Genomic DNA, 44,377 nt, shown 5'->3' on the forward strand with positions numbered 1-44,377 from the left:
CTATCAGCTATCAGCTATCAGCTATCAGCTATCAGCTATCAGCTATCAGCTATCAGCTATCAGCTATCAGCTATCAGATCGACTCTTTTATACTAACCTGCTAATATTCCTTATTATTCTTCATTATTCAGCTTCATATATCTGTATGAATTACCAAGAATCTAACCTCACTTTTAAAAAGGAAGCATTAAGATGAGCACATTAGGTCAACAATTAAAGCAGCTACGACATGATAAAAAACTGAGCCAACCAGAGTTCGCTCAGCAAGTGGGGATAGAGCAGAGTTATTTATCAAAACTTGAAAACGATAAATCAACTCCCTCAAATGAAATATTTAGAGCCTTATTAATAGCATTAAATCTTTCAATTGATGAGTTTATGAAGCCGCTTGTATCAAGTCATGATAAAACCAGACTTATGCAAATACCCGATGTAGAGCTGTGGTATAAAAGTAAAGAAGTAAAGAGCTCAGCCACGCAGCGTAAGGTTATTTATCTCGCAATGTTTTTAATATCTATTGGTTGTGCGTTGTTTTATGCAGGACATGAAAACTATGTGTTCAATGAGCGCTTTTACGAATATAAATCACAAGGTGTGATCAAAACAGATGAACCTCTGAATGTTTTTACTCATTGGAATATTTATATTATTGAGTCGAATCGAGAAAAAAGAGATGAGAAAAATCGGGAAATGCAGGCCAGAAGGGTACCAAGTTTTAAGTTAATGGATGAGTATGTTGGTGAGTCATTTGTCGAAGACGTTGAGGGAGGTAAACGTGTGTATAATGCAAATGAACTCCCAAGGACCTTGTCACATGCGGGCAATAGTTGGTTTGAATTTATCGGCATATTTACTGCTGTGTTTGGTTTGGTTCTTGCTGTACTTGAGCCAAAATTAACACGCCACCCACACTAAGTATTTTAATTAAAAATACGCAGTTTAACTTTCAGTTTAGCCCCAGCTTCGTGTGGCTTAGGTAATTTTATAAGCAATTATACAATCAGCTCGATAAGTCGCTAATACTTAAAATATTTAAGGATAATATTTAAATTACTTTAAAGAGTGTATGTGCCTTGTAACTAAGTCAAAGCACCTTATCTGTTTAAACAATCTTAATTTTGAAAAAGCACAAGGGTAGTCGCCGTTAACGGTATCGGTGGTCTCAGGGCTTCTGATGTCGTTAGTGTTATCTGTAGCTGTTGTGATGGGCTTTGTTTCTCATTAAAACTTTATACTATAACGCTAATTTATAAGGATATTTTATGATTGAAGTCATTGGTTTAAATAAGCAATTTTCCAACAATGTAGTTTTTAAAAATTATAACCAGGTTTTTTCAGATCAAAAACTCTGCATAGAAGCACCTAATGGCCACGGTAAAACCACCTTACTTATGATGCTAGCGGGGCTTGATAAACCGCAAAGTGGCTCACTTCTGTTTGCGGGGAGGGAGTTGAATGAGCCCACAAAAACAGTGGCCATAGCCAGTGACCGTATTACGTTACCTGATTTTTTAACAGCCCATCAAATTATTGATTTGTCTGTTCGTACAGTCGACTGCCCGTGGCCACATGAGCTGGTTAAAGGGTTTAGCTTTACAGCATTTTTAAATACGCGTTTTGATGCTTTGTCCTCGGGTAACCAAAAAAAGTGTCAGCTAATATTAGCGCTAATGCGAAAGTCACCGTATTTACTACTTGATGAGCCAAGTGCTGCGCTTGATCAAACAAGCATTGAGCACCTTTTACAATTACTCGATGTGTATTTAAATGATAAGCCTAATGGGCAAATTATTATTACTTGCCATGAGCCGGCTGTATTTATTGAGCATGGCTTTAAGTGTGTTTCGCTATGAGTTTCGCGAGCGTGAAAGGTAAGCTTGAGCAGTATCGTGCATTTATGAGTTATCGGTACCTAGCATACACGTTTGAGCTTAAGCAGCTGCTACTGCAGTTAAAAAGCTTTGGTTTGATATTTTTAGTGGTGTTGGGTTCATCTATTTTAGGCTTGGTGTTGTTGCTCTTTTTGGGCCTAGGGAAAATTATAGATAGTACAAATGCACCTGCATATGGTGCCCAAATAGCCTTGTTTTATTTGTTATTGCAAAGTGTGATGTTAAGCGCGATTAAGTCGGCAATTAAAAATAGCAAGCAACGGCTATTTCAACACACAATAGCTTGTCCTAGCTGGCTGAACATAGCAGATATTAAATTATTACTTATTAGTAATGGCTGGCTTATAGCGAGTCTGTTGATAGCGCTTGATTTAACCTGGGCTCAGTGGATAAAAGTACCGCATTTTTTTGTTTTTATGTTTATACAGTTAGGTTTAGGCATTGTTTGTTTATACAAACCTAGCGCGCTCGTTTATGGATTTACTTTAAGTACTTTATTTTTGTTTACTCCTTTTGAGTTATCGCCGCTAATTTATCATTTGGGTTTTGCAATTATCTTTCTTTTAAGCGTATTCATTCCTGTCATTAATATAAATGGAATGACGAGTGTTCGGTCTTTATTTAGCTTTTGGTTTTGTTACTTCATAAACCATAGTTGGACATTAGTATGGCGTATATCGTTGCTTTTGTGTGTATTTATGGCATCGGCTGAGTTATTAGCAAAGCGGCCAGATCTTGTGAATATAATAGGCGGTGTGGCGGTTGCTTTTATTGTACTTTTTAGCAGCTCATTACAATTTGATTGTACTAAAGTTCATGGACAATATCGGTTGTTTTTTAAAATGAATCAAAAGGCACAAGCGTTTTATGTTAGCCAGTTTATACCCAGTATGCTTTTGTTTTTAGCAGCCTTTATAGCCTATAGCATTACGTTTGAGAGATTAAACAGCACTTTGCTAAGCCTGGGGTTTGTGTGGTGTTTATTGCAGGTTTATTTTGCACAAAAAAAACCAGCGCATTATGCGCTGGTTTGGATTATTTCTAACGTTGGGTTGCTTGCTTTACTAAACTAGTTAAGCGGCATCCACTTTTGTAATAACGCTATCACGTGCTGCTTTACCTGCAAGCAAATCAGCAGGGTCAAAATCGTCTACGTTGATTACGTCTAAACGAGCTTGCTCTACAGCAGCTAGCTTATCGGCCTCGGCTTGGCTTAAAATACCTGCTTCAAGCCCCATTTGCGCCACTTTATCAAGTTGGAAAAACGGTAGTTTCACACCTTTCTCTTTACATACTCTTTCAAATAACGGCTCTACCTCTAGTACGTCTTTAAGCGTTTGCTCCTGACGACCTACAAGATTAAGAGGCTCATTTGTTAAGTATACATAACTTGCTAAACGGTTACGTGTTTCGCTAGGTACTTGTAAGATTTGAGCTAGTTTATGCTCTAACTTATCAGTCGGTTTGCGCACCGGGCGACCAAACGGGAACAATAACACTTTTAATACGCCACGAAGTGGTGCAGAAGGCATATTGTTAATTAAATCAGCAAGCGCACGTTGACAGTGGTAAAGGTGATCCTGACAGCTCCATTGAACAAGCGCAAAATCTTCTTTTTTACGGCCTTCGTCGTTGTAACGCTTAAGCGTTGCAGATACTAAGTAAAGGTAGCTAAGTAAGTCACCTAAACGTGCAGAAATACGCTCTTTACGTTTAAGAGAGCCGCCAAATACAGCCATGCTAATATCTGACATAAGTGCTAAAGAAGCACTAAAGCGCGACGCTATACGGTAAAACTCAGCTGTTTCGTCATGGTAAGGCACACTTGTAAAGCGAGCACCTGTAAGGGCTAGCCATTTAGTACGCACTAGGTTTGACATAGTAAAGCCTATATGACCCATTAGCGCTTTATCAAATACGTTAAGCGCTTCTTCGCGGTCTTCAATTTCGCACGCACCTAGCTCGGTTAGTACAAACGGATGACAGCGAATCGCACCCTGGCCGTATATGATCATATTACGGGTCAGGATGTTTGCACCTTCAACGGTTATGGCAATAGGTGCACCTTGGTAGCCACGACCTAGATAGTTATTTGGACCAAGCATGATCCCTTTACCGCCAAGAACGTCCATTGCATGGATTGTTGCATCGCGCATTTGTTCGGTTAAGTGATATTTAATAATCGCTGATACAACAGATGGTTTTTCACCTAAATCAACCGCACCAGTCGACATACTTACTGCAGCATCTGAGCTGTATGCGTAACCGGCAAGTTTAGCCATTGATTCTTCAACACCTTCCATTTTACCAATAGGTAAACGGAATTGACGACGAATACGGCTGTATGCACCCGTAGCGGTTGCAATCATTTTAATGCCGCCGGCAGAGTTAGACGGTAATGTAATTGCACGGCCTACCGATAAACACTCAACTAGCATGCGCCAGCCTTGGCCAGCCATATCTGGCCCACCAATAATGTAATCAAGAGGTACAAAAATGTCTTTACCGCGAGTAGGACCATTTTGGAATGGTACGTTAAGCGGGAAGTGACGACGACCAATTTCTACTCCAGGAGTATCTGTTGGGATCAATGCACAGGTAATACCTGGCTCTTTTACATCACTTAATAAGCCATCTGGATCTTGTAATTTAAATGCAAGACCAAGCACCGTTGCCACAGGCGCAAGCGTGATATAGCGCTTGTTCCACGTTAGGCTTATACCTACAACTTCTTCACCGTTCCATTGTCCTTTACACACAACACCGTAATCAGGGATTGAACTTGCGTCAGAGCCTGCTTCTGGTGATGTTAATGCAAAACATGGAATTTCTTGGCCGCTAGCTAAGCGCGGTAAGTAATGGTCTTTTTGCTCTTTTGTACCATAGTGTTGTAATAATTCACCTGGACCTAACGAGTTTGGAACACCAACAATTGACGAAAGTAATGTTGATTTACTCGTTAGTTTTTGAAGTACACAAGACTGAGCAAACGCAGAAAACTCTAAACCGCCGTATTCTTTTTTAATGATCATGGCAAAGAATTTATTGTCTTTGAGGTATTGCCATACATCTTGCGGTAAATCAGTTAGCTCGTGAGTTGCTTCCCAATCATCTAGCATGCTACATACTACTTCAACAGGGCCATCTATAAAGGCTTGCTCTTCAATAGTAAGTTTAGGCACAGGGTATTGGTGTAGCTTTTTCCAATCAGGGTTACCGCAAAATAAATCAGCTTCCCACCAAGTTGTACCCGCATCGATAGCTGACTTTTCAGTGTCAGACATGCTCGGTGTTACTTTTTTGAATACCGTAAAGATAGGTTTGATGATGTATTGCTGGCGAATACCAGTAACTGAAAGAGGCACTGCGATGATCAAAAAGATCAACCAGCTAATTAAACCAAAAGCACCTGCGAAGGTACCGATTAATAATGTTGCAGCAGAAACACCAAGTGCTGTGTTCCAACTCGCTCTGTGGTAAATCGCAGTGCACAGCAGCACGATTAAACCGAGTGTAAATATGAGTGTCATTTTAATTCCTTAATAGAGGTCAGACCACCTCATTTAGAGTAGCGCTAGTCAGCTTAAGTTTCAAGTAAATTAGCGTGTAAAATTATAGTAAAAAGTCAGAAGTTTTGCTTTACAAAATACCTTTTAAGGGGACGGATAGTGCTTTTTGCCATACACATTATGTTTTTTATTAATTCAGAGCGTTAAAAATTTATAATTCAGGTAGCCATAATGATTTTTTTAAGTAAATATGCAACTAATTTAGAAAATTTTTTTTGTAAAATTTACTGCTATTTATCCGTACTTTTTGAGGGCTTTTTTATAAATGTGTGAATTACTTGGTATGTCTGCCAATGTGCCTACTGATATATGTTTCAGTTTTGCAGGGCTATTAGAGCGTGGTGGTAATACGGGGCCACACAAAGATGGATGGGGCATTACGTTTTATGAGGGAAAAGGGTGTCGAACTTTTAAAGACCCAGAACCAAGCTACCAATCAGAAATTGCTAAGCTTGTTAAAGCCTATCCTATAAAAAGTGTGTCGGTTATTAGTCATATACGTCAAGGTAATCGCGGGCGAGTATGCCTTGAAAATACCCACCCGTTTACGCGTGAGCTGTGGGGGCGAGAAATAACCTATGCACACAATGGGCAGCTTTCAAACTATCACGATTTAAAACCTGAATATTATCGTCCAGTGGGTAATACTGACAGTGAACTCGCTTTTTGTTGGTTGCTTGATAAAATTCGTGAAAAATACCCTAAACGACCTTCTAATATGGCGTCTGTTTTTAGATACGCTGCCAAGCTTTCTCACACGCTGCGTGAAAAGGGCGTATTTAATATGTTGTTGACCGATGGCGTATTTGTTTTAGCGTACTGCACAAATAACTTACATTACATAACGCGCCGTGCGCCTTTTGGTAAAGCTACATTAATTGATGCCGATATGGTTGTTGATTTTCAAAAAGAGACAACCCCAAACGATGTGGTAACTGTCATTGCAACAAGGCCGCTTACTAACGATGAGCGTTGGCAAAAAATGGAGCCAGGCGAGTTTTCGTTATTTAAAATGGGTGAGCTTATATAGTTCACCCATTTTGCAAATAAATCGTTAGCTAGTTCGCTTGAAGGTTTTTAGTGTGCTCAGCTGTTGCGGTTGGGGCGGTCACAGTAAAAGAGTTCATTTGAACTTCAAACTGCTCAGTCCCTTTTTCACCTTTCCACATGCGCACAAGCATGTAATCCATCTCAGGTGCAAACCAAGCGAGGGCTTGTCGTTTGTCGGTATCGTATAAACGTTTTACTTTAATTGCCTCTATGTTACCTATAGGCAAAGAAATCATCTCTGTGCCTACCACTTCAAAGTTATAATCTCGGCGGTTACCTTTTTTATCAACAAGCGGAAACGAGAAGTTGGTTTCGCCTTTCTTTAACCCTTCACGAACCTGAACTTGATACGAAATGGCATCTTGAAAATCATCAGTCCACTCGCATTTTAGCGGGTACTCACTGTTACTGCTGGTAACAATTTCATTCTCTTTGTCAAAATCAATTTTATAGTTTTTATCAGGACCTGTTCCTTTACGTACCATTGAATAATGATCAGGAGAGACCTTACCGTCTTTAAACGTAAATTTAGAGGTTTCTTTACGCGAGTCAGAAAAAATCATCCACTCAATGTCACTGTGGTAGGTTAATTCATAATTTTCATCATCAAGCTTTTTAAGAGAACGAACTGCCGTGCCGTGATTGCTGCCTTTACGCAAAATATCATACTTGGCTTCGTATTGAGTCAATTCGCCTGCAATAAGGCTTGTTGGAAGTAAAGCGCCCGCACATAGCATTAGGGCGCTTATTTTTTTATTGTGGGTAGTGCGCGCCGTGTGCAGGAAGTTGTTTTTTGTCAAGAACCGCATAATCTGCTTCCATAGTAAGTCTTTGTTCACTGAACCATTTGACCACCAAAGGATAAATTATATGCTCTTGTTCGTGCACGCGCTTTGCTAATGTGTCTGCTGTATCATCCTTGAGTACAGGTATTTGCGCTTGAAGAATGACCGGACCACCGTCTAATTCTTCAGTTACAAAGTGAACACTTACGCCATGAACATCGTCTTTTGCATCAATTGCTCTTTGGTGGGTATTCAGCCCCTGGTACTTAGGCAACAAAGATGGATGAATGTTCAACATTTTTCCAATATATTTTTGCACTAAGCTAGGTGTAAGAATACGCATAAACCCAGCTAATACAACTAGATTTGGTTCAAAAGAGTCAATAACGTTCATTAACTGCGCGTCGTAGGCCTCGCGCGAGTCAAAATCTTTATGACTAAGTACTTGCGTTGCAATGCCTGCATTTTTAGCACGTTCTAGGCCATATGCGTCTGCTTTATTGCTAATAACAGCCGCAATATGTCCGTTTATCTCGCCACGTTCACAGGCATCAATGATGGCTTGTAAATTAGAGCCACTGCCTGAAATTAAAACTACTAGACGAGTAGGTGCCATTACTTAGCACCACCTACGATGTCTACTTGCTCTTCACCTGGTGCCGCATCTTGGATTTCGCCAAGGTGCCAAGCGTTTTCACCTAAATCTTTAAGCATAGTTAAGCTTTGCTCAAGTTTATCGGCAGGAACAACCAAAACCATGCCTACACCACAGTTAAATGTACGGTACATTTCATGTGTAGTAATATTACCGTTTTCTTGTAACCAGTTAAAAACACTTGGCCACTGCCAGCTATCGCCTTTAACCACAGCTTTAGCTGATGCAGGTAATACGCGTGGAATATTTTCCCAAAAGCCACCGCCAGTAATGTGCGAAAGGGCATGCACGTCAACGTGCTTAAATAACTCAAGTAAAGGTTTAACGTAAATACGTGTAGGCTCTAATAAATGCTCGCCTAATGTTTTACCATCAATTATTTGATTGGTGTCGGCGTTAGATACCTCAAGTACTTTACGAATTAAAGAAAAACCATTTGAGTGTGGGCCACTAGAGGCAAGGGCAATAAGCTGATCGCCTGCAGCTACTTTAGTGCCATCAATGATTTTTGATTTTTCAACCACACCGGTACAAAAGCCTGCCATGTCGTAGTCTTCACCATCATACATACCTGGCATTTCTGCTGTTTCGCCACCAATTAGGGCACAACCTGAAATTTCACATCCTTTACCAATACCTGTTACTACGTCGGCTGCTGTGCCTATGTCTAGTTTACCCGTTGCATAGTAATCTAGAAAAAACAGGGGTTCAGCACCTTGAACAATTAAATCGTTTACACACATAGCTACTAGGTCAATACCTACGGTATCGTGCTTTTTAAGGTCAATTGCCATACGCAATTTAGTACCCACGCCATCAGTACCCGCTACTAATACAGGTTGTTTATAACCTTCAGGAATTTCGCAAAGTGCGCCAAAACCACCAATTCCGCCCATCACTTCAGGACGACGGGTTTTTTTAACTACGCCTTTAATACGCTCAACAAGTGCATTACCAGCGTCGATATCTACGCCCGCGTCTTTATAGCTAAGAGACTGTTTTTGTTCGCTCACAGGTTTTCCTCAAAATAGTTGTTTTGGGTTGCTTAGAAACGCGCGTATTTTACAACAATTGCACCTGCGCGGCTAGCGTAAATATAGGTTTGAAATAATTAACAAGGACACTTGTCCGCTGTTTGTTGTTTAAATAAACAAAAAAAACGCCCGTTGGCGTTTTTTTAGTATTAAAAGCGTTAAATTAACCGCTATGCTTTGGCGGTTAGTATCGCTCTAAGTGGAGCAGGGTAGCCTTCAATGGTTTTACTGGTGTCGGTTGGGTCTAAAAAATCAACTAACGATTCGTTTTCCATCCAATCGGTTTTTCGTTGTTCATCAAGCGTGGTCATTGCGCAATCTTTTATTTGCACATCTTTAAAGCCAACGCGCTCCATCCACAGTTTTAATGCAGCAGTACTTGGAATAAACCACACATTGCGCATTTTTGCGTAGCGGTCGGTAGGCACGAGTACTGTGTTTTCATCGCCTTCAATAACTAAGGTTTCAAGCACTAACTCGCCGCCCGGGCGAAGCTGAGCTTTTAACTGCGCTAAAAAATCAATTGGTGAACGACGATGATAAAGCACCCCCATTGAAAATACCGTATCAAAGGCTTTAAGCTCTGGCAGGGCTTCTACACCTAATGGTAATAAATGCACGTTTTCGTCGGGGTTGAAGTGTTTAATTGCCTGAAACTGGCACAAAAATAAGTCAGAAGGATCAATACCCACTACAAATTCGGCGCCTTCTCCGCGCATGCGCCATAAATGATAGCCAGAGCCACAACCAATATCTAACACTGTACGGCCTTTTAATGGTTCAATATGTGGAAGGAGGCGATCCCATTTCCAATCACTGCGCCATTCGGTGTTTATTTCAATACCGTGCACACTGAATGGGCCTTTTCGCCAAGGCATCATGCGCTTTAATAAGTGTGTAGTTTGCTTTTGTTGGCCTTCACTCATTTCCCCTGGTGCGCCAATTTCTACTTTAGTGGCTATATCAACGTGAGTTGTGTTTATTTCAGGCAAATTTTTAAGCACTTTTTGCCATTGTGGTAAATCACCATGGCTTGCCTCTAACTGCCAATGTTTTAATTGGGCGGGTAGCGTTTCTAGCCAGTGGCTAAGTGGGCTTTGTGCAATTGCAGCGTAAAATTGGTTAAACCATTGAGACATAAATTACTCTTTTTATTTAATTGCTACCATTGAGCAAAAATTAAAACATTGATACCACACTTGTGTTTGGCTAAAGCCAATATCACTTAACCTATTAATATGTGTGCTGAGTGTATCGGGGCGCATAACGTTTTCTATTGCTGTGCGCTTTTGGCTTATTTCAAGCTCAGAGTAGCCATTATGACGCTTAAAATCGTGATGCAAATCGATTAATAAGTTATCGCATTGCTCGTTTTCGGCTTTAATTTTTTCACTAAGTAGTAATACACCACCGGGCTTTAAGTTAGCGTAAATTTTTTCAAGCACAGCTTGGCGCTGTGCATGGGGTATAAACTGCAGTGTAAAGTTCATTGCTACAACCGATGCGTTTTGAATTTCAAGCTCGTTAATATCGCCAAGGGTAACAGTAACCGGCACGTCCGATTTAAACCCTTGTAAATGCATTTTACAACGCTCAACCATGGCTTGTGAGTTATCTACTGCAATAATGTTGCAATTATCGGTGCGAATATTACGGCGCATGCTCAGCGTAACCGCGCCCAATGAGCAGCCTAGGTCATACAAGTTAGAATTACTTTGAGCGTATTGGCCCGCTAATTTACCCATAGTGCTTACAATGGTGGCATAACCAGGCACTGATCGCTGAATCATATCAGGGAATACTTCAACCACATTTTGGTCAAAGCTGAAATCTTTTACTTGTTGCTCAGAGGCGTAAATACTGTCTTTTATGGTCACGAAGGCAGTCTCTTTAAAAATAATAAGGTTATTTTAACATTTTATGCTGGATAGTCAGTGATAAATTCAGTAGGTTGGCTAGAATTATGAATAATAAGTACAAAAGAGAACGTTAAATGAGCAAAAGTAAAGTTATTAGCACCGACGATATACTAGCAACGCTTTGTCACTCTGTGACAGGGGTACTTTCATCAGCAAGCGGTAACGAAATAAGTTACTCGGCCATGGTTCAAAAAATAACACGCACCTGCATGCGACCAGACATTGGTTGCTTTGTATTGTTTGATGGCGGCTTTACAGGGCTTGTTGTAACCAACTTTACATCGCAGGCTGCAATGGAAATCTACGGCGACTACATGCGCAACATGGGTATGCCAGAAGAAGAAATTGCACACAGTCACTTGTCAGACGATGTTTCAAACGTAATGGGCGAGTTAATGAACCAAATAGTAGGTGACTTTACTTCTAAGGTTCGCGAGCAATTACATACCTCTATTACGCAAAATCAGCCAAAAATGATGGCGATTAATAAACAAGTGCAAATTTCGGTAGATACCACAATGGATCGCCCACAAGCACGACGTGTTACTTTTACTACACGTAATCAAAATATTTTTTACCTAGAACTGGCAATGGATAAAACAGAGTTTATTAAACTGCACGATTTTGACATTATTGAGGCCATTGACCCTGATGACATTATTGAAAACGAAGCAAAGCAAAAAGCTGAAAAAGCGCAGGCTAAAAAAGAGCCCGTGCAAGATGATGCCGATGACGACTTTATGGCTGAGTTAGGGCTTTAATGTTATGTAGGTTGGGTAAAGCAAAGCGAAACCCAATACGCTTTTGAGCTGTCAGTTTTAAGCTATCAGATTGAAGCTGTCAGTAGTCAGTAAGAAAAGTAACTCAAACAAAAAAGCGCGATTTGAAATCGCGCTTTTTCAAGTTGATGTGTCAGATCTTGTCTGAACTAATACAAATTATAAATACAATGCTAATAGTTACATTTGCTCTTATTCTTTATATTTCACTAAGGCTTCTTTAAATAAATTTTCACTCTCGTCTTTGAAGCGAGATTTTTGTTCGTTCAGTTCTGTAAATTTAGCTTGAAGATTTTTATAAATTATCTCATGCGCTTTATTTTTAACTTCGTTGTCGATAGGGCTATCTAGTTCAAAGCCATGTTGTAAACCACTTGTTATTATTTTTAGTATATCTTCTTTGGTTATTTGATCAAGTAGTATCCACTTATTCCCGTCCACCGAAAAGTAGCCCTTACCACTTTCAATCTGCAAGCATTTCATATTCATCTCTCCTTGTTAAATAAGGTGTTTTACCCGCCTCTAAGCAATCAAGTAATACCTTATGGTTGTGAGTTTTATCACCATCCAGGTTAACAAGGTATTTGTCGTTAGGATAGCCAGTGTAAATTTCATATTGAACACTGGAGGGTCCATTTTTTTTACTTGTGTAAATCAAATAATCAGGCTTAATTGACGCCCCTACAGTACTATTGTGAGTAACAATTATTACGGGCATGAACTTTGACATTTCTTTGATTAACTTATTTACTTTGTTGTATAAAAAAACATTGTCAAATGATGATTCTGGTTCATCTATCAGTAATAAGTCATATTGGCTAGCATCGCTAATTTCTTGAAGTAGCCTATATTCTGAACGTTCGCCGCCAGAAACTGTATAACCTGATGAATTTAAAATATCGTAACTAATTTTAGCGAAATGTTTGTAGTAATCAGTTTCAGATAATCCCGATATTTTTTTTAATTCGGATAAATATTCATATCCGTTAATGTCGTAACTTTTAAATGCATTAGCAAAAGATATTTGTTTATTGAGAACAGCTCCAAGCTCTCTGGCGAAGTTAAATGTCCCCCTTTTAGCAACTTTTAAAAAGCCTTGAATGTCTTGTCTTATAAATTCTTTACTGATTTTTAAGTTCTCAACAACATCATTAAATTTATTTACTTTTTCAATATCCAAGACATGTTCATACAAATTTATTTCGGTAACAGGTGAGGCCGCAGTTCGCATTTGAAGTTCGCTTTTTATATTATCTACGATATCGTTAACATATGCTTTTTGAAGCTCAGACTCTTTGGTTTTATTGTATTTTTCAATTAAATCAACAGTTAAGTAATTTAAGCTGTCGCTAGAGATGTGCTTATTGATTATGTGTTGATATTCAGAATTGTCGGCTAAAGTAATACTTGCTTTGATAAGCTCTTGTAAGGATAACAAATTATTCGTTTGGAATTTGGACTCAGTAAATAACTTTACTTTTGCGAAAGAGTCTAGCTTATCCGCCTCTGAGGCATGTTTTAGTAATGAGTTAACAAAATTATCCAAAGTTCGGCTTGAGTTATCCAAATCAATATCTTTAATCTTATCAACGACCTCTTGGAACTCTTTTAAATAGTTTTGAGTTATTTGCGAGTGGCTAGTAGTCAGGCGATTTGAAAAGTCTTTCTCATCATCTAAATCTTTTTGTAATAAAGAAAATTGCCTTACATATTTTACACGAATATCGTCAGTGGTATTTTCTTCTTCTATTGAATTCAGTGTATGTGACTTTCCACTTGATCTTTCTCCTAATATCACATTTAATCCAGTGGACAGCTTAAGCCCATTATTGAGAGCATTGAAAAACTTGTGCCCCTCTTCTTTTGATAAATGCACCTTTTGTTTGTCTTTTAAAGCTCGTTTAACTGACTTAAGACTAATTTCGCCAACGTTTATATAAGTTTGTCTTGCAGGTATTTTATGAAGTCTCTCTTCTATTCTTAAATCACTAAAACATACAGGGACTAAAGCATCAGGATCTTTAATACAATAGATAAATTTTCTAGCACTGGATACTTCTCCCGCACTAATTAAATGCTGTAGTTTACTTAGGGTATCTGTATGTATTTCGGGAGACTTTTTATAATGTGGGATTAATAAGTAATCAGAAATTCGCGGAAAAATTTCTTTTAATTTTTCAACATTTATAGAGGTGTTTCTGTCGGGTATTTGTTCCTTAACTAGTTGACATTTTTCTGAGAAATCTAATAGCTGATCATCTTCTGCAATCAATAAAATATGAGTTCCTTCAACATCTATTTCTATACCTGGGAAAACTTTAATACTGAGTTTTTCTTGGATTTCATAGAATTGATTGAGGTCAAACATATTGTGGTTTGTGATTGCAATAGCGTCTAAATTACCTTCTTCGACGTACCATTTTAAACGCTCAATAGAAAAAGAGAAATTACGATCGCTTGGTGTTGAAACTGTATGTAAATGAAGGTCTATTTTTTTCATATGCTATCCATTGCTAATCACTTTAATTCAAAACATTACCATGGTACTGCTAAGTTTTTCTACAAGTATATTTAATAGCCATAAGGATTTTCTCCCATCGCAACCACCACACAAAAAATCCGTAAGTCTAACTCTAGCTGGTGGTATTGTGGCTCCATGTGGCAACACAGCTTATAAAAGCTTTTGTTGTGGTCTTTTTCTTTAAAATGGGCTAGTTCGTGCACAACCAGCGCTTTTAATAATGGCTCGGGGGCACGCAGTAAGTCGCTGTTGATGGCTAAATCGTGTTTACGGGTTTTACCTTGCATGCGGTAGGTGTGGGTACCGAGTGCATTGGTGACCATATCACCTTGTTTTTTAAACGCTGCGCGGCCAAAAGGTGGGGCGTTTTTTAAATACTGCTTTTTAAGTTCTGTTGCGTAGCTGTAAAGCAGTTTGTCGCTGGTAATAGTATGTGCATCTGGGTATTTTTTAAGTAAGTAGTCACATACCTTATTGTTACTAATAAGACTTAATACTTGCTCAACAATATTTGTAGGGTAGCCTGTAAAGTAACGGGCGTATTCACTCATTTTTATATCTCTATATTTTTGTTTTGATTTTTAAAACAGGGCGTGCTGCTGCGCTTCTTTTTCGCCGCTGAACGGGTTGAGTACTGGGTGATTATACCCAAGATCTTTACAAAATTGACGTGCAAGTAGTGGCGACTCACGATTATCGGCTGTATGAAAAAACACATAAGGGGATTTACCCTCATCAAGCCATTGTTTTACTTTACTCAGCCACGGTTTATAAAAGGCTTGATAGTCGTTTTGTAAATCAGCAATCACAAACCGCGCCATAGGCTGCGAGCCAGTAGCTATTGCATGTACTGGTAAGTGAGGTTTTTTTTGTTGGGCGTCTATTAGCGCTTCGGTGGTTGGCTTTACTGCAAAAAGCGCCCGTGTATCCATTGAAATGCGATTTATGTTATTAGCCATTAATAGTTGGTTGAGTGCTACTTCGGCTTCACCCTTTTTAAAAAAATCAGCATGGCGGACTTCTACACCATAGGTAATCTCTTTAGGCAGTAAGCTAATAAAGTGTGCCAACTTGGGTAAATCGTTCGGGCCAAATGCTTTGGGTAGTTGCAGCATTATTTGCCCTGTTTTTTCAAGCAAAGGGGCAAATAATGTAAGCCAGTCGGTAAGCTCTGTTTGTACGTTGCTAAGCGCTAGCTCGTGGCTAAAACGACGATGAAATTTAAAGGTAAATCTAAAATCGTCAGGTACGCTTTGTGCCCAGCGCAAAACAGTACTAGGTGATGGGTCGGCGTAAAAACTGGTGTTACCTTCTACCGAATTAAAATGCTGTGCGTATTGGCTTAGCATGTCGGCGTTTTTACATTGGCTTGAAAATAAATTGCCTTTCCATGCACTGCTAGACCACTGAGGGCATCCAATATATAACATAAGAAATAGCTGATAAATTACATCGTGGCGCCAGTGTAGCAAATACCAACAGCGCCTGCTTTAAATTAACACCAACACACCAAACACGCCTAGCATCTTCAACCTACTTGGGTATAATGCAGGGCTTAATTTGAATATTCTTAGATTGCTTACGGCTTTATTTGAAGTGTGGTAGCTCTTTTTTAAATTATGCGCCTATAAAAACAAATAATTTTTACCGTTGAAGCCTTTTATCTGACAGGAAAACTATGCGCTCTATATACTGCGGACAGCTAAATAAAACTCACGTAGATCAAGAAGTTGAACTATGTGGCTGGATCAACAAACGACGTGACCTTGGTGGACTTATCTTTGTCGATTTACGCGATAGAGAAGGTTTAGTACAAGTTGTATTTGATCCAGAAGTTGAAGGACTTATGGATACAGCGAACAAGCTTCGCCAAGAATTTTGTGTTCAGTTAAAAGGGGTTGTACGTGCTCGCCCAGAAAGCCAAGTAAATAAAGATATGGCAACAGGCGAAGTGGAAATTTTAGGCACCGAGCTTACAATTATCAACCGCTCAGAGCCATTGCCGCTTGATTTTAACCAAACAAACTCTGAAGAGCGCCGCTTAAAGTACCGCTACTTAGACCTTCGTCGCTTAGAAATGAGCGACCGCATTAAATTACGCGCTAAAGCAAGCAGCTTTGTTCGTCGCTTTTTAGATGAAAACGGCTTTTTAGACATCGAAACACCGGTACTTACAAAAGCAACGCCAGAAGGTGCTCGCGATTACTTAGTACCAAGCCGTGTGCATAAAGGCAGCTTTTACGCATTACCGCAATCGCCACAATTATTTAAACAATTGTTGATGATGTCAGGTTTTGATCGTTACTACCAAATTGTTAAATGTTTCCGTGATGAAGATTTACGTGCCGATCGCCAACCTGAATTTACTCAAATAGATTTAGAAACCTCGTTCATGAGCTCGGATCAAGTACGTGGTATGACTGAAAAAATGATCCGTGAAATGTGGCAATCGTTACTCAACGTTGACTTAGGCGACTTCCCAATTATGCCTTACTCTGAGGCAATGAGCTTATACGGTTCTGATAAGCCAGACTTACGTAACCCAATGAAATTAGTAGACGTTGCTGATTTAGTGAAAGATGTTGAGTTTAAAGTATTCTCAGGTCCTGCAAACGACGAAAAAGGCCGTGTTGCTGTATTAACAGTACCGGGTGGCGCTAAGCTTTCACGTAAGCAACTTGATGATTACACTAAGTTTATTGGTATTTACGGTGCTAAAGGCTTAGCATGGATGAAAGTAAACGACCGTGATGCAGGCGCTGAAGGCGTGCAATCGCCAATCGCTAAATTCTTAAACGAAGATGTGATCACACAGTTACTTGAGCGTACTAATGCACAAACTGGCGATATCATTTTATTTGGTGCAGATAAGCGCAACACCGTAAATGAAGCCATGGGTGCACTACGCCTTAAAATTGGTGTAGATCTAGAAATCACTAATCTTAACAGTTGGGCACCACTTTGGGTTGTAGACTTCCCGATGTTTGAAGAAGATGACGAAGGCACATTACACGCTGTGCACCATCCGTTCACTGCACCAAAAGATATTAGCGCGAGTGAGCTTGAAGCAAACCCTGCAGCGGCTATCTCAGATGCATACGATATGGTATTAAACGGCTACGAAGTGGGCGGTGGCTCGGTACGTATACATAATGCAGATATGCAAGAAGCAGCATTTAGAATTTTAGGAATTGATGCACAAGAGCAACAAGACAAATTTGGCTTTTTACTTGATGCCCTTAAATACGGTACACCGCCACATGCAGGTTTAGCATTTGGTCTAGACCGTTTAGTTATGCTTTTATGCGGAACAGATAACATTCGTGACGTTATTGCTTTCCCTAAAACTACACAAGCGTCTTGCTTATTAACCGACGCACCAAGCAAAGCGAATAATGATTCGTTAACTGAGCTTGCAATAAGTGTGGTAGAAAAATCAGCCGCAAGCGAAGAGTAATTTGAGCTGAGTTTACAGCATTGTATTTAAAACCCTTAAGTTGTTTGCTTAAGGGTTTTTTTGTGGTTAAATTTAGCGCAGACTATAATTTAACCACTATGAAAAGGAATTCCCATGTCAATTAATCTCACTTTATTTGGCGAGTTTTTAACATTTTTCATCTTATTTTGTATTCCTATTTTTGCGCTTATTAGCTACAAAATTGGCAAGCGAAAAAGCACCAGCCCAGGCGTATTAGCTTTTGTAGGCGGGTGCTTAGCATTATTTCCATTATTTGGGCTTATTTATATTGCAGTGCTTGCGCTAAGAAAAGATTTACCAGAGAGAGGCGACTACAGCCATTGATAATTGTGAAGAGGAAAGCGTTAAGTAAAAAGTGTAACTAAAACATTAGAAGCAAAGACGATGCCTAAGCTTCTAAACGTTACATGCGTTGTTTAATTATCGGCTAGGGCCATTTTTATTGCGTGCACTGGCTAGTTGCCTAGCAATTGCTAGTAACGCTGGCGAAATATCGTCAGCGCCATTTTTAATTAAAGCAGTAACATCACCAGATGAAAACAGCCCATCACGCGGTGATTTAATTCCTAATTCACGAACAAAGTCCTTTGTTTTACCTGTACTGCCGGTTTCAATAAACTTAAATATAATGCGTTCATTGTTGTTTTTAGCGGGTGTTTTTAATGTGCTAATTTCATCATTAATTAAGGCTAACTTTTCTTCTAGAATTTCAATGCGCTGTTCAATGGTGCTGTATGATTTCATGTATCGGATCTTTTACTGAGTATATTGGAACAATTGCCTCTATTATCGCACAATTTTGTGTTTGCGGCTGTTAGTCTTTTTCAACATTTTTTAATCTACAATTTAAATGTAAATAAATTTGGTATAACCACACAGACCACTATTACTTTTAAGGCTGTTATTAAGATTATAAAACGCCTAAACTAACCCACATTAATTATAATAAACAATACGTTAAGTAATATGCATAAAACACTTTTTTACCTCACACTTCTTTTCACAAGTGTAAGTTCCTATGCCAGCGAGGCATATATTACAGACATTAGCCGTGATCGTGAGATCCCAATTAGCATTTCGTTGCCAACAAATAACGTTAAATGCAGCAAACAAAATAAATGCCCAGTTGCCTTTATTAATGCAGGGTATGGTATGGGTCACAATAGCTATACTTTTGCCAGTAATGAATTTAACAAACAAGGCTATTTAGCCATTGCAGTGGGCCATGAATTAAAAACAGATCCTATGTTAAATGTGCGTCCACCTTATATGGCAACTCGCATGGAGAACTGGCACCGCGGTGTGGTCACCCTCAAGTTTTTAGTTAATGAATTAGCAGCCAAATACACAGAGTATGATTTTTCAAAGCTCACTTTATTTGGTCATTCTAATGGTGGAGATATTTCAGCCTTGTATGCTGCAATGTATCCTGATGAAGTCAGTGATTTAATTACGCTTGATCATCGCCGCATGTTGCTGCCTCGTAATAAAGATATTCGTGTACTTACCCTTAGAGGTAGTGATTACCCGGCAGATGCCGGTGTGCTCTTAAGCGAAAAAGAGCTGAGTGAGTTTCCGGTTACTCAATTACGTATAGAAAAATCGCGCCATAACGATATGTATGATGGTGGTCCTGACTGGTTGGTTGATAGAATAAGTAAAGAAGTTGCTAACTTTATGAATTAGCTGTTTAACGCGCCGCTTTAGCAGCGCGTAATGGTGAGTTTTCCTTATGCGTAATTTACGTAGCGGTTTGCCCAATGTGCAATAATTGTTGCCGCGTAGTCGGCATCGTTTTTATTAGTCAGTAAATGATCGGCATTATCTAGACTAATAAAGCTTTTTGGATGCTTAGCGGATGCGTAAATTTTTTCAGCTTCAGTAATATTTACGGTTGTATCAATCGGTGAGTGCATGACTAATAAAGCGCGTTTAAGTTTACTTATGTGGCTTTTATCGTATTTAGCTATATCGTCGATAAATTGCTTTTTAATGGTTAATTCACGCCCAGCTAAACTCACTTTTGCTTCGCCAGCTGCGTTTATTTCATCTAAATGGGCTTCAAAATTATGTGCTACATGTTGTGCATCTGACGGTGCGCCAATGGTTGTAATAGCTGTCACCTCAGGAATATATTGTGCAGCAGCAAGCACTGCGGCACCCCCTAAACTGTGACCAATGAGTAATTGCGGTGCTTTAAAGTGCGCTCGTAAATGATCAACAGCAGATACTAAGTCTTGAATATTTGATGAAAAGTTACTGTTTGCAAAGTCGCCATCGCTGTTGCCTAGGCCGGTAAAATCGAAACGAAGTACAGCGATTCCTTGCTTTGTTAAAGCACGACTAATACGTGTTGCTGCTGCAATGTCTTTACCGCAGGTAAAACAATGGGCAAAGAGGGCATAAAATTTTACTTCATCATCGGGGAGTTCAAGTTGTCCGGCAAGTTCTAAATTACCACTTTTAAAAGATACTTTTTGTCGCATGGGTCGCCTTTTTGAACAAATAAAATACGTTGTAATACTAGACCATACATATGCATCAATGTGTGCAAATTCAATCGCTTTTATTTATTGATCTTGATCAACGCACCCTTTGATGGGGGCGCTTTGCGGACATATGTCCTTATGTTTTTGGGGCTGTTTGTCTATCCTCGCATGGCGCTATAATGAAGTCCTTGCTACTTTATATACATAAAAGTACTTGAAGTATCTAACTTCAAACAACCTATTCACTGGAACGTACAATGCAATTACCTACTGTTGATTATAAAGCTCCCGATGCGGCTGCACAATTTGTTGAATCGTTAAGAAATACTGGATTTGGTGTTTTAAAAAACCACCCAATTCCACAGTCTTTAGTTGAGTCTATTTACAAAAACTGGCAAGACTTTTTTAACTCAGAGCAAAAGCACGACTTTTTATACTCTAAAGAAACACAAGACGGTTACTTTCCGCCTTCAGTGTCTGAAGTAGCTAAAGGCTTTACCGTTAAAGACATAAAAGAGTACTTTCATGTTTATCCAAAAGGGCGTGTACCTGCCGAACTTGAAGCTGACGTACGTGAGTACTACCGTTTAGCAAACGAGTTTGCTGCAACACTTTTAAGCTGGGTTCAAGCTGAGGCGCCTGCCGATGTGCGTGCTAAGTTTTCGATTGATCTAAAAGACATGATTGCAGACTCTGATCAAACATTGCTTCGTATTCTACATTACCCACCAATGACGGGTGATGAAGAGCCAGGCGCAATTCGCGCAGCTGCACATGGCGACATAAACTTACTAACTGTATTACCAGCGTCAAACGAGCCGGGCTTACAAGTTCAAAAAACAGACGGCGGTTGGTTAGATGTACCATGTGATTTTGGTAGCTTAATTATTAACATTGGCGATATGCTGCAAGAAGCATCTGGCGGTTATTTCCCGTCTACTATTCACCGAGTTATTAATCCAACAGGCAAAGCGTCTACTAAGTCGCGTATTTCATTACCGCTGTTTTTACACCCGCGCCCAGATGTTGTACTTTCAGAGCGTTACACCGCAGATAGCTACTTGCAAGAACGTTTACGCGAGCTAGGTGTTAAGTAATGCCTAAGCTTAATTAAGCCTTACTTTTAGGTTTTTAAGCATTAACAAAAAACGGCTTTTAGCCGTTTTTTGTGTTTTAGGCTTAGCAATATATGGCTTCAATTGAGTGCAAAGTAAATAATGGCATGCATTCTAGCCCACTACAGGTATAATGCGCGCAACTGGCCGTTTTGGCCTTATTTAAAAGAGAGTTTATATGAGTTTTGAAGGTCTAGGTTTATCACAGTCTTTAGTTAATGCGGTTTTAGAAAAGGGCTATGAAACGCCAACGCCAATTCAGGCTCAAGCAATTCCTGCAATTATAGAGCGTCGCGATGTAATGGCGGCAGCACAAACTGGCACAGGTAAAACAGCGGGTTTTACGCTTCCACTTATCGAACGTTTATCTACGGGCCCAAAAGCAAAAAGTAACCATGTACGTGCGCTTATTTTAGCGCCTACACGTGAACTTGCACTTCAGGTAAGCGAAAACGTTGAAGAGTACGCTAAGCATTCAAACGTGAGTTCGTTTGTTGTGTATGGTGGGGTTAAAATTAATCCGCAAATGCAGCGCTTGCGTAAAGGTGTCGATATTTTAGTGGCAACGCCTGGGCGTTTAATTGATTTACATAATCAAAATGCCGTTAAGTTTGATAGCGTAGAAGTGCTCGTTTTAGATGAAGCCGACCGCATGCTCGACATGGGGTTTATTCACGACATTAAACGCCTTATTGCTAAAATGCCTGCTAAGCGCCAAAACCTCATGTTTTCGGCTACGTTTTCAGATGATATTCGAGCGTTAGCTAAAGGATTAATAAACGATCCGGTTGAAATTTCAGTCGCTGCAAAAAACACCACAGCTAAAAGTGTAACGCAAAGCGTTTACGCGGTAGATAAAGGCCGTAAAACAGCTTTACTAAGTCATTTAATTCTTAGTAACGATTGGCAGCAAGTTTTAGTATTTAGCCGCACTAAACACGGTGCAAACCGATTGGTTAAACAACTTGAGCGCGACGATATCGTAGGCGCAGCTATTCATGGTAATAAATCACAAGGCGCACGTGTAAAAGCGTTAGATGGTTTTAAAAGTGGCGAAGTACGTGTACTTGTTGCCACTGATATTGTGGCACGTGGCCTTGATATTGTTGAGCTTCCGCATGTTGTTAACTACGACTTACCAAATGTGTATGAAGATTATGTTCACCGTATTGGCCGAACAGGACGTGCGGGTGCATCGGGCCATGCAATTTCGTTTGTTACAGTTGATGATGCAGTCGATTTATACGGTATTGAACGCTTTATTGGTGAGCTTATTCCTCGTGCTGAAGAAGAGGGCTTTGAACCAGTAAACCCAGTAGCAGAACGCGCATTAGACGCACGCCCATTACCTGCTAAAAAGCCAAAGAAAAAGCAACCTTTTAACAAGCCTAAATCTGATAGCAGTAAGCCAAATAGTAAAAAGCCAAATAATGGCGGCAACGGTACTGGCCCTCGTCGCGGTGGCTCTAAAAAGCCTGCTGCTAAAAAAGATGATAACGCACAAAATCCCTGGGCAAAGCGTCAGTCGGTAGGCGGAAACGGTCAGCGCCGTCGCCGTCCAAATAATAATGACTAATTAAGTTTAGTTAGTTTTAATAAAAACGCGCTTACTTTAAACGGTAGCGCGTTTTTTATTGTATTAAATACCTTACTATTAAACCTACAAACAAAGTTACACTTACGCTAAGTAGTGTGCCTAACATTACGTATTCGGTGAGCTTTTTATCTTTACTGGCGCTTAAATCGCCAAACCTAAAGACCGACTTAGCCGCTAATAAAAATCCAACACCCGCAAATTGATCGAGTAAAATAAAGCTCAGCATTAACACGCGCTCCAACATGCCAATACTTTGCCCTGCAAATACTAAGCTGCCTTTACTGCTAAAGTTACCCGTTAAACGCTCTAGCATCATTCTAATAAATACTGCACTTGGGCTTAAAATAATTAAATAACCGCACACAACCCACAGCACATTTGGGTTAGTGACAAGTGAATATAGGGTGTCTAAAAAGTGTGTATTATCGCTCAGCCATACGCTTGAGTAGATTATTACGGCTATGTGGGCAAGTTGATCCAATAAAAAGGGCACGACACCTTTGCTTGAGTAAGATTTGGCTATATCAATTGCGTAATGACTAAGCATAATAACGGCGGTTGCTATTACAACACTGCTAATTTGTTGCCAGCCATAAGTGTATTCCCACGCGCTAATAATTATTGCGCTAGTGACCCCATGAACCAATACATGAAAATACAGTTTAGTTGCCTTGAAGTGGCGGGAGTTTCTGTCGTTAACCCAGCTCATAGGTTGCCAGTAAAAATCAGCCAATAAATGGCCAATAATTAGGGCTACGAGTAAAAGCGAAAAAGCCATTAGCATCTCCTTTGACTTATATTTTTTATAATGTTGCTCGCATGCTCTAAAAACCGTTCGATAAGTTGGTAATGGGCTAAATTAAGTAGCTTTGTTACGTTTTCTCTGCTGGTTTTAAGATCTTTTGCTAAAGCTGCATGGCTATTATCGGTACTGGTTAAATAGGCGTACAAAGCATTGGCTTGTTTTTGGGTTATTTTAGTTAGTAGCACATCAGCAAAGGCTAAATTAAGGTTTAAACTTTCATGAATGTTTTGAGGAGGCGTATTAAATAAAAACCGTTGATTGGCTATTTTATCAAGGCCATGACCCGAAAGAGTAAATGCTGAACCTGTAGCTGTTTTTATATCATTGCGCGGGTTATCTATTTCCCCAATAGCCATACTTTGTCTGACTTCGTACCCTGATGCCTTCAAGTATAAATAAATTAAAACCGCATGCTTAAACAAATACTCAGGGTTATTTATTTGTAATTGAAAAGAGTCGCCTCGATAAATATTCCAAAGTGTACTCTCGCCCGATACACAACGTAAACTTTGCTCTAGCTCATAAAGCATGGCATCGTATTGCTGTTTAGGAATAGTTTGCGATTTAATAATATCGCCGCTGATCACACCAATCATAACAATCCAAATTAGTTACTTTTTAAAATGTAACCAAAAATGGTTACATAGCGTTATGTAACTAATTTAGGTTACTTAAAAGCAAATAGCAAGGTACACTGAGTTTAAATTATTTGGCTATGGCTATTATTCTGACTAGGGCATTACATGACTTCATTTAACTCGCAGCAAAACATCAAACCGCGTGTAGGTATATTTGTTGACGTACAAAATATTTATTACACGTGTAGAGAAAGCTATAGCAAAAACTTTGATTACAATGCTTTTTGGCGAGTTATCCAAGAGCAATATGAAATAGATTGTGCGTTTGCTTACGCTATTTATCGTGGAGATGAAAAGCAAAATCAGTTTCAGAATATTTTGAGAGCGATTGGGTTTGAGGTAAAACTAAAGCCGTTTATTCAGCGCCGAGATGGCAGTGCAAAAGGCGACTGGGATGTAGGCATAACGATAGATATGTTAGAGCATGGAAAAAATCTCGATAAAGTAATTTTGCTCTCGGGCGATGGCGATTTTGCACTGTTACTTGCTCATTTAAAAAATCAATATAATGTGCCGTGTGATGTATACGGGGCAGATAAGTTAACCGCCGAAGTACTTAAGCAAAGTGCAGAACAGTTTCATTTGATTGATGATAGTTTATTACTTTAAAGCTTAAAAAACAGAGGCTAAGTGCCTGCAACATGAGAGTTTTTAATACAGAGCCTATATAGTTCATTTAAACCTAATATAGGCTTTTTTTATTGTTGTAATCAATTGGGTTTACTAGGTGGTTATGTTAATTTTAAGCGATAACGAGTAATTAAGGATTTACATGCTCAACTACAGTGATATGCCGCTTGATAGATGCTCCAATGTGCGTAAAGACCCAATATGGCTCAAAGGTCAATTGTCGTCGCAAAGCTTGTGGCTTTTGGTAAAAAACAACGAGACATTATTTATTAAAAATACGCCTCAAATAAAGTTTTTACCGTACGAGAAAATTGCACAGCTAAACTTAACCAATGCGCTATTTTTAGGCTTAAACACCACACAGCAGGGGGTGTTTGCCCTCGATGTATCTACTATTGACGACACAATTCTTGCACCGATATTAAGTGGCGCAGAGTTTATGGATATTCGTAAGCAGGGGCCGCTTATTGATATAAAAGAGGGCTCGATTGCTGCACTTGCCCGCGGGCTTTGTTATTGGCATGCAACTCATCGTTTTTGTGGGCGCTGTGGCAGTAAAAACCACTTAGTTGAAGCGGGACATTCTCGTTTATGTGAAAACGAGCGCTGTAAACACCCTACTTTTCCTCGTACTGACCCTGCGGTAATTATGGTTGTAACTAAAACGTTTGCCGATGGCATTGAGCGATGTCTGCTTGGCCGCCAAGCAGTGTGGCCCACAGGAATGTATTCGTCATTAGCCGGCTTTGTAGACCCAGGTGAAACTTTAGAGCAAGCTGTTGCCCGTGAGGTAAAAGAAGAGGCAGGGATTGACGTTGAAGACGTAACCTATGTGGCGTCTCAGCCATGGCCATTTCCTTCATCTATCATGCTTGGCTTTTTTGCTAAAGCAACGTCTGAGCAAATTAACGTAGATAAAGACGAACTTGACGATGCTAAGTGGTTTAGCCGTGAAGATTTGGCAAACTTTGGTAATTGGCATGATGAAGGAGATCATTTAAAACTTCCTCGTACTGATTCTATTTCTCGCTATTTAATTGAACATTGGCGTACTAATCCATAAGGAATAACCATGTCGAGTAACAGTAATAAAAATACTCAGCTTGTGTCGTCTGGGCGCAAAAAAGCGTACACCCATGGTGTAGTAAACCCCGTTGTGCAGCGCGCATCAACGGTGGTATTTGACTCGGTTGCAGAACTTAAAGAAGCGGCGAAGAAGCGTGGCGATAAAACCCTTTTTTATGGGCGTCGTGGCACAACCACACATTTTGCATTGCAAGAGGCCATTACCGAGTTAGAAGGCGGTGAAGGGTGCGCACTTTATCCGTGTGGGGCTGCTGCAATTAGCCAAGCGCTATTGTCGTTTTTAAAAAGTGGTGACCATATTTTAATGGTTGATAACGCGTATGAGCCTACTCGCGATTTTTGCGATAAAATTTTAGCAGGGCTAGGAATTACCACTACTTATTACCCGCCAACAGTTGGTGCAGGCATAAAAGATTATATTAAGCCAAACACCAAGGTGTTATTTTTAGAATCTCCTGGTTCCATAACGATGGAAATTCAAGACGTCCCTGCCATGGTAAACGTAGCCAAAGAACATAATGTAATGACCATGCTGGATAATACCTATGGAAACGGTCTTCATTACCGTCCGCTAGAACATGGCGTAGATATTAGTATTCAAGCGGCAACAAAGTACATTGTTGGCCATTCGGATGTAATGATGGGAGTTGCAGTGGCAAATAAAAAATATTGGCCAACGCTTCGCGAACATTCTTACTTACTAGGGCAGTGTACAAGTGCTGATGATGCATATTTGGCACTGCGCGGTTTACGCACGATGAGCGTGCGTTTAAATCAGCATGAAAAGGCGGCGATAGAGGTGGCAAAATGGCTTGAACAGCATGAGTTAGTTGATCATATTCGCCATCCTGCATTTGAAAGCTGCCCTGGGCATGCATTTTTTAAGCGCGATTTTGATGGTAGTAATGGGTTGTTTTCAATTGTTATGAAAACAGGGAATCAAAAAGCCATAGATGCATTTTTAGATAGCCTTCAGCATTTTAAAATGGGTTTTTCGTGGGGTGGCTTTGAAAGTTTAGTTACCGCTAACTTAACAATGAAAGGACTGCGTTCAACCACTGGCTGGGATCTAGGACCGGTTATTAGATTGCATATTGGCCTTGAAGATATCGATGACTTAATAGCTGATTTAACCCAAGCGCTTGAGGTATACAAGCTGTATTTATAACTATGCGCTAGTTACATTTAAATGGTTTGTTACAAAGCTCAGTCTTCGTGGGCTTTTTTTTGCTGGTAATTCAAGGTGTTTACACTTAGGGTAGTTATATTAGGCTTTGAACTAAAGCATGAGCAACGTCATTAAGGATAGTCAATGACAACACCATTACCAATAAACGTAGGGCGATTAACGCAAATTGCGGGATTTGAGCTTGTACGTATGTTTTTAACTAAACGTGGGCTTATAGCTCTTGCGGCATTTGCACTCGTTTGGTTAATTATTTTGCGCTACCCGATAGGGCAAGCGGTGAGCATTATTAGCTCCCCAAACTTTGAGCAAATAGCCCGCGATATTTCAGGCTCAATTGGCTTGAGTAAACTTCTTGATTGGCCTGAAGCCGAGTTTGCTATGTATTGGTTAATTGCTTTGTATAGTTTTCCTGTGTTTAGTTTATTTATTTGTAGTGACCAAACAGTGGGTGACAGAGAGCGCGGTACACTGAGGTTTTTATCATTGCGTTCAACCCGATTTGAAATTTTGTTTGGCCGGTTTATTGGGCAATTAGCGGTATTAACGTGTTTGGTCGCAATTACTCTTGTGGCCACATTAGCGGTATTAGGGTATCGCGATCCGAGTTTGTTGGTAGGGGGCGTTGGCCGCGCTGTGTCGATATTTTCAATTCTTATAGTTACATTTGCACCGTTTGTGGCGTTAATGACTTTAATTAATACTTTTGCACGTTCATCGCGGTTATCAATTGTACTCGCTATTTTATATTTTACAGCGGGTGGAATCGTAGTGGGTTTACTACAGTGGCAAATACCTGCATTAAGCGCGCTAGATTATTTATTCCCGGGTGTACAAATAGAGCAACTCGCCGGTCAAAACCTGCCACTATTGAGTGCCGTGGGAATACCACTTGTACAAACTGCTGTGTTACTGGCAGTGGCTCAACGTATTTTTGCAAGGAGCTCACTATGAATCCATTAATTACAGGGCGTAATTTAAGTAAGTCGTATGGGTCTAAACTTGCGCTTAATAATGTGAACTTTGAAATTGAGCAAGGTGCTCCTGTTGCTCTTGTTGGCCCAAATGGTGCGGGTAAAACGACATTATTTAGTTTGTTATGCGGCTATATAGCGCCCAGCAATGGTGAGCTTGAAATACTTGGCCATAAACCCGGCAGTGCCGCCTTATTTAATAAGGTCAGTGCTTTACCACAAGATGCGCAGCTCGATCCGCGTTTTAATATAGATAAACAACTTGCTTTTTACGCCAAATTACAAGGTATGAGTACCAAGCAAAGCCAAACAGAAGCATTGCGCGTGCTTGATTTAGTTGGGCTGCGTGAAATTGCTAAAAACCGTGCAGGTGATTTATCTCATGGTATGCGCAAACGTGTAACCATAGCGCAGGCTCTTATTGGTTCGCCGCAAATTGTTATGCTAGATGAGGCAACCGCAGGACTTGATCCTATTCATGCCAGAGAAGTACGTGAGTTGGTGTCAACGTTAAGCTCTGAAGCAACCTTTATTTTAAGCTCGCACGATTTAACTGAGCTTGAACGGTTATGTTCCCAAGTGCTGCATTTAGATAAAGGCGTATTGAGTGAGCACCAAACAAAAGTAAATCAAACCGACAAACACTTTTACACATTAATGCTAAACGAGATGTATGAAAACGTTGAGCAACAGTTACAGTTACTCAATGGTGTAAGCTCTGTTTATATGAGCCAACACAAAGAGTATGTTATTGAATACACACAATCTGAGCAGGCACTTGATATTGCACTATTACAGTTTTGCCACCAACATAATTGGCAATACAGGCAATTGGTTAATGGCCATACATTGGAAAATCAAATTTTTAAACAGGAGAAAGCATAATGGGTTTATTAAGCGGATTAATGGGTAACGCAAGCGAAGTTGATGATTCTGATTTAGAAAAAGTACTCGCTAATACATTAATTGAGGGTGAGCACGTCGAAAAAGCCTATAAAGTTATTCGCGATATGTTCATTTTTACTAATAAGCGCTTAATTTTAATTGATAAGCAAGGTGTAACTGGTTCTAAAATGGAAATGGTGAGTATTGCTTACTCTAAAATTACCAAGTTTAGCAAAGAGAGTGCAGGGCACTTTGATTTGGATGCTGAACTTAAAATTTGGATTGGCTCTGACCCAACGCCACTTACAAAAGAGTTTAAAGCAGGCGATAACATTAATGAAGTTTATAGAGTAATTAGCCAACACGCCCTATAATTGTACAACTACTTTAAGTAGTTGTTGACTAAATGTTGCAACTACTTTAATTTTACAGTTTCTTACACCTACTTACAATTAACTCAACAAATACAATGGTTTAATTAAGTTTTCATTCAGTTTCCCGGCGTTAGCATGTGCCCACTTTAGTAATTTAGCTAAAGCATAAAACGCAATGTACATAGGGAAGTCTTACAATGAAAAAATTAGCAGTTATTATTTCAAGCATTTTATTATCTAGCACTGCGGCTGCTGCAGACAGCTATAACTCAATCAGTAACTTAAGTTACAAAGACAGCGACAATAACGATACCGTTGCTGTAGATTCTATTTATTACCTATCACCTAAAAAAACATTAGGCCCGTACGACCAATTTGAATACATTAATAAACAAAGCAACATTTACGGCGCATACGCTGATGACGACTTTAGCGATACAACGTTAGTTGGTGGTGAGTACTTTATTAATGAATTTGTTATTGGTGCATCATACACAAACCTTGATGTTGGCAATCATAACGAAGCATATACAATTTCAGGCGGTTACTTTTTTAACCCAGATTTGCTTGCAAAAGTGACGCTAGTTGAAAATAAAGATGGCGAAGACTTCGCTTTATTCGATTTAGCGTATAACCATATGCTTAACAGTACCGATTACATTGGTGTAACTGTTACTGCGGATGATGATTTTGATTACCGCGCCGTTGCTGCTAAATACTTTATTGATTTACAGCAAGGTAACTACTTAACATTTGAAGGTAAATACGAAAGCATTGATGATGCTGAAAACCAATGGGTGGCAGAAACGAATTACTATTTCTCAAAAGCGACCTCTGTATTTGCAAGCTACGATAAACAAGATACCTACAGCTTTGGTGCTCAGCACTTCATTAACAAAAATATTGGCCTTAAAGTAGGTTACGAGAACAATGCCGATGACTCTGATAATGATGCTTACTTTGCAAACATGCGTTTTCAGTTTTAATGAATAACGCAATTTAAGTTTTCAGCTTAATTAAAATATAAGCCCGCTCATGCAGCGGGCTTTTGTATTGATAAGGTTTATACTTTTTATTTTTTAGTTGCTTTACCCATATCAAAATTAATAATTACAGGCTAGTTTATCCTTTATTCCCTAATTTACAGGCTTAGTAGGCAGCGTATTTGCAATGATTGTATTTAAACTAAGATGGGTCATACTTAGGTTATTAATTTCTAATGTTAAAGGAATGTAGGCATGTCGGTATTTATCATTTTACTGGTTGTTATAGTGGTTATTTTTGCCGTTAAAGATATTCGCTTAAACCTGATCAGTAGACCCACGTTTAAAATGTTTAAAAAAGTACTTCCACCGCTTTCGCAAACAGAGCGAGAGGCTATGGAAGCAGGCGATGTTTGGTGGGATGGAGAGCTATTTAGTGGTAACCCTGATTGGAAAAAATTACACAATTTTCCAAAGCCAGAATTGAGCGAAAAAGAAAACGCATTTATGGCTAATCAGGTTGAGACCCTAATGGCGATGCTAGATGATTACCAAATAGTGCAAAAAGACAAAGACTTGCCAAAAGAAGTATGGGATTACTTAAAAAAAGAAGGTTTTTTTGCATTAATCATTCCTGAAAAGTTTGGTGGGCGAGAGTTTTCGGCTATTGCTAATTCAACCATTGTTTCAAAAATTTCGACTAAGAGTTTAACTGCGGCGGTTACCGTAATGGTGCCAAATAGTTTAGGGCCGGGTGAGCTATTGCTGCATTACGGTACTAAAGAGCAACAAGACCGCTGGTTACCAACGCTTGCTAATGGTGAAGATGTTCCATGTTTTGCACTTACAGGCCCAGAAGCAGGCTCTGATGCCGGTAGCATTCCAGACTCTGGCGTTGTATGTAAAGGAGAGCACAATGGTGAAGAAGTAATTGGCCTACGTTTAAACTGGTCAAAACGTTACATTACCCTTGCACCCGTTGCCACAGTATTAGGCCTTGCTTTTAAAATGTATGACCCCGATGGTTTATTAGGAGACGAAAAAGAGCTTGGTATTACGTGCGCACTTATTCCAACCGATCACCCAGGAGTTAAAACAGGTGAGCGCCATTACCCACTTAATATGGCATTTATGAACGGTACAACTTATGGTAAAGACGTGTTTATTCCGCTTGACTGGATTATTGGTGGGCAAGAGTGTGCGGGGCGTGGCTGGCGCATGCTGGTGGAGTGTTTAAGTGCAGGGCGTGGTATTTCGCTGCCGGCTTTAAGTGCTGCAACCGGTCACTTAGCGGCTAAAATGACTTCAGCATATGCCGTAGTTCGCCAGCAATTTGGTGTATCTATTGGGCAATTTGAAGGTGTGCAAGAAGCGCTTGCTCGCATTGGTGGCTTAACTTACACGCTAGAGTCATGTCGTTTAATGACGGCTGGCGCAATCGATTTAAAACTTAGCCCTTCGGTTGTCACCGCTATTGCCAAATACCATATGACGGAAATGGGTCGTACAGTCATGAATGATGCGATGGATATTCATTCAGGCAAAGGCATTCAGGTGGGGCCAAACAACTATTTGGCACATGGTTATATGGGAATACCGGTGTCTATTACGGTAGAAGGCGCAAATATTTTAACTCGAAATTTAATGATATTTGGCCAAGGAGCGACCCGTTGTCATCCCTTTGTTCTAAAAGAAATGGAGGCCGCTGCACTTGAAGATGACGATGCTGCTCTGAATCAATTTGATGGTTTATTAATGAATCATATATTATTTGCGGTAAGTAATGCCAGCATGGCATTTATACATGGTTTAACACGTAGTTACTTTGCAAAAGCGCCTGTTGGCGGCGAAACCGCAGTTTACTACAAGCACCTAAGCAGAATGAGCAGAGGCTTGGCTATTTGTACCGACGTAGCCATGTTAATGTTAGGCGGTGAGCTAAAACGCAAAGAGATGATATCTGCCCGATTAGGTGATGTATTGAGCCACTTGTATTTAGCTTCTACGGTTCTAAAGCGCTATGAAGACGAAGGTCGTCAACAAGCCGACTTACCTTTTGTGAAATATTCGATAGAGACATCGTTATTTGAAATTGGCCAAGCGTTTGATGGTTTTTTCAAAAATTTCTCAAACCCGATTATTAATTTTGTGCTTAAGCGTATTGTATTTCCAATTGGTAATCATTACGAAAAACCAAGCGATGAAATTGCACAACGTATTTGCGAGCATATGACACAACCAGGTGTGTTTAGAAATCGCTTAACTCATTTGTGTTATGTAGATGAAAACGCAGGTACAGGGGTAATGGAAAATGCATTTTTAGCTATGCACGATATGCAGGCTCAATTCAAAGATTTAAAACAATGGCAGCGCAAGGGCAATATTCCTGCAACGCTCGATATTGAAGGTGCGATTAACTTTGCATTAGACAATGATTTAGTAACGCAAACCGATGCCGATGCTATGCACCATGCCAATAAGCTACGTAAACAAGCAATAGCGGTTGATAACTTTCAGCAAGGCGAGTTGTAGCTAATTATTTGAACCGTAAATAAAAAAGGCCTTACATGTGTAAGGCCTTTTTTTAATATAATGATTAACGTGCGTATGGGTCTGCAACTATTTTGTCGATATACCATTTACCTTTTTTACGTAGCATTTTTACGCTACGCATGTCATCTATTTTGTTACCATTTAAATAACCGGTGAAAATAAGATTTATTTTAGCATTGTCACCATACTGTTCGCGTACACTCATATTGGTCATATCAACTTCAATAATAACCTCATCGTACTGCATGTTAACTAAGTTACGAGTAAATTGTTTAGCTGTACCGTACGACTTCATGATTCGCGTAAGGTTGGGTGTTGCCATGGTTGTTGCTTTTTGAAGGTCTTGCTGATTGTACAAGGCATCAAAGTAGGCTGTTGCAGTGTCACCGGGTGAATCGCCAAGTTTTTTTACATCATCGCCACAGGCAACTAAAAACAAACACAGAATAAGGCTGACTAAATAGGTTATTTTTTTCATGTTAATTTTTGTTGGTTAGTTTTATTTAAGTGTGTGGTGAATTAGCTAATATGTAAAGACATGGAAGGTAAATAAAAAGATATTGCAGAGTAAATAATAAAAAAGGATGCCTAGGCATCCTTTCAAAAAATGATTAGCTATGATTATTGAACAAGCTCTTGGTCACTAAATTCCTCATCAAATAGCGGGCTTGATAAGTAACGTTCAGTGGCACTTGGTAAAATAACAACAATATTTTTGTCGGCATTTTCTGGTTTTTCAGCAATACGTTTTGCTGCCACTACAGCAGCGCCCGATGAAATACCCACTAATATACCTTCTTTTTTCATTAGCTCATGTGCCATAGCAATTGCATCTTCGTTAGATACTTGCTCTGCAGCATCTATTAGGCTCATGTCGAGGTTTCCAGGGATAAATCCTGCGCCAATACCTTGGATTTTATGTGGCCCTGGCTTAACTTCTTCACCGGCAAGTGTTTGGCTGATTACTGGCGAATTAGTTGGCTCAACTGCAATAGACTTAACATTTAGTCCTTTTTCTGTTTTAAGGTAGCGACTAACACCTGTTATAGTCCCGCCAGTACCTACGCCTGCTACAAAGTAATCCACTTTTCCGTCAAGAGCATCAAAAATTTCTGGACCTGTAGTCTCAAAGTGTATTTTTGGGTTTGCTGGATTCTCAAACTGCTGTAGCAAGATATACTTTTCAGGATCGGTGGCTTGAATCTCTTTTGCTTTTTGGATTGCACCATTCATACCTTTAGCACCGTCTGTAAGCACAAGGTTAGCACCCAACGCTTTTAGAAGTTTACGACGCTCTAAGCTCATAGTGTTAGGCATAGTAAGCGTTAGTTTATAACCACGTGCTGCGGCAACGAAGGCCAATGCAATACCTGTATTACCAGATGTAGGCTCGATAAGTTCTTTACCCTCAGTTAGCTGACCTGCTTTTTCAGCCTCCCAAATCATCGATGCACCAATGCGGCATTTTATACTAAAGCTTGGGTTACGCGCTTCCACTTTAGCGAATACATTCCCACCTGTAACACGTTTAAGTTTTACCAGTGGTGTATTACCGATACTAAGTGAGTTATCTTCAAAAATAGTAGACATAATGTTCCTTTGGGTACAATCTGATCAACGTGCTAATAGCCTTTGCTACTAACTATATGTTGACACTTTACTGAGAGTTTAAAAAAATAAAAGTAAAGTTTGGCTATAAGATATATCTATTGAGCTTATAACTAAGTGAAATAAAAATCTATATTAGCTGTGTCTTTTGTTATTAGGTGCGCACATTTAATTTAATGATAAGACGCTTTTGTTTGTTATGTCGGCTTTTTACCTATAAATAAAATAAAGAGACGCTTAAATATTTAAATAGGCGCAGACACTCATGCGGCCTAACGGCTAATAAATTGACTGATTTTTAAATATAATACTTTACCGAGGTCAAATGCACTTTTTATTGATGATTATTTATGCAAACAAACTTTAGTTCAGCGGTTTTATGACACAAGCTAACCAAAACATGATAAAAACGTTTATCTAACAATAATTGAGTAATAAAAATGAAGTTAATTTTAAAGTTAATTGCCGGCATTGTGGCTGGTATATTGGTAGGCTTTTATGTGCCTTTGACAGGTGTTGAACTCTTATTTACGGTTAAAGAGTTAATTGGTCAAATTATTTCCTTCACTATTCCTCTTATTATTCTGTTTTTTATTGCTTCTGGTATTGCAGGGCTTCCTAAAGCTTCTGGCCACTTACTTGGTAAAACGGTTGGATTTGCATATAGCTCTACCGTCATTGCCGGCACGCTTGCTTTTTTATTAGTCAGTGCTGTTATCCCATTTTTAAGTGGGGGTATTACATTCGAAGCTGAAGTGGCCACGGAAATAGGCAGTTTTATTGATATAGAAATCCCACCATTAATGGGGGTGATGACTGCGCTTGCTACGGCTTTCATATTTGGTATTGGTATGAGCCAGCTTGAATTAGACACATTAAAAAAAGTATCGGATCAGGGTCGTGATGTAATAGATGCGTTATTGTCAAAAGTGATTATTCCGGCATTACCGTTTTATATTGCCGGTGTATTTGCTGAAATGACTGTAGCAGGCACAGTGGTTGATACGCTGCAAACATTTGGCGTGGTGCTCATTGCAGCCCTTGTAATGCATTGGCTATGGTTAAGTGTTCTATATATTGCAACAGGCATTTTATTGAAGCGTAATCCACTTGAATTAGTTAAAAATATGCTACCGGCTTATTTTACTGCATTAGGTACTATGTCGAGTGCAGCAACTATTCCTGTGTCGTTGCAATCAAGTAAAGCAAATAATGTTAAAGAAGACGTAGCAAACTTTACTGTACCTTTATGTGCCACCATTCATTTGTCGGGTTCAACAATTACGATTGTTACGTGTGCCATGGCTGTTATGTTTTTATCGCCAGGTATGGAAGTGCCATCGTTAATGGGCATGTTGCCATTTATATTTATGCTCGGTGTTGTGATGATTGCAGCGCCAGGCGCACCGGGTGGTGCGGTAATGTCGGCGCTTGGGCTTTTAACAAGCATGCTTGGCTTTAATGAAGGGGCTGTGGCATTAATGATTGCACTGTACTTAGCACAAGACAGCTTTGGTACGGCATGTAATGTTACCGGTGATGGTATTATTGCATTATGGGTTGACCGTTTTAGTGAAAAGTCAGCCTCTTAAATCGCTGGGCACATTGATTTCAGTACTTTTAACTTTAGTTAACGTGCCTGAGTGAGAGCGATAATATTAGTTATTGTTTCGCTTTAACTGTGTTAATGTGACAAATTAAATTATTTAGACGTGTGTAGTTGAGTTAATGAGGGTATTGCATTGATTAATGTACTTTTAGTTGATGATCATGAACTAGTACGAACTGGGATCAGACGCATATTAGATGATGTGCGTGGGTTTAAAGTTGTAGGTGAAGCAAAAGACGGTGAAGCCGCTGTTCAGTTTTGTCGACAGCACACACCTAATATTGTACTTATGGATATGAATATGCCTGGCATGGGTGGATTAGAGGCAACTAAAAAGATTTGTCGCTATTGCCCAGATGTAAAAATTATCGTTCTTACTGTTAATTGCGAAGACCCATTTCCGTCTAAAGTAATGCAAATTGGTGCACACGGCTTTCTTACTAAAGGAGCTGGCTCTGATGAAATGGTTCGTGCCATTCGTTCAGTCCATGCAGGTCAACGCTACATTGCGCCTGAAATTGCACAACAAATAGCACTGGCACAGGTTACTGGTCGTACAGACGAAAATCCGTTTCAGAGTTTATCAGAACGCGAACTTCAAATAATGCTTATGATCACCAAAGGTGAAAAAGCACAAGATATTGCAGAGCGCTTAAACCTCAGTTCTAAAACAGTTAATAGCTATCGTTACCGCATGTTTGAAAAATTAAATGTAGGTGGCGATGTTGAACTTACACATTTAGCTATTCGTCATAAGATGATTGACATAGACGTGTCGTACTAACCCTTTTATATGTCTGAATTTGATCACGTACATTTTTTAAAAACGCTATCAAGCGAGCCCGGTGTTTACCGCATGCTTGATAGTGACAACCAAGTTATTTATGTTGGTAAAGCTAAACAATTAAAAAAACGCGTAAGCAGTTACTTTAGATCCAACATTACCGACAGCAAAACCCGTGTTTTAGTCAGTAACATTAATGATATTGAAGTCACACTTACCAATACCGAAACCGAAGCGCTACTGCTCGAAAATAACCTCATAAAAAAATATCAGCCTCGTTATAATATTCTACTGCGAGATGATAAGTCTTACCCCTATATTTTATTAACGAACCATAAGCATCCGCGGTTAGCGTTCCATAGAGGTAGCCGCAAAATAAAAGGCGAGTATTTTGGTCCATTTCCGAGTGCAGGCGCGGTCTCGGAAAGTTTGCGTTTAATGCAAAAAATATTTCCCGTTCGTCAATGCGAAGATGCTTATTATCGTGCCCGAAGTCGCCCTTGTTTGCAGTATCAGCTCAAGCGTTGCTCTGCGCCATGCGTTAACAAAGTTACCGAGCAAGACTACAGTGAACAAGTTGACTATGTTCGCAAATTTTTGACGGGTAAATCGGATGAAGTCATTGCCGAACTAATAAAAAAAATGGAAGCGGCCAGTGCGGAGCTCAACTTTGAGCTTGCCGCAAAAGTACGTGATCAAATAATGCTACTGCGTAAAATGCAGGAGCAACAATCTATTTCGGGTAACTTTGCAGAAATGGATGTGGTGGGCTTTGCGCATTTAAATGGATTAAACGGCATACATTTATTAATGATTCGCGATCATAAAGTACTAGGCAGTAAAACGTACTTTCCAAAAGTACCAAAAGATTCAAGCGAGCAAGAAATTTTAACTTCATTCTTAGGTCAATATTATTTAGCACCAGGTGCAACAGGACGCATTGCTAAAGAAATTATACTCCCGTTTGAAATAGAAGAGAGCAGTGCGTTAAGCGAAGCACTGACGCAAATAAGCGATCGTAAAGTGGCGCTTAAAGTGGTTACACGTGGAGAGCGTGCGCAATACCTTCAACTAGCAAATAAAAATGCGTTAAACAGTATTGCTGTCAAACAAAGTACACAAGACTCTATTAATAAACGCTATGCCCAATTAAAAGCAACATTACGCCTAGATGATATAGCGCGAATGGAATGTTTTGATATAAGCCATACTATGGGAGAAAACACGGTAGCAAGTTGCGTTGTTTTCGATTCGCAAGGCCCAAATACAAAAGAATACAGGCGCTATAATGTAACCGGTATAACCGGTGGTGATGATTATGCAGCCATGGAGTTTGCTTTAAATAAGCGTTACAACAAATTAGTGGATGAAGACAAAATCCCCGATGTAATATTTATAGATGGCGGTAAAGGCCAGTTAGGGCGTGCAGAGCAATATTTTTCTAATTGGTCTCATTCTAAAATGCCTCTGCTAGTCGGGGTTGCAAAAGGAACGAGCCGTAAACCTGGCCTAGAAACATTACTCATAGATGGGGGGCGTAAAACAATTCCGATGGATTCTGATGCGCCTGCACTTCACCTAATACAACATATACGAGATGAATCTCACCGTTTTGCAATAGCTGGGCATCGTAATAAGCGTCAAAAACAGCGAACACAATCATTGTTGGAAGAAATTAACGGAGTAGGTTCTAAACGTCGCCAAACATTATTAAAATATTTAGGGGGCATGCAGGGGGTAAAAGCTGCTAATATAGAACAATTAAAGAAAGTTCCCGGGATCAGCCCTGATATGGCTGAGAAGATATTTAACCATTTACATGACAAGGGCTAGCCCTTCATGCGAATATAAAAGAAAAGACATATCCAAGTAGTTATGTGGAATATTCCAAACACACTCACAACATTTAGACTTTTTCTTATCCCCATTTTTTTGGTGATATTTTATTTGCCTTATAGCTGGGCTTTTTTTGCTGCCGCTTTTATTTTTTGGCTTGCATCAATTACCGATATACTTGATGGCTACCTTGCAAGAAAATTAGAACAATCAACGCCATTTGGAGCCTTTTTAGATCCTGTTGCAGACAAGGTAATGGTGTGTGCTGCACTCGTTGCTCTCTCTGACCAATATCAGTCAATGTATATGACTATTCCTGCGCTTATTATTATTAGTCGAGAAATAGTTATATCAGCATTAAGGGAATGGATGGCTGAGCAGGGCAAGCGTGGCAATGTGGCTGTATCTAATATGGGGAAAATTAAAACTGCCGCACAAATGTTAGCCATCATTGGTTTGATTTGGCAATATGACACCTGGATGAATTATTTAAGTTTTGGGCTACTCTATATAGCAACCTTTTTGACCCTGAGTTCTATGCTGCAATATTTGAACGCTGCATGGAGTGAATTGACCAAAAATTAACTGTAAATGTATAATAACGCACCGTTTTAGATAAAAAACAAGCAAACAGTTCAAAACTAGCATTTTTTGTATTGACGCGTTTAATAATCTCTGTAGAATGCGTCCGTGTTGAGAGGGCATAGCCCCCAAGATAACGAAATGCGGCACTAGCTCAGTTGGTAGAGCGCGACCTTGCCAAGGTCGAGGTCACGAGTTCGAGCCTCGTGTGCCGCTCCAAGTTATCTAAGGTTATAACCCCAGTACTGGGGCGGAATGGCAGAGTGGCCATGCACCGGATTGCAAATCCGTTTACCCCGGTTCGACTCCGGGTTCCGCCTCCAATCAACACTCCACACGCTTTAAATAGCAAACTCGATGCCCGAGTGGTGGAATTGGTAGACACAAGGGATTTAAAATCCCTCGCTCTTAGAGTGTGCCGGTTCAAGTCCGGCCTCGGGCACCACTTTGTGGTTTAGTTATATGCACCAACATATAACTTTTAAAATGTAATAGTAGAATTAATATGATGCGGCACTAGCTCAGTTGGTAGAGCGCGACCTTGCCAAGGTCGAGGTCACGAGTTCGAGCCTCGTGTGCCGCTCCATATTAGTTTTATCCACTTGCTTTAAATAGCAAACTCGATGCCCGAGTGGTGGAATTGGTAGACACAAGGGATTTAAAATCCCTCGACTAACAAGTCGTGCCGGTTCAAGTCCGGCCTCGGGCACCACTTTAAATTATCATACCAAGATAATTTAAAATTGATAAATTAGTATTTTTGGCGTTAGTTCGGTTGCCAGAACGTTTTACCGCGACATAGTCGCGCACTAACGGACAAATTACTGATAATGTTTTATGCGGCACTAGCTCAGTTGGTAGAGCGCGACCTTGCCAAGGTCGAGGTCACGAGTTCGAGCCTCGTGTGCCGCTCCAAATTATATGGAAGCGTTAAGGCGGAATGGCAGAGTGGCCATGCACCGGATTGCAAATCCGTTTACCCCGGTTCGACTCCGGGTTCCGCCTCCACATAATTTACTCCACACGCTTTAATTAGCAAACTCGATGCCCGAGTGGTGGAATTGGTAGACACAAGGGATTTAAAATCCCTCGACTAACAAGTCGTGCCGGTTCAAGTCCGGCCTCGGGCACCACCTCTATATAAATCCCAAATCCGAAATCACAAAAACTCACACCACAAATTTTTTAATATATATTCAAATCTCATTTATCTAATCTATTTTTAATATCTCCTTAACTTTACTATTTAAAGATTTTGTTACTTAGCCTTTGCAAGGCCCAATTTTTATCGTCATTACTCTATTTCACTCAGCTCAGTTAATACCAATCCGAAATAGTACTTAATTATGTGAATCTGTATGAGTAACGCACTTGTTCATAACAAAATAAACAAATCAGAACATTAGTAATTTAATTACTCCTTTATCTATCTTTTAGTCAATCAGATATTTTCAACACGATGAGAGTAAGGTTTGCTCTTTTAAAATAAAAAAGTAGTAACTAGAGCTAGATTGTGGAAAATGTGACGTGGCTATAATAAGTTTTAAATGAGTTGTATAAGCAACTCTTAAGAGCCACTTATACCGGATGAATTGTTAGTGCAGTTTGCTTTGAACCTTATAAGTAGGGTATTCGCTTAGCAAGCCTTGTATAAGCGCAACACACATTAAAATAAGTATGATTGAAAATGGGAGTGCAGTAGTTACTACACCCGATTGAAGTGCTTGTAAGGCTTGCGAGCCGCCAACCCAAAGTAACACTGCTGCTATCATACCTTCGACAGTAGCCCAAAATATACGCTGTGGCACTGGTGCATCAATTTTACCGCCAGCAGTTATGCCGTCTATCACCAGTGATCCTGAATCAGATGAAGTGATAAAAAAGACTAAAACTAAAGCAATAGAAATAATAGAAATAAAGCTAGAAAACGGTAGCTGTTCATATACCTGAAATAAAGTAACTGAAATATCAGTCAAACCATTTTGTCCAAGTGGCCCGACTTTATCTATAACTTGTGTTATTGCCATATTGCCAAATACACCCATCCACACAAGGCTAAGCAGAGTTGGTAGGCCTATAACAACAAGTAAGAACTCTCGTACAGTGCGCCCTTTTGAAACACGCGCTATAAACATACCAACAAACGGTGACCAAGATATCCACCACGCCCAATAAAATACAGTCCAAGAATGCATCCAATCTTCATCGGGCCTATTAAAAGGATTACTCAATGGTACAAAATGTTCTACGTATGCTCCCAGGGTAAACCAAACAGCAGGGATTGAATCAGAGAATGTAAGTACGATAACAACTAACAGTAAAAAAAACGCACAAATTAAATTAACGTTGCTTAGTACTTTTACACCGTCCTCAATACCTCTAATAACAGAGAAAATAGCAATACACGTTACTAAGCCAATAACAGATATTTGAAAAGCAGTGCCATAATCGGTGCCTAAAAGATAATTTATACCACTGGTCGCTTGTTGCGCGCCAAGCCCCAATGATGTTGCTAAACCAAATAAAGTCGACAGTACCGCGAGTATATCTATGATATGCCCCATCCACCCCCATGCGCGATCACCAAATAAGGGATAGAAAACAGAGCGTATAGACAAAGGCAGGCCTTTATTAAATGCAAAAAAAGCCAAGCTTAAGCCAACTACTGCGTAAATTGCCCATCCGTGCAAACCCCAGTGGTACATAGTCGCACCTAAAGCTAATGAATGTGCTTGTGCTGAATTGGGTTCAACCCCCATAGGCATATGATACCAACCTGTATAATAAGCTGTTGGCTCTGCAACACCCCAAAATAGTAATCCAATGCCCATTCCTGCAGCAAATAACATGGCAAGCCACGATATGTAACCATGCTCTGGACGAGCTTTTACACCGCCTAAACGAATTTTACCTAAGGGAGAGAATGCCAAGATAATACAAAAGATTACAAAGGCATTAGCAAGTAACATAAAGTAACTATCGAATTGATTTATAATAACGTCTTTAGTGGAGGTTAGTGCATCGCGGGTAACAGTAGGGTCAAAAACCAAGCTAAGCAATACAAATAAAACAACTAAAAAAGCGCTTATTCCAAATACAGGGTTATGTATATCAAACCCCCATTTTTGTACATTATCTTGTCCAACTCGATAATCAGTAGTATCGATACTGTATTTTTTTGTCATGTCATCCATCGGCTTTCCTTTTTTAGATATCTCTTTTTGTTCCTATACGTAGTAAATATAAAGTAGTCGTAAAAATTAATCTAAGTTTTAATGTTGGCTAAATAAACTTTAGAACTAAAAAAGCGAGCCGGAACTCGCTATTTTATTTTTTATTTCCAAGCTAGAGGGTCTACCTCTTTATCTAGTTTTGGATGTTTACTTTTATCAAACGAGGGGATAAGGCCTTTTTTACGTTGTTCGTTATAGTCTTTTGAAAGCCATACAACGACACCAGAAAGCATAAATAACGCGATTACATTAACTATAGCCATTAAACCCATAGATATATCGGCCAAAGTCCAAATTAATCCGAGCTCACCTACAGCCCCAAACATAACCATTCCTAAAACGATCAGACGGAATAAAAACATTCCTTTTTGGGAGTTATGTTCTAAAAACATAAGATTAGTTTCTGCATACGAGTAATTAGCAACAATAGAGGTAAAGGCAAAGAATAAAATTGCAATAGCGATAAAATAAGTGCCCCAACTACCAACATGTTCTGATAATGCTGCTTGAGTCAATTCTATACCCAATACTCCTGATTCAGGAATTAATTGCTGAGATAGAAGGATAAGTGATGCAGTGGCAGTACAAATTACAATTGTGTCAATAAAAACCCCAAGCATTTGCACATAACCCTGTGAAGCAGGGTGAGGAGGGTAAGGTGTTGCTGTTGCTGCAGCATTAGCGGCGCTACCCATACCCGCTTCGTTAGAGAACAAACCACGTTTAATTCCTTGGATCATCGCTTGTATTACACCATAACCTATAGCGCCAGCACCGGCTTGCTCTATTCCAAAAGCACTGTTAATTACTAACATGAATACATCAGGAAGTGCAGCAAAGTTAATAGCACAAACATAAAGCGCAACACATAAATAGGCCAAAGCCATAAAAGGCACAACCATTTCAGCAAATCGAGATATTGTTTTAAGGCCCCCAAATATGATGATCCCAGAACCAATAACTAAACAAATACCTACAATATATTTTGGGATATCAAATGCTACTTCAAAAGCGGCAGCAATAGAGTTTGACTGCACAGCATTAAATACCAGACCAAAAGCTAAAATTAAACACAGTGAGAATAAAACCCCCATCCAACGCTTACCTAGGCCGGTTTGCATATAGTAAGCTGGACCACCTCTAAAATTGCCTTCAGCATCTTTTGTTTTATAAGCTTGTGCAAGTGTACTTTCGGCAAAGCTTGTCGCCATACCAATTAATGCAATTAACCACATCCAAAAAATAGCTCCCGGGCCACCCAGATACAATGCAACAGCGACACCTGCCATATTTCCAGTACCAACTCGAGCTGCTAATGAAGTACAAAAAGCTTGAAAAGAAGAGATTTCGTTATTCCCACATTTTCGAGATCCAAACATAACCTTGAACATATGTGGAAATTGTACAAATTGAATAAAACCTAATTTAAAGGTGAAAAATAAACCCGCTGCTATTAATAAGTATACGAGAACGTGCCCCCACAAGAGACCACTTATACTATTTATTATATCTGCCATAAATACTACCTAAAGACATGCGTTAAAAAAGTGACCGCAACTTACCATAGGAATGGCCAAGTGTTTAGAATAAACGACCATAAAAACAGAGTTATCAACAGGTGTTTGTGGGTAACTTGTGTTTAGGGTGTGTACTTGCTTGGGGTGCAATTTAAATCACTTTTTTAGTTAAAAAAGGCTTGCGTTAAATTCGCGGCTCCCTATAATGCGA

39 protein-coding genes, 8 tRNA genes and 1 pseudogene are annotated in these 44,377 nt (G+C 39.7%); 30 read left to right on the forward strand and 18 right to left on the reverse strand.

Translation table 11 applies throughout. The features are described from left to right. Nucleotides 1-192 precede the first annotated feature (192 nt). The 3 genes from R0J88_RS16330 to R0J88_RS16340 all read left to right on the forward strand — a co-directional run bounded on the left by R0J88_RS16330 (nucleotide 193) and on the right by R0J88_RS16340 (nucleotide 2,965). Complete coding sequence (locus tag R0J88_RS16330; protein ID WP_410900460.1) at nucleotides 193-915, forward strand: helix-turn-helix domain-containing protein; 723 nt, start codon at nucleotides 193-195, stop codon at nucleotides 913-915. Between the two features lie 347 nt (nucleotides 916-1,262). Further along, nucleotides 1,263-1,853: an ATP-binding cassette domain-containing protein gene (locus tag R0J88_RS16335; RefSeq protein WP_410900461.1), complete on the forward strand. Its 591-nt coding sequence runs from the start codon at nucleotides 1,263-1,265 to the stop codon at nucleotides 1,851-1,853. Further along, entirely contained in the window at nucleotides 1,850-2,965 is a 1,116-nt protein-coding gene (locus tag R0J88_RS16340) for a DUF6136 family protein (RefSeq protein ID WP_410900462.1), read from the forward strand. The genes R0J88_RS16335 and R0J88_RS16340 overlap by 4 nt, the downstream gene beginning before the upstream one ends. Here the strand turns inward: R0J88_RS16340 and fadE are convergent, their stop codons facing one another. Continuing rightward, nucleotides 2,966-5,422: an acyl-CoA dehydrogenase FadE gene (gene fadE / locus R0J88_RS16345; protein WP_006794046.1), complete on the reverse strand. Its 2,457-nt coding sequence runs from the start codon at nucleotides 5,420-5,422 to the stop codon at nucleotides 2,966-2,968. 304 nt (nucleotides 5,423-5,726) lie between these two features. Here fadE and R0J88_RS16350 point away from each other — a divergent pair, with 304 nt between their 5' ends. Beyond that, nucleotides 5,727-6,491, forward strand: coding sequence for a class II glutamine amidotransferase (locus R0J88_RS16350; protein ID WP_008132190.1), 765 nt, complete (start codon nucleotides 5,727-5,729; stop codon nucleotides 6,489-6,491). Nucleotides 6,492-6,519: 28 nt separating this feature from the next. On the opposite strand, the gene R0J88_RS16355 is transcribed toward R0J88_RS16350, so the two are convergent. The 5 genes from R0J88_RS16355 to cmoA all read right to left on the reverse strand — a co-directional run bounded on the left by R0J88_RS16355 (nucleotide 6,520) and on the right by cmoA (nucleotide 10,862). Continuing rightward, nucleotides 6,520-7,248: a DUF3108 domain-containing protein gene (locus tag R0J88_RS16355; protein ID WP_010557113.1), complete on the reverse strand. Its 729-nt coding sequence runs from the start codon at nucleotides 7,246-7,248 to the stop codon at nucleotides 6,520-6,522. Nucleotides 7,249-7,264: 16 nt separating this feature from the next. Further along, nucleotides 7,265-7,912 carry a phosphoribosylglycinamide formyltransferase gene (gene purN / locus R0J88_RS16360; protein WP_006794043.1) on the reverse strand — a complete coding sequence of 216 codons (648 nt, stop codon included), beginning with the start codon at nucleotides 7,910-7,912 and terminating at the stop codon, nucleotides 7,265-7,267. Further along, nucleotides 7,912-8,964, reverse strand: a complete 1,053-nt coding sequence (gene purM, locus R0J88_RS16365) for a phosphoribosylformylglycinamidine cyclo-ligase (protein ID WP_410900463.1) — start codon at nucleotides 8,962-8,964, stop codon at nucleotides 7,912-7,914. The genes purN and purM overlap by 1 nt, the downstream gene beginning before the upstream one ends. Nucleotides 8,965-9,155: 191 nt before the next feature. Continuing rightward, on the reverse strand, nucleotides 9,156-10,124 hold the full coding sequence (gene cmoB, locus R0J88_RS16370; RefSeq protein WP_305401683.1) for a tRNA 5-methoxyuridine(34)/uridine 5-oxyacetic acid(34) synthase CmoB: 969 nt from the start codon (nucleotides 10,122-10,124) through the stop codon (nucleotides 9,156-9,158). 12 nt (nucleotides 10,125-10,136) lie between these two features. After that, nucleotides 10,137-10,862, reverse strand: a complete 726-nt coding sequence (gene cmoA, locus R0J88_RS16375; protein WP_138741089.1) for a carboxy-S-adenosyl-L-methionine synthase CmoA — start codon at nucleotides 10,860-10,862, stop codon at nucleotides 10,137-10,139. 116 nt (nucleotides 10,863-10,978) lie between these two features. On the opposite strand from cmoA, the gene R0J88_RS16380 reads away from it, so the two are divergent. Further along, complete coding sequence (locus R0J88_RS16380; protein ID WP_006794039.1) at nucleotides 10,979-11,665, forward strand: DUF3334 family protein; 687 nt, start codon at nucleotides 10,979-10,981, stop codon at nucleotides 11,663-11,665. A 210-nt stretch (nucleotides 11,666-11,875) separates the two neighbouring features. Here the strand turns inward: R0J88_RS16380 and R0J88_RS16385 are convergent, their stop codons facing one another. From R0J88_RS16385 to R0J88_RS16400, 4 genes are all read right to left on the reverse strand, one after another. Next, entirely contained in the window at nucleotides 11,876-12,166 is a 291-nt protein-coding gene (locus R0J88_RS16385) for a hypothetical protein (protein ID WP_024594965.1), read from the reverse strand. Then, a complete protein-coding gene (locus R0J88_RS16390; protein ID WP_410900464.1) occupies nucleotides 12,147-14,183 on the reverse strand; it encodes a PHP domain-containing protein in 2,037 nt (678 codons plus the stop codon). Before R0J88_RS16390 ends, R0J88_RS16385 begins: the two co-directional genes overlap by 20 nt. A 71-nt stretch (nucleotides 14,184-14,254) precedes the next feature. Continuing rightward, on the reverse strand, nucleotides 14,255-14,755 hold the full coding sequence (locus R0J88_RS16395) for a M48 family metallopeptidase (protein WP_410900465.1): 501 nt from the start codon (nucleotides 14,753-14,755) through the stop codon (nucleotides 14,255-14,257). A 30-nt stretch (nucleotides 14,756-14,785) separates the two neighbouring features. Further along, a complete protein-coding gene (locus tag R0J88_RS16400; protein WP_410900466.1) occupies nucleotides 14,786-15,634 on the reverse strand; it encodes a DUF72 domain-containing protein in 849 nt (282 codons plus the stop codon). A gap of 248 nt (nucleotides 15,635-15,882) precedes the next feature. Between R0J88_RS16400 and aspS the strand changes: the two genes are divergently transcribed. After that, entirely contained in the window at nucleotides 15,883-17,661 is a 1,779-nt protein-coding gene (gene aspS, locus R0J88_RS16405) for an aspartate--tRNA ligase (protein ID WP_138741093.1), read from the forward strand. Nucleotides 17,662-17,775: 114 nt separating this feature from the next. Further along, nucleotides 17,776-18,006 (forward strand): hypothetical protein, encoded by a 231-nt coding sequence (locus R0J88_RS16410; protein ID WP_010557107.1) that lies wholly within the window; start codon nucleotides 17,776-17,778, stop codon nucleotides 18,004-18,006. A gap of 96 nt (nucleotides 18,007-18,102) precedes the next feature. On the opposite strand, the gene R0J88_RS16415 is transcribed toward R0J88_RS16410, so the two are convergent. Continuing rightward, a complete protein-coding gene (locus R0J88_RS16415) occupies nucleotides 18,103-18,426 on the reverse strand; it encodes a hypothetical protein (protein WP_006794033.1) in 324 nt (107 codons plus the stop codon). A 222-nt stretch (nucleotides 18,427-18,648) separates the two neighbouring features. Between R0J88_RS16415 and R0J88_RS16420 the strand changes: the two genes are divergently transcribed. After that, entirely contained in the window at nucleotides 18,649-19,368 is a 720-nt protein-coding gene (locus R0J88_RS16420; RefSeq protein WP_410900467.1) for an alpha/beta hydrolase, read from the forward strand. 50 nt (nucleotides 19,369-19,418) lie between these two features. Here the strand turns inward: R0J88_RS16420 and R0J88_RS16425 are convergent. After that, nucleotides 19,419-20,168 (reverse strand): annotated as a pseudogene (locus tag R0J88_RS16425) (alpha/beta hydrolase family protein); the annotation flags it as partial. A gap of 260 nt (nucleotides 20,169-20,428) precedes the next feature. On the opposite strand from R0J88_RS16425, the gene R0J88_RS16430 reads away from it, so the two are divergent. Together R0J88_RS16430 and R0J88_RS16435 are read left to right on the forward strand one after the other, a co-directional pair. After that, nucleotides 20,429-21,268, forward strand: coding sequence for an isopenicillin N synthase family dioxygenase (locus tag R0J88_RS16430; RefSeq protein WP_006794030.1), 840 nt, complete (start codon nucleotides 20,429-20,431; stop codon nucleotides 21,266-21,268). Between the two features lie 196 nt (nucleotides 21,269-21,464). Continuing rightward, nucleotides 21,465-22,862: a DEAD/DEAH box helicase gene (locus R0J88_RS16435; RefSeq protein ID WP_410900468.1), complete on the forward strand. Its 1,398-nt coding sequence runs from the start codon at nucleotides 21,465-21,467 to the stop codon at nucleotides 22,860-22,862. A gap of 55 nt (nucleotides 22,863-22,917) precedes the next feature. Here R0J88_RS16435 and R0J88_RS16440 read toward each other — a convergent pair whose 3' ends face one another. Together R0J88_RS16440 and R0J88_RS16445 are read right to left on the reverse strand one after the other, a co-directional pair. After that, nucleotides 22,918-23,661 carry a DUF3307 domain-containing protein gene (locus R0J88_RS16440; RefSeq protein WP_410900469.1) on the reverse strand — a complete coding sequence of 248 codons (744 nt, stop codon included), beginning with the start codon at nucleotides 23,659-23,661 and terminating at the stop codon, nucleotides 22,918-22,920. Then, nucleotides 23,661-24,284, reverse strand: coding sequence for a hypothetical protein (locus R0J88_RS16445; protein WP_410900470.1), 624 nt, complete (start codon nucleotides 24,282-24,284; stop codon nucleotides 23,661-23,663). The genes R0J88_RS16440 and R0J88_RS16445 overlap by 1 nt, the downstream gene beginning before the upstream one ends. Before the next feature lie 147 nt (nucleotides 24,285-24,431). Between R0J88_RS16445 and R0J88_RS16450 the strand changes: the two genes are divergently transcribed. The 8 genes from R0J88_RS16450 (at nucleotide 24,432) to R0J88_RS16485 (ending at nucleotide 32,976) form a co-directional block, all read left to right on the forward strand. After that, nucleotides 24,432-24,935, forward strand: a complete 504-nt coding sequence (locus tag R0J88_RS16450; protein ID WP_010557101.1) for an NYN domain-containing protein — start codon at nucleotides 24,432-24,434, stop codon at nucleotides 24,933-24,935. 163 nt (nucleotides 24,936-25,098) lie between these two features. Further along, nucleotides 25,099-26,019 carry an NAD(+) diphosphatase gene (gene nudC, locus R0J88_RS16455; RefSeq protein WP_410900471.1) on the forward strand — a complete coding sequence of 307 codons (921 nt, stop codon included), beginning with the start codon at nucleotides 25,099-25,101 and terminating at the stop codon, nucleotides 26,017-26,019. Nucleotides 26,020-26,028: 9 nt separating this feature from the next. Further along, a complete protein-coding gene (locus tag R0J88_RS16460) occupies nucleotides 26,029-27,210 on the forward strand; it encodes a cystathionine beta-lyase (protein WP_410900472.1) in 1,182 nt (393 codons plus the stop codon). Nucleotides 27,211-27,354: 144 nt separating this feature from the next. Further along, nucleotides 27,355-28,182, forward strand: coding sequence for an ABC transporter permease subunit (locus R0J88_RS16465; protein ID WP_410900473.1), 828 nt, complete (start codon nucleotides 27,355-27,357; stop codon nucleotides 28,180-28,182). Further along, on the forward strand, nucleotides 28,179-29,087 hold the full coding sequence (locus R0J88_RS16470; protein ID WP_138741097.1) for an ABC transporter ATP-binding protein: 909 nt from the start codon (nucleotides 28,179-28,181) through the stop codon (nucleotides 29,085-29,087). The genes R0J88_RS16465 and R0J88_RS16470 overlap by 4 nt, the downstream gene beginning before the upstream one ends. Further along, nucleotides 29,087-29,461: a PH domain-containing protein gene (locus R0J88_RS16475; RefSeq protein WP_006794021.1), complete on the forward strand. Its 375-nt coding sequence runs from the start codon at nucleotides 29,087-29,089 to the stop codon at nucleotides 29,459-29,461. Before R0J88_RS16470 ends, R0J88_RS16475 begins: the two co-directional genes overlap by 1 nt. Before the next feature lie 197 nt (nucleotides 29,462-29,658). Further along, complete coding sequence (locus tag R0J88_RS16480; protein ID WP_006794020.1) at nucleotides 29,659-30,447, forward strand: putative porin; 789 nt, start codon at nucleotides 29,659-29,661, stop codon at nucleotides 30,445-30,447. Between the two features lie 252 nt (nucleotides 30,448-30,699). Then, on the forward strand, nucleotides 30,700-32,976 hold the full coding sequence (locus R0J88_RS16485; RefSeq protein WP_410900474.1) for an acyl-CoA dehydrogenase: 2,277 nt from the start codon (nucleotides 30,700-30,702) through the stop codon (nucleotides 32,974-32,976). Between the two features lie 64 nt (nucleotides 32,977-33,040). Here the strand turns inward: R0J88_RS16485 and R0J88_RS16490 are convergent, their stop codons facing one another. Both R0J88_RS16490 and cysK read right to left on the reverse strand, forming a co-directional pair. Beyond that, nucleotides 33,041-33,475, reverse strand: a complete 435-nt coding sequence (locus tag R0J88_RS16490; protein ID WP_006794018.1) for a hypothetical protein — start codon at nucleotides 33,473-33,475, stop codon at nucleotides 33,041-33,043. A 143-nt stretch (nucleotides 33,476-33,618) separates the two neighbouring features. Continuing rightward, complete coding sequence (gene cysK / locus R0J88_RS16495) at nucleotides 33,619-34,587, reverse strand: cysteine synthase A (RefSeq protein WP_006794017.1); 969 nt, start codon at nucleotides 34,585-34,587, stop codon at nucleotides 33,619-33,621. 458 nt (nucleotides 34,588-35,045) lie between these two features. Between cysK and R0J88_RS16500 the strand changes: the two genes are divergently transcribed. The 12 genes from R0J88_RS16500 (at nucleotide 35,046) to R0J88_RS16555 (ending at nucleotide 40,549) form a co-directional block, all read left to right on the forward strand. Beyond that, on the forward strand, nucleotides 35,046-36,197 hold the full coding sequence (locus R0J88_RS16500) for a dicarboxylate/amino acid:cation symporter (protein ID WP_410900475.1): 1,152 nt from the start codon (nucleotides 35,046-35,048) through the stop codon (nucleotides 36,195-36,197). A gap of 150 nt (nucleotides 36,198-36,347) precedes the next feature. After that, nucleotides 36,348-36,998 (forward strand): UvrY/SirA/GacA family response regulator transcription factor, encoded by a 651-nt coding sequence (gene uvrY, locus R0J88_RS16505; protein WP_006794015.1) that lies wholly within the window; start codon nucleotides 36,348-36,350, stop codon nucleotides 36,996-36,998. A 9-nt stretch (nucleotides 36,999-37,007) separates the two neighbouring features. Further along, complete coding sequence (gene uvrC, locus R0J88_RS16510) at nucleotides 37,008-38,831, forward strand: excinuclease ABC subunit UvrC (protein WP_008132243.1); 1,824 nt, start codon at nucleotides 37,008-37,010, stop codon at nucleotides 38,829-38,831. 42 nt (nucleotides 38,832-38,873) lie between these two features. Beyond that, a complete protein-coding gene (gene pgsA / locus R0J88_RS16515; RefSeq protein ID WP_006794013.1) occupies nucleotides 38,874-39,419 on the forward strand; it encodes a CDP-diacylglycerol--glycerol-3-phosphate 3-phosphatidyltransferase in 546 nt (181 codons plus the stop codon). A 140-nt stretch (nucleotides 39,420-39,559) separates the two neighbouring features. Beyond that, nucleotides 39,560-39,635: transfer RNA gene (locus R0J88_RS16520), tRNA-Gly, on the forward strand. 30 nt (nucleotides 39,636-39,665) lie between these two features. After that, a tRNA-Cys gene (locus R0J88_RS16525) sits at nucleotides 39,666-39,739 on the forward strand. 36 nt (nucleotides 39,740-39,775) lie between these two features. Further along, nucleotides 39,776-39,861: transfer RNA gene (locus R0J88_RS16530), tRNA-Leu, on the forward strand. Nucleotides 39,862-39,926: 65 nt separating this feature from the next. Further along, nucleotides 39,927-40,002, forward strand: a tRNA-Gly gene (locus tag R0J88_RS16535). Between the two features lie 39 nt (nucleotides 40,003-40,041). Next, nucleotides 40,042-40,128, forward strand: a tRNA-Leu gene (locus tag R0J88_RS16540). Between the two features lie 127 nt (nucleotides 40,129-40,255). Further along, nucleotides 40,256-40,331, forward strand: a tRNA-Gly gene (locus R0J88_RS16545). Nucleotides 40,332-40,350: 19 nt separating this feature from the next. Next, nucleotides 40,351-40,424, forward strand: a tRNA-Cys gene (locus R0J88_RS16550). Between the two features lie 38 nt (nucleotides 40,425-40,462). Beyond that, a tRNA-Leu gene (locus R0J88_RS16555) sits at nucleotides 40,463-40,549 on the forward strand. 462 nt (nucleotides 40,550-41,011) lie between these two features. Here the strand turns inward: R0J88_RS16555 and R0J88_RS16560 are convergent. Next, nucleotides 41,012-42,610 (reverse strand): BCCT family transporter, encoded by a 1,599-nt coding sequence (locus tag R0J88_RS16560; protein WP_410900476.1) that lies wholly within the window; start codon nucleotides 42,608-42,610, stop codon nucleotides 41,012-41,014. Nucleotides 42,611-42,750: 140 nt separating this feature from the next. Continuing rightward, entirely contained in the window at nucleotides 42,751-44,166 is a 1,416-nt protein-coding gene (locus R0J88_RS16565) for an alanine/glycine:cation symporter family protein (RefSeq protein WP_033025651.1), read from the reverse strand. Nucleotides 44,167-44,377: the final 211 nt, after the last annotated feature.

It is taken from the genome of Pseudoalteromonas sp. SIMBA_162 (genome assembly GCF_046535955.1).
GTDB classification, from domain to species: Bacteria; Pseudomonadota; Gammaproteobacteria; order Enterobacterales; family Alteromonadaceae; genus Pseudoalteromonas; species Pseudoalteromonas marina.

What these genes read in the sequence shown, in the direction of transcription:
- R0J88_RS16330 (WP_410900460.1), top strand. Translation starts at nt 193, where the DNA reads ATGAGCACATTAGGTCAACAATTAAAGCAGCTACGACATGATAAAAAA.
- R0J88_RS16335 (WP_410900461.1), top strand. Translation starts at nt 1,263, where the DNA reads ATGATTGAAGTCATTGGTTTAAATAAGCAATTTTCCAACAATGTAGTT.
- R0J88_RS16340 (WP_410900462.1), top strand. Translation starts at nt 1,850, where the DNA reads ATGAGTTTCGCGAGCGTGAAAGGTAAGCTTGAGCAGTATCGTGCATTT.
- fadE (WP_006794046.1), bottom strand. Translation starts at nt 5,422, where the DNA reads ATGACACTCATATTTACACTCGGTTTAATCGTGCTGCTGTGCACTGCG.
- R0J88_RS16350 (WP_008132190.1), top strand. Translation starts at nt 5,727, where the DNA reads ATGTGTGAATTACTTGGTATGTCTGCCAATGTGCCTACTGATATATGT.
- R0J88_RS16355 (WP_010557113.1), bottom strand. Translation starts at nt 7,248, where the DNA reads ATGCTATGTGCGGGCGCTTTACTTCCAACAAGCCTTATTGCAGGCGAA.
- purN (WP_006794043.1), bottom strand. Translation starts at nt 7,912, where the DNA reads ATGGCACCTACTCGTCTAGTAGTTTTAATTTCAGGCAGTGGCTCTAAT.
- cmoB (WP_305401683.1), bottom strand. Translation starts at nt 10,124, where the DNA reads ATGTCTCAATGGTTTAACCAATTTTACGCTGCAATTGCACAAAGCCCA.
- R0J88_RS16380 (WP_006794039.1), top strand. Translation starts at nt 10,979, where the DNA reads ATGAGCAAAAGTAAAGTTATTAGCACCGACGATATACTAGCAACGCTT.
- R0J88_RS16385 (WP_024594965.1), bottom strand. Translation starts at nt 12,166, where the DNA reads ATGAAATGCTTGCAGATTGAAAGTGGTAAGGGCTACTTTTCGGTGGAC.
- R0J88_RS16390 (WP_410900464.1), bottom strand. Translation starts at nt 14,183, where the DNA reads ATGAAAAAAATAGACCTTCATTTACATACAGTTTCAACACCAAGCGAT.
- R0J88_RS16395 (WP_410900465.1), bottom strand. Translation starts at nt 14,755, where the DNA reads ATGAGTGAATACGCCCGTTACTTTACAGGCTACCCTACAAATATTGTT.
- R0J88_RS16400 (WP_410900466.1), bottom strand. Translation starts at nt 15,634, where the DNA reads ATGTTATATATTGGATGCCCTCAGTGGTCTAGCAGTGCATGGAAAGGC.
- aspS (WP_138741093.1), top strand. Translation starts at nt 15,883, where the DNA reads ATGCGCTCTATATACTGCGGACAGCTAAATAAAACTCACGTAGATCAA.
- R0J88_RS16410 (WP_010557107.1), top strand. Translation starts at nt 17,776, where the DNA reads ATGTCAATTAATCTCACTTTATTTGGCGAGTTTTTAACATTTTTCATC.
- R0J88_RS16415 (WP_006794033.1), bottom strand. Translation starts at nt 18,426, where the DNA reads ATGAAATCATACAGCACCATTGAACAGCGCATTGAAATTCTAGAAGAA.
- R0J88_RS16420 (WP_410900467.1), top strand. Translation starts at nt 18,649, where the DNA reads ATGCATAAAACACTTTTTTACCTCACACTTCTTTTCACAAGTGTAAGT.
- R0J88_RS16430 (WP_006794030.1), top strand. Translation starts at nt 20,429, where the DNA reads ATGCAATTACCTACTGTTGATTATAAAGCTCCCGATGCGGCTGCACAA.
- R0J88_RS16435 (WP_410900468.1), top strand. Translation starts at nt 21,465, where the DNA reads ATGAGTTTTGAAGGTCTAGGTTTATCACAGTCTTTAGTTAATGCGGTT.
- R0J88_RS16440 (WP_410900469.1), bottom strand. Translation starts at nt 23,661, where the DNA reads ATGGCTTTTTCGCTTTTACTCGTAGCCCTAATTATTGGCCATTTATTG.
- R0J88_RS16445 (WP_410900470.1), bottom strand. Translation starts at nt 24,284, where the DNA reads ATGATTGGTGTGATCAGCGGCGATATTATTAAATCGCAAACTATTCCT.
- R0J88_RS16450 (WP_010557101.1), top strand. Translation starts at nt 24,432, where the DNA reads ATGACTTCATTTAACTCGCAGCAAAACATCAAACCGCGTGTAGGTATA.
- nudC (WP_410900471.1), top strand. Translation starts at nt 25,099, where the DNA reads ATGCTCAACTACAGTGATATGCCGCTTGATAGATGCTCCAATGTGCGT.
- R0J88_RS16460 (WP_410900472.1), top strand. Translation starts at nt 26,029, where the DNA reads ATGTCGAGTAACAGTAATAAAAATACTCAGCTTGTGTCGTCTGGGCGC.
- R0J88_RS16465 (WP_410900473.1), top strand. Translation starts at nt 27,355, where the DNA reads ATGACAACACCATTACCAATAAACGTAGGGCGATTAACGCAAATTGCG.
- R0J88_RS16470 (WP_138741097.1), top strand. Translation starts at nt 28,179, where the DNA reads ATGAATCCATTAATTACAGGGCGTAATTTAAGTAAGTCGTATGGGTCT.
- R0J88_RS16475 (WP_006794021.1), top strand. Translation starts at nt 29,087, where the DNA reads ATGGGTTTATTAAGCGGATTAATGGGTAACGCAAGCGAAGTTGATGAT.
- R0J88_RS16480 (WP_006794020.1), top strand. Translation starts at nt 29,659, where the DNA reads ATGAAAAAATTAGCAGTTATTATTTCAAGCATTTTATTATCTAGCACT.
- R0J88_RS16485 (WP_410900474.1), top strand. Translation starts at nt 30,700, where the DNA reads ATGTCGGTATTTATCATTTTACTGGTTGTTATAGTGGTTATTTTTGCC.
- R0J88_RS16490 (WP_006794018.1), bottom strand. Translation starts at nt 33,475, where the DNA reads ATGAAAAAAATAACCTATTTAGTCAGCCTTATTCTGTGTTTGTTTTTA.
- cysK (WP_006794017.1), bottom strand. Translation starts at nt 34,587, where the DNA reads ATGTCTACTATTTTTGAAGATAACTCACTTAGTATCGGTAATACACCA.
- R0J88_RS16500 (WP_410900475.1), top strand. Translation starts at nt 35,046, where the DNA reads ATGAAGTTAATTTTAAAGTTAATTGCCGGCATTGTGGCTGGTATATTG.
- uvrC (WP_008132243.1), top strand. Translation starts at nt 37,008, where the DNA reads ATGTCTGAATTTGATCACGTACATTTTTTAAAAACGCTATCAAGCGAG.
- pgsA (WP_006794013.1), top strand. Translation starts at nt 38,874, where the DNA reads ATGTGGAATATTCCAAACACACTCACAACATTTAGACTTTTTCTTATC.
- R0J88_RS16560 (WP_410900476.1), bottom strand. Translation starts at nt 42,610, where the DNA reads ATGGATGACATGACAAAAAAATACAGTATCGATACTACTGATTATCGA.
- R0J88_RS16565 (WP_033025651.1), bottom strand. Translation starts at nt 44,166, where the DNA reads ATGGCAGATATAATAAATAGTATAAGTGGTCTCTTGTGGGGGCACGTT.